Here is a 57,671-nt window from a genome sequence, read left to right as displayed (position 1 = left end):
GAAGCCCTTCGGGGCAGGGATACAGGTGGTGCATGGTTGTCGTCAGCTCGTGTCGTGAGATGTTAGGTTAAGTCCTGCAACGAGCGCAACCCCTGTTGTTAGTTGCTAACATTTAGTTGAGCACTCTAGCAAGACTGCCGCGGTTAACGCGGAGGAAGGTGGGGATGACGTCAAATCATCATGCCCCTTATGTCCAGGGCAACACACGTGCTACAATGGGCAGTACAGAGAGAAGCAAGACCGCGAGGTGGAGCAAACCTCAAAAACTGCCCCCAGTTCGGATTGTAGGCTGAAACTCGCCTACATGAAGTTGGAGTTGCTAGTAATCGCGAATCAGAATGTCGCGGTGAATACGTTCCCGGGCCTTGTACACACCGCCCGTCACACCATGAGAGCTGGCAACACCCGAAGTCCGTAGTCTAACTTAGGAGGACGCGGCCGAAGGTGGGGTTAGTAATTGGGGTGAAGTCGTAACAAGGTAGCCGTAGGAGAACCTGCGGCTGGATCACCTCCTTTCTAGGGAGTCGAAAGATAGAGTATAATCTATCTTATAAATTGATGGTTTAAGTAAGTTAGAAAATCTACTCTGTTTAATTTTGAAGGATCAGATAGATTCTTCTTTCAGTTTACAACCAATTAGGAATGTAAATTGAAAAATTGTCCTTTGAAAATTGCACAGTAAATAAGAAATAAAGTAAAGCTAAGGTTATAATATAACCTTTGTAGTAAAGTATCATTTTAAAGATGATATGATGATAATAAGAAAATTGATAGTAACGAGCAGATCGAGGAAAGATTTGAGCGAGGAGCAGAGTTTACTTATGTAAATGAGCACCACAGCGAAAAGGTTGACGAAGATATGCGAAGTTAATAGCAATTTTCGATAATAAAGGTCAAGCTACAAAGGGCGCATGGAGGATGCCTTGGCACCAGGAGCCTAAGAAGGACGCGATAAGCTGCGAAAAGCTCTGGGTAGGCGCAAATAGCCAGAGAACCAGAGATATCCGAATGGGGAAACCCACCTAGATAACGCTAGGTACTGCAAACTGAATACATAGGTTTGTAGAGGCAAACCCGGGGAACTGAAACATCTAAGTACCCGGAGGAAGAGAAAGAAACATCGATTTCCTAAGTAGCGGCGAGCGAACGGGAAAGAGCCCAAACCAGGAACTTGTTCCTGGGGTTGCGGATAGGTCATAAATACTGTGAAGTGTTAATTGAAGAGAGCTGGAAGGCTCCGCCGGAGAAGGTAAAAGCCCTGTAAATGAAAGCAAAGAGCAGCCAGATCTAATCCAGAGTACCACGAGACACGAGAAACCTTGTGGGAAACAGGGAGGACCACCTCCCAAGGCTAAATACTACCTGGTGACCGATAGAGAAGGAGTACCGTGAGGGAAAGGTGAAAAGAACCCCGGGAGGGGAGTGAAATAGAACCTGAAACCGTGTGTCCACAAACAGTCGAAGTACGTAAAGTACGACGGCGTGCTTTTTGTAGAACGAGCCAGCGAGTTACGATATGCAGCAAGGTTAAGTACTTAAGGTATGGAGCCGGAGGGAAACCGAGTCTGAAAAGGGCGCGAAGTTGTATGTTGTAGACCCGAAACCGAGTGACCTATCCATGGCCAGGTTGAAGCGGAAGTAAAATTCCGTGGAGGACCGAACCACGTTGGTGTTGAAAAACCATGGGATGAGCTGTGGATAGCGGAGAAATTCCAATCGAACTCGGAGATAGCTGGTTCTCCTCGAAATAGCTTTAGGGCTAGCGTCGGAAATGAGTAATGGAGGTAGAGCACTGAATGGGGTAGGGGCTGACAACAGTTACTGAACCTTATCAAACTCCGAATGCCATATACTTGAATTCCGGCAGTCAGACTGCGAATGATAAGATCCGTGGTCAAAAGGGAAACAGCCCAGACCACCAGCTAAGGTCCCAAAGTGTAAGTTAAGTGGGAAAGGATGTGTGATTTCTAAGACAACTAGGATGTTGGCTCAGAAGCAGCCACTCATTTAAAGAGTGCGTAATAGCTCACTAGTCAAGAGATCATGCGCCGAAAATGTCCGGGGCTAAAACTTACCACCGAAGCTGTGGACTCGAAAGAGTGGTAGAGGAGCATCCTGTATGAGTTGAAGTTGTACCGGAAGGAACAGTGGATTGTACAGGAGAGAGAATGCTGGCATAAGTAGCGAGAAATAAGTGAGAATCTTATTGGTCGAAAACCTAAGGTTTCCTGGGGAAGGTTCGTCCGCCCAGGGTAAGTCGGGACCTAAGCCGAGGCCGAAAGGCGTAGGTGATGGACAATCGGTTGAAATTCCGATACCGCATAAAAGCGTTTGACAAAAGGGATGACGCAGGAGGATAAGGTGTGCATACAAATGGATGTATGTCTAAGCACCGAGTCAGGTATACCAGGAAAATCCGGTATATCAATGATGAGGTGTGATGGGGAACCCGCAAGGGGAAGTACCTGATTTCACGCTGCCGAGAAAAGTCTCTATGGAGCTTTTATGTGCCCGTACCGCAAACCGACACAGGTAGGTGAGGAGAGAATCCTAAGACCATCGGAAGAATTGTTGTTAAGGAACTAGGCAAATTAACTCCGTAACTTAGGGAGAAGGAGAGCCACGCAAGTGGCCGCAGAGAAAAGGCTCAAGCAACTGTTTATCAAAAACACAGGTTTCTGCTAAAGCGAAAGCTGAAGTATAGGAGCTGACGCCTGCCCGGTGCTGGAAGGTTAAGGGGAAGACTTAGCGCAAGCGAAGGTCAGAACTTAAGCCCCAGTAAACGGCGGCCGTAACTATAACGGTCCTAAGGTAGCGAAATTCCTTGTCGGGTAAGTTCCGACCCGCACGAATGGCGTAATGATTTGAGCACTGTCTCGACAACAAATCCGGCGAAATTGAAGTGCAAGTGAAGATGCTTGCTACCCGCGATTGGACGGAAAGACCCCGTAGAGCTTTACTGCAGTTTAGCACTGAATTTCGGTATTGTCTGTACAGGATAGGTGGGAGACTAGGAAGTAGTGGCGCCAGCCATTACCGAGTCGATGTTGGGATACCACCCTGACAGTACTGGAATTCTAACCGGGCTCCATGAAACTGGAGACGGGACAATGTTAGGCGGGCAGTTTGACTGGGGCGGTCGCCTCCTAAAAAGTAACGGAGGCGTACAAAGGTTCCCTCAGAAGGGTTAGAAATTCTTCGAAGAGTGCAAAGGCAGAAGGGAGCTTGACTGCGACACAAACAAGTGGAGCAGGGACGAAAGTCGGGCTTAGTGATCCGGTGGTACCTCGTGGGAGGGCCATCGCTCAACGGATAAAAGCTACCTCGGGGATAACAGGCTGATCTCCCCCAAGAGTTCACATCGACGGGGAGGTTTGGCACCTCGATGTCGGCTCGTCGCATCCTGGGGCTGAAGTAGGTCCCAAGGGTTGGGCTGTTCGCCCATTAAAGCGGCACGCGAGCTGGGTTCAGAACGTCGTGAGACAGTTCGGTCCCTATCCGTCGCGGGCGCAGGAAATTTGAGAGGAGCTGTCCTTAGTACGAGAGGACCGGGATGGACCGACCGCTGGTGAACCAGTTGTTCCGCCAGGAGCATAGCTGGGTAGCCAAGTTGGGAAGGGATAAACGCTGAAAGCATCTAAGTGTGAAGCCCACCTCAAGATAAGATTTCCCATAGCGTAAGCTAGTAAGACCCCTCGAAGAACACGAGGAGATAGGTCAGAGGTGTAAGCAGGGTAACTTGTTAAGCTGACTGATACTAATAGGTCGAGGGCTTGACCAAATAAAAAACGAAAGAAAAAAATTTACTGTGCAATTTTGAGAGGACAGAGTTCTTCTTTAACTATAAAATTTTTATGGTTAAATTCATGTTTAGTATTGACAGTTGTTTAAAAGCACTGTATAATATAAAACTGTGATAAGAAAATTGATATAAGCTTATAGCAATTTTCAATAATAAATCTGGTGGTAATGACGTGAAGGTAACACCCCTTTCCATACCGAACAGGAAGGTTAAGCTTCACAGTGCCAATGGTACTGCAGGGGAGGCCCTGTGGGAGAGCAGGTCGCTGCCAGGTTATAAGGATCTTTAGCTCAGTTGGTTAGAGCAACCGGCTCATAACCGGTGGGTCCGGGGTTCGAGTCCCTGAAGGTCCACCATGCGGGGGTATAGCTCAGCTGGGAGAGCATCTGCCTTGCACGCAGAGGGTCAAGAGTTCGAATCTCTTTATCTCCACCAAAACGAGTAACATTTTGTTACTCGTTTTTTAAAGAAATACACTGCATAGATTGTTCCGTGGTAGCTCAATGGTTGAGCATTCGGCTGTTAACCGAAGGGTTGGAGGTTCGAGCCCTCTCCACGGAGCCATTTTTATTTTTTGAATTCATTTAATTAAGGCATTTGAAAGAAAATAACAAGTCAAAGATGCGACGAATATTTTTTATCAGACAAGGAGGAAGGTTCCGCAGATAGTGAATCTTATCTAAGGGTTCTACCGATGCAGTATGATAAAAAATAGGCTAGCATACTGATTAGTTATTTCTTTGAAAATGCCTAAAATAGATTAGTAAAAATAAACCAAAGGTAGCTCACCTTTGGTTTATTTTTTTATGGAGTGCATATTTTAGGCACTTGTTTTCATAGATAATAATATAAAAGCAAAATTATTTTGAAAATTTAATTAATTGTAGGAGGAATTTTAATTAGCAAATAGAATATATAATTAATCGAAAAGTAAGGGGAGGGATTGCTTATGAAAAAATATTCAGTAAATAATTTAAGAAATGTAGGATTTATTGGACATAGTGGTTCTGGTAAAACTACATTAACAGAAGCAATACTTTATTACACAAAAGTTGTTGATAGGTTTGGAAAAATTGAGGATGGAAGTACTGTTAGTGATTATGATATTGAAGAAAAAAAGAGAAAAATATCAATAGCTTCATCTTTAGCTTCTTGTGAATGGAAAAATACAAAGATAAATTTAGTTGATATGCCAGGATATTTTGATTTTATAGGAGAAACTATGGAAGGATTGAGAGCAGTTGATGTAGCTATAATTGTTTTATCAAGTGTATCTGGAATCCAAGTGGGAGCTGAGAAATCTTGGAGTGGTGTCAATAAAAGTAAACTTCCTAGAGCTTTTTATATAAATAAGTTGGATAGAGAAAATTCAGATTTTGATAAAACATTGGCAGAATTAAAAGAAAAGTTTGGTATGTCTGTAGTACCAATTCAATATCCTATAGGAAAGGAAAATAATTTTAAAGGAATTGTAAACGTTATTTCAGGAAAAGCTAATATAGTGAATAATAAGAACATAGTAGAAGAAACTACTATACCAAAAGATATTTTAGATAAAATCACAAAATGTAGGAATATGGTTATGGAAGCTGTGGCAGAAACAGATGAGGAACTTTTAGATAAATATTTTAGTGAGGGTACTTTAAGTGATGAAGACATTTATAAAGGATTAATAAGAGCTTGCTCAAAAGGTGAAATTACACCTGTAATGTGTGGCTCTGCTGTAAATGGAATAGGAATAGATACTTTATTAGAAGATATAATTCAATGTTTCCCATCTCCTGAAGCTTCAGAAGTAATTAATGTTAATTTAGAACAAAAATCACAGGTTGTAGTTAAAGCAGATGAAAATAGTCCTTTTTCAGCTTTTGTTTTTAAAACTATAGCTGATCCTTTTGTAGGTAAGTTATCTTTATTTAGAGTCATGACTGGTAAGCTCAAATCAGATATGACAGTATATAATGTGAAAAAAGATAAAAGTGAAAAAATAGGAACCTTATATTTTTTAAAGGGAAAACAGCAGATACCTGTGTCGGAAATAGGAGCCGGAGATATGGGCGCTGTTGCTAAACTACAATTTGCGAGCACAGGGGATACCTTATGTGACCCATCGTCTTTAGTTGCATTTAAAGCAATTGAATTTCCGGAGCCAGTAATTTCGATGGCTATGTTACCTAAATCTAAAAATGATGAGGATAAAATATTTAATGGACTAAGTAAACTGTTAGAAGAAGATCCTACTTTTAAAATATCTAGAGATGTAGAAAATGCAGAGACTATAATTTCTGGACAAGGTGAAGTTCACATTGATGTGATATCATCTAAATTAAAGTCTAAATTTGGAACAGATGTTATTTTGAGAGAACCAAAAGTACATTATAGAGAAACAATAAGGAAAACTTCAGATGTACAGGGCAAACACAAAAAGCAATCAGGAGGACATGGACAGTATGGAGATGTAAAAATTAAGTTTGAACCAAGAAATGATAATGAAGATGATTTAGAATTTGTGGATAAAGTAGTAGGGGGAGTAGTTCCAAGACAGTATATACCGGCAGTTGAAAAAGGGCTTAGAGAATGTATTAACCATGGGGTCTTAGCTGGATACCCTATAATAAGAATAAAAGCTACATTACATGATGGATCGTATCATCCAGTAGACTCTTCAGAAATGGCTTTTAAGGTAGCAGCATCTTTAGCCTATAAGAAAGGAATTTTAGAAGCTGATCCTGTATTATTAGAACCAATTTTACATGTAGAAGTGTGTGTCCCTGAAGAGTATATGGGGGATATAATTGGGAATATAAATAAACGAAGAGGGAGAGTACTTGGAATGGAAGTTTCGGGTAAAAATCAGATAATAATAGCTGAAGTACCTGAAGCAGAAATGTTTAAATATGCTACAGATTTAAGGTCCATGACTCAAGCTAGAGGAAGTTTCAATATGAAATTTGAAAGATATGAGGAAGTCCCAGACATTCAAGCAAATAAGATAATAGAAAGTAAAAATAAAATAAAAGTTAGGCAAGAATAAATTTCAGCCTCAATAGAATATAATTCTATTGAGGTTTTTTAAAATTAAATATTGTGTATATTTTAATTCACTACAATGAATAATAATTTTATTAATCATTAGATGAACTTTTCAATTAAGGAGAGATTATATGTCTGAATATAAAATGAGCATAAAAGGTAAAATTACTTTAGAGGATTATAGTAGTATATATGATTATATAGCAATAGTAAATAAAAATGATAAATTAACTATAGTTGTAGATAGCAATGAAAATAAAAATGTAGAGATAGTATGTAATATGTTAAAAAATAAGTATTTTACTGTTAATCCAAATAAAACCTGTGATGGAGGAAAGTATTGTATAAAAGCATTTAAGAATGAGGATTAAATTATTCTACATGGTGATTATTCTTATTTAACACATATAAACAGTATACAATAGTATGTATTAGAAAAATGGAGAAAATAGTATTTGAAATTAGTATTTGTGTATAAAACAAATATATTTAGTGAAATATAGAAGTTGAATAAAACCTAAATTAATAATATTATTAATTTAAGGTCAAAGAAAGTCAAAGTCAAGAAGGTGGTAAATTGGCAAGATTATCAGATATAATAGAAGACTTTATAAAAGAAATGCTTAATAATAGTGAGGAGACTAAACTTCAAATTGGCAGAAACGAACTAGCTAATTATTTTAGCTGTGCGCCCTCCCAGATAAATTATGTATTGACTACTAGATTTACTATGGATAAAGGTTACTACATAGAAAGCAAGAGGGGCGGCGGTGGATGTATAATTATACGAAAAATAGAATTTGACTGTAATGAGAATTTACTTAAAAGTATAATAGAAAAAATAGGGGACACCATAACATACAATACTGCTGCACAGCTTATAGAAACGCTACTTGAAGAGCAAGTTATAACGGAAAGAGAAAACATAATATTAAAGACTATAATAAATGATAGGACACTAAATATTGCATTGAATAATAAAAATAAATTGAGGGCAGATATATTAAAATCAATTATAGTAGTTATATTTAAGAGCCCTAAATTTGGTATGAATAGATAGACAAATATATGATATAATATTTATTGTATTAAATTACATTAAATGTTAATCATATATGCATAGGAGTGATGATATGATTTGTGATATATGTAAGAAGAATGAAGCTACAGTTCATATAACAAAAATAATAAATGGTTCCAAGCAGGATATTAATTTATGTGAAAAGTGTGCTATGGAAAAGGGAGAACTTAATTTTGTACCTCAAATAGACTTTGTTTCTCCATTTGGATTCCAAAATATTTTAAGTGGAATTATGGATTATATGACAAGCGGCAATAATGAAGAACATAAAACCTTTGATATATCTTGTAAAACCTGTGGTACATCTTATAGTGAATTTAAAAAAACAGGTCTTTTAGGATGCAGTGAGTGCTATAAAAATTTTAGTAATATTTTAGAACCTGTAATTAAGAGGGTTCAAGCAAATTTAGGTCATACAGGTAAAATACCTAAAAATCAAGGAAAAAGTATTATTGAAAGAAATAAGCTTTTGAAGTTAAAGTCAGATCTTCAAAAGGCAGTATCCTTAGAGGAGTATGAAAAAGCAGCAACTATAAGAGATGCTATAAAAGAAATTGAGAAACAAGTTCATGTGAGCAACGAAAATAGGAAGGAGGGTTAACTTTGAATAATTGGACGACTACTTGTGATGACAGCAACGGGGGTTTGGTAATAAGTAGTAGGATAAGATTAGCTAGAAATTTGGCTGAAGTTCCATTTCCACATAAATTAAATCAAGAAAAAAGCAAAGAGGTAATCAAACTAGTAGAGAATGCTTTTTATACACCTTCCAGTAATAAGGACACATTTAAGACCAATTATTTGTGGGAAGAAACTGATAATGAAAAGCGAAATTATCTAGAAAAACACCTTATAAGCAAAAATTTGATAGATCACAGTCATAAATCTGCCTTTATACTAGATAATCAGCAGACTATAAGTATTATGATAAATGAAGAAGATCATATTAGAATCCAGTGTATAACGGCAGGGCTAAATTTGGAAGAAGTATATAATGTAAGTGATAAAATAGATGATTTATTGGAAGAAAATTTAAAATATGCATTTGATGAAAAGTTAGGTTATCTTACAGCATGTCCCACTAATATAGGAACAGGACTTAGAGCTTCTGTTATGCTGCATTTGCCAGCACTTTCTTTAAACAATCAGATGAATGGATTTTTAAATGCATTATCTCAAGTTGGAATGACTGTTAGAGGATTATATGGTGAGGGTTCAAAGGCCATAGGGAATATATATCAGATTTCCAATCAGGTTACTTTAGGTAGAAGCGAAGAGGAGATACTGAGCAATTTAAAAGCTGTAGTTGTTCAGGTAACAAATGAAGAAAAGGCTTCTAGAGAAAATCTTATGAAAAAATTTAAATATGAGGTAGAAGATAAAATTTACAGAGCATTGGGTATATTAAAATCAGCAGTGATTTTAAATGTAAATGAATGTTTCAAGCTTTTGTCTGATGTAAGATTAGGCGTTGAAATGGGAATAATTAAGAATATAAGTAAGGCAACCTTGAACAATCTTTTAGTAAGTACACAGCCTGCTACAATACAAAATGGAAATGAGAAAATTTTATCAGCCATTGAAATGAATCTTAATAGAGCAAAAATTGTAAAAGAAAAATTAAATATTGATAAAGTTCAATAAGAAGGATGGTGAAATATACTATGATGTTTGGAAGATTTACGGAAAGAGCACAAAAAGTATTAGTTTATGCTCAAGAAGAAGCACAAGCACTTCAACATGGATATGTAGGTACAGAACATATACTTTTGGGAATATTAAAAGAAGAAGGAATATCCAGAAATCTTTTAAGTGATATGAATGTAAATATTGAAACAGTAAGAAATTTTATAGAAGAATATGAGGGTAGGGGAGAAATAAATTTGTACAATAAGGAAATCCCTCTTACTCCAAGGACGAAAAGACTTTTAGAGCTAAGTTTGTTTGAAGCCAGGAATCTAAACCATAACTATATAAGTCCAGAGCATATCCTACTTGCACTTATAAGAGAGGCAGAGGGAGTTGCATTTACTATTTTAAACAATTTGGGAGTGGATTTTAACAAATTGAGGAAAGAACTTGTGGATTCACTTTCAGGAGAGCAATCATCAATGAATTCAAGCAGTACTAAGAAAGAAAATGGAGAGCCAACCCCAACTTTAGATCAGTTTGGAAGAGACTTAACAGACATGGCAAAAGAGGGAAAATTGGACCCTGTTATAGGAAGAGATAAGGAAACTCAGAGGGTTTTGGAAATACTAAGTAGAAGAACTAAGAATAATCCTTGTCTAATTGGAGATCCTGGTGTAGGTAAAACTGCAATTGCAGAAGGATTGGCAGAAAAGATAGTATCGTGTAATATACCTGAACTTTTAAGGGGAAAAAGAGTAGTAACATTAGATCTTTCTTCAATGATAGCGGGATCAAAATATAGAGGAGAATTTGAAGAAAGACTTAAAAAGGTTATGGAAGAGATAAGAAAATCAGGTAATGTAATATTATTCATAGATGAAATTCATACTATAATAGGAGCAGGAGCAGCAGAAGGTGCTATAGATGCATCTAATATATTAAAACCAGCTTTAGCTAGAGGAGAAATACAATGCATAGGAGCCACTACTATAGATGAATATAGAAAATACATTGAAAAGGATGCTGCACTTGAAAGAAGATTTCAGCCTATAATAGTAGGAGAACCTACTAAAGAAGAGGCGGTTCTAATATTAAAAGGTCTTAGAGACAAATATGAGGCCCACCATAGAGTAAAAATAATAGATGAAGCAATATATGCAGCAGTAAACTTGTCAGATAGATATATTACTGATAGGTATTTACCTGATAAGGCAATTGATCTTATAGATGAAGCAGCTGCTAAAGTTAGAATACAAAATTTAATTGCCCCACCAGATTTAAAAAATTTAGAAGAAGAATTAGAAAAGGCAACTAAAGAAAAAGAGGATTCTATTAGGGTACAGGATTTTGAAAAAGCTGCTAGTTTAAGGGATAAAGAAAAGGAATTAAAAAATAAATTAGAAGGATTAAAAACTAACTGGAAGACTAAAAAGGAAGTATCTACACTTACGGTAGGAGAAGATCAAATTGCATCAGTAGTATCTCAGTGGACCAATATACCTGTAGAGAAGTTAACTGAAAGAGAATCGGAGAGATTGCTCAAATTAGAGGAAATTCTTCATAAGAGAGTAGTAGGTCAAGATGAAGCAGTTAAATCCATTTCTAAGGCAGTAAGAAGGGCTAGGGTTGGACTTAAAGATCCAAAGAGACCTATAGGTTCATTTATATTTTTGGGACCTACAGGTGTTGGGAAAACTGAATTGTCAAAAGCTTTGGCAGAGGCTATGTTTGGCGACGAAAACAATATGATAAGAATTGATATGTCAGAATATATGGAAAAGCATACGGTATCTAGACTTATAGGATCGCCTCCAGGGTATGTAGGCTATGATGAAGGAGGACAGCTTACTGAAAAAGTAAGAAGAAATCCTTATTCAGTAGTACTGTTTGATGAAATAGAAAAAGCACACCCAGAAGTATTTAATATATTGCTTCAAATACTTGAAGATGGGAGATTAACCGATGGAAAAGGAAAAACAATAAATTTTAAAAATACCATAATAATAATGACTTCTAATGTTGGGGCAGCTACCATTAAAAAACAAAAATCTATGGGATTTACTGCTGCTAAAGGTGATGACAAGGAAAGTCAATATGAAAAGATGAAAGATAATATAATGGAGGAACTTAGAAATTCTTTTAGGCCTGAGTTCTTAAACAGAATTGATGATATTATAGTGTTCCACCAGTTAGAAGAGGAAGATTTAAAACAAATAGTAAAACTTATGTTAAAAGATGTTTCCTTAAGGCTTAAAGATCAGGAAATAGAAATTGGATTTACAGATAAAGCACAGGAACTCTTGGCAAAAGAAGGCCTTGACCTAACTTATGGTGCAAGACCACTTAGAAGAGCAATTACAAAAACTGTAGAAGATAAACTTTCTGAAGAAATGCTTAGAGGTAATGTTAAAAAAGGAGATAAGGTTAAGGTAGTTGTAGAAAAGGGAGAATTATTATTTAATAAAGTTAATTAATGATTGACTCAGATAAAATTAAACTTTATACTTTTTACAGTATAAAGTTTAATTTTTATCCGATGACTACCTGCTCTAATACTCCCACGGACTCCGCGAAAGCGACTGTCATCGAATAGAAGAATTTGGGACGCCTGTTTTTATCCAAGTGGGAGTAAAGAGTAGCTACGTCCCTGGATAACGATTTCTTAGCATAAAATGGAGTTAAAACTCCATTTTATGCTAAGAACTCTGTTTATATAAATTTAGCTATTTTTATTGATTTATACAGGAAGAGATGATTCAATGGTAAAGAAAAAAACGGTTTTTGTATGCCAGGAATGTGGATATGAATCCCCAAAGTGGCTGGGTAAATGTCCTAATTGTAATAAATGGAATTGCATGGTAGAAGAGATTAAGTCGCCTCAGGAAGTAACATTTTCTGATATGAAGTTTAGCAGCACACCCAAGAGTATAAATAATATAAAATCCGGTGAATATGAAAGGTTAGATACTGGTATAATGGAATTGAATAGAGTTCTTGGAGGAGGCATTGTAAAAGGTTCAATAACACTTATATCCGGAGCTCCTGGTATTGGAAAATCGACTTTGCTTTTACAGACGGCCAGCAATATTGCTGAAAAGTATGGAAAAGTGCTGTATGTCTCAGGAGAAGAGTCAGAAGAACAGATAAAGATGAGGGGAGATAGACTTGATTCTTTGTCTAATGATCTTTATATAGTTTCAGAAGTTAATATTGATAAAATAAAGGCTCATATAGAACAAACTAAACCTGTATTTGTAGTAGTGGATTCTATTCAGACTTTATTTAAAGAATCTATTAGCTCAGCACCGGGTAGTGTGTCTCAAGTAAGGGAAACTTCTAACGATATTATGCGTATAGGGAAGTCTAATAATATATCTTTTTTTATAGTGGCACATGTTACAAAGCAGGGTGAGCTAGCGGGACCTAGGGTACTAGAGCATATGGTGGATACTGTACTGTCTTTTGAAGGAGAAAGAACAGGAGAGTTAAGAATTTTAAGAACTGTAAAAAACCGTTTTGGTACTACCAGTGAAATTGGTGTATTTGAAATGGCAGGAAGCGGGCTTAAAGAAATATTAAATCCTTCTGCAGCATTTTTAGAAGATAGAGAATTTCAAAAAGAAGGTTCTGTAATTATTGGTATAATGGAAGGAAAAAGGCCTATACTAGTAGAAATACAAGCGTTGGTTAGTGAAACTAAAGCAGTTATGCCAAGAAGAACAGCAGTTGGAGTAGATATCTCCAGATTAAATTTAATTTTAGCGGTACTTGAGAAAAAACTTAGAATTACATTTTATAATTGTGATGTTTATGTAAATGTAGTAGGAGGACTTAAGATAGAAGGAACTTTTGGAGATTTAGGGCTTGCCCTTGCACTTATATCTAGTGCTAAATCTAGGGAAATAGGTCTAGATAATCTTTTGGCAGTAGGTGAGATTGGACTTACAAGTGAAGTTAGACCAGTATCATTTTGTGATAGAATTGTAAATGAAGCAAAAAAAATGGGATTTAGGAATATAATAATACCAGATAGAAATAATGGAAAGGTAAATTGTAAAGATATAAATGTTATAGGTGTATCCTCCCTGAAGGAGGCATTAAATAAAGTTTTTTAATTAGGGTGATGATTTTGAGATTAGAAAAAGATAAAGAACTTAAAAGTATATTAAAACTTTTAGCTCCAGGTACTCAACTTAGGGAAGGTCTTAGAAATATTTTGAGGGCTAAAACTGGCGGGCTTGTAGTTTTAGGAGACAGTGAACAGATAATGAAAGTGGTAGACGGTGGATTTACCATTAATTCTGAGTACAGTTCTTCTTATATATATGAGCTTGCAAAAATGGATGGCGCTATAATATTGAGCAGTGATTTAAAGAGAATATTATATGCAAACACTCAACTTATTCCAGATTCATCTATTCCAACTTTTGAAACTGGAACAAGGCATAGAACTGCAGATAGAGTGGCTAAACAAACAGGGGCTATAGTTATTGCTATTTCTCAAAGGAGAAATGTAATAACTGTATATAAAGGATACATTAAATATGTATTACAGGACAGTAGTGTTATGCTTGGAAGGGCTAATCAAGCACTGCAAACTTTAGAAAAGTACGTCTCTGTACTTGATGGGGTTGTTAACAATCTTAATATTTTAGAGTTTCAAGACATAGTAACACTATTTGATGTAATGACGGCTATCCAAAGAACTGAAATGGTAATGAGAATAGTATCGGAGATTGAAAGATACATATGTGAACTTGGAAATGAAGGAAGATTAATTTCAATGCAATTAAACGAATTAATTAAAAGTGTTGAAAGAGATGGAATATTTATGATAAGAGACTATTGTCAAAGTGGTATGGATTATGATGAAATATATAAGCAACTTCAAGAAATAAGTTCAAGTGAACTATTCAATCTTGATTGTATTTCTAAATCTTTGGGATATGCAGGAGCCCCTCTAGTTGATACATTGATATCGCCAAGAGGATACAGAATGTTAAACAAAATTCCTAGGATACCAACTAATGTAATAGAAAATTTAGTGAAAAATTTTAAGGAGCTTAAAGGTGTTATGGAAGCATCCTATGAGCAGCTTGATAAAGTTGAAGGAATAGGAGAAGCTAGGGCTAGAGCTATAAAGAATGGATTGAGAAGACTTAGGGAACAAATCATGATAGACAATAAATTTTAAGCACAAAATAATATGACTGGTATTATTTTGTGCTAGAAATCATCTGAAGGAATACTTACCTAGAGTATTTATTTTGTCATATTCTTTTAAAAGTATGTCATATAGATTTATATCCAGTGTATTACATAAACAAGTAAGATAAAATAAATTATTTCCTATTTCGTTTTGTATTACATCTCTACAGTTGTCACATAGCTTACCTTTTACATGAGTACTTAAGCAAGATCTTAGGGATTCAATATCCAAAGTATTATCTTCGGATGGAATATGTTGTTTCTTACCACAAACTTCTATACATCCGCAATTAGTAATAGATTTTGCAACAGCTCTATTTATTCTAGCATTTGATTCCTGAAGTTTCGTAATTATATCTAAAATACTCTTATGCCTTAATAAAGATTCACTTACTGCGTTTTGAAAATTATCAAAAATTATATCTTTCATCAGGTTCAACTCCTTATATATTTAGGATATTATTTGTAAACTTAAGTTAGTACTAAGTAAAATTGCTCTATGCATATATAATAAACCAAGAATAAATTTATGAATAGGGGGATTGTCATGTGAAATAATGGACAAAAATGTTTATAAATTTTATTTTTTGGTATAATTATCTAAAGGGGCTTGTTAAATTAAGGACGTAAAGTAAATAATTTATTAAATAAATTTGGTTTTATTGAAAAATCTAGTTTATTAATATATAGTAAATGTAATGAAAAAACATCAATGTAGGGGAGGTGAGTCTATTGTTAAAAAAAATACTGAGAGGACTTTTTACAATAATAGGCTTAATATTAGGATATTTGCTAGGAAAGAGTGCGTTAAGTTCTAACTACTTTGTTAAAATATTTTATTTAGGAAATAGTCCAGTTAAACAATTTTTATTTTTATCTATATTAACTTTGTTTTTTGGAATCATGTTATTTTTAATATCACCATGGATTAATTCAATTATTATGAAAACTATGGATTATATCGAAAAGAGCCTTCAAAAGCTTCCTGCAGTAGAAATATTATTAGGTGTTTTGGGAGCATTAATAGGACTTTTAATATCAGCAGTATTTCTTAATTTGTTAGAAAAGATACCAGTTGTGGGGACTGTACTTGCAGTAATAGTAGCTATACTTATGGCTGCATTAGGTGCAAATATTGCTATACGAAAAAGGGAAGAATTAATGTCCATGTTTTCTAATATAGCTGCTAGTGTGGCAACTAAAAGACTTCAGGGAACTAGAGAAAAAAAATCTAAAGGGGAGCACCAACATGCACATAAAGGTTATCCTAAGGTTTTAGATACTTCTGTAATAATAGATGGGAGAATATTTGATATATGCCAAACTGGATTTATAGAGGGACCACTTGTAATTCCAAACTTTGTACTAGCAGAATTAAGACATATAGCTGATTCTTCAGATGGATTGAAGAGAACTAGGGGAAGAAGAGGATTAGATATATTAAATAAGATACAGAAAGAGTTAAATATTGATGTTCAGATATATGAAAAAGATTTTCCAAACATACCGGAAGTAGATGCCAAGCTTTTAAAACTATCACAAGTTTTAGATGGAAAAGTAGTGACTAATGACTACAATTTAAATAAAGTTGCAGAGTTCCAGGGAGTACCAGTACTTAATATAAATGAACTTGCTAATGCGGTGAAACCTGTTGTACTTCCAGGAGAAGAAATGAATGTACAAATAATTAAGGATGGAAAAGAATCAGGACAGGGTATTGCATATTTAGATGATGGAACAATGATAGTTGTAGAAGGTGGAAAAAAGTATATAGGAGATACAAAAGATGTGGTAGTAACTTCTGTATTACAAACAGCAGCAGGAAGAATGATATTTGCAAGACAAAAAGGGGATCTATAACTTATGAATGGTAATTATGCTATTATTGTAGCTGCTGGTAAGGGAAAAAGAATGGGAACTACTATTAATAAGCAATTTATTAAAATTAAGGGTAAGCCTATATTATATTATTCTATAAGGGCATTTTCCATAAATCCTCTTATAGATGGAATTATACTTGTATGTGCAGAAACTGAGATAGAATATTGTAAAAGAGAAGTAGTAGATAAATATGGACTTCAGAAGGTAGTTAAATTAGTTGCTGGGGGAAAAGAACGTCAGGATTCAGTATTTAATGGATTAGAAGTTTTAGAAAAAGAAAACTGTAGTGTTGTTCTAATTCACGACGGAGCTAGACCTTTTGTCACTAGTAAAATTATTGACGATGGAATAAAATATTCTAATAAGTATGGGGCTTGTGCTTGTGGAGTTAGGCCTAAGGACACACTAAAAGTTAGGGAAGAAAGTGGATTTTCTTCTTCTACATTAGAGAGAAAAAGTTTATTTGCAGTTCAAACTCCGCAGTGTTTTAAATATGATTTAATTTATGGATGTCATAAAAAATTAATGAATGAAAAAATGTGTGTTACTGATGATACTATGGTAGTAGAGCATTATGGAAATAAGGTTTATTTGTATGAAGGCAACTATGAAAACATAAAAGTGACCACACCAGAGGATTTGAATATAGCTGAAAGTATAGTTGAAAAATATTAAAGTAAGTTAAAGACCTATAAGCTTCCATGATGTTATGGATCCTTATAGGTTTTCCTTATTTAAAGCAAGAGGGATAAAAATATTAATAGCACTTAAATAAGTTACAATAATGTGATAAAATATTTAGGGAATTTAAATCGAAATTAGAGTAAGAATTTTGTCCAATAGGTATCTATTATAGATGAGAAATTCTAAGGATTCTATGGATAAGAATTTTATTTGGTGTAAAAAAACTTTATTTATATTTTTAATTTAGTTTATCCGATTGCTACCATTGCTAACACCCCCATCGCACACAGTGAAAGCGACTATCACCGAATCAAAGATTTGGAATATCTGCTTTTCTTCAAAGTGGGGGGATAAGCACTGCTACGCATCTGGATAAATTCTTCTAAGGTTCAGATGGAGAAAGGGTATTCCTTATAAGTAAACTCCACCTGAACCTAAGAATCACTTGATATAAATAGGGAAACTAAACAAGGAGGCCAAAATATCATGAAAATTTTTAATACAATGACCAGGGAAAAGGAAGAGTTTGTTCCATTGGATTCCAATGAAGTAAAAATGTATGTATGTGGCCCTACAGTATATAATTTTTTTCATATAGGCAATGCCAGAACTTTTGTTGTATTTGACACTGTTAGACGATACCTGGAGTACAAGGGATATAAAGTGAGATTTGTACAAAATTTTACAGATATTGATGATAAGATGATAAAAAAAGCACAAGATGAACATATAACTGTAAAAGAACTGGGAGATAAGTTTATAAAAGAATATTATAAGGATGCAGATGCTTTGCACATAAAAAGAGCTACTGTAAATCCTAGAGCTACTTTATACATAACAAAAATTATTGAATTTATAGGAGATTTAATAGATAGAGGCTATGCCTATGAGATAGATGGGGATGTCTATTTTAGTACAAAGAAATTCAGCAATTATGGAAAACTTTCTGGACAAAATATAGATGATCTTAGGGCAGGAGCTAGAATAGATGTTGATGAGAGAAAGAAAGATCCTATGGATTTCGCAGTTTGGAAGGGGCAAAAACCTGGTGAACCTGCATGGGAAAGCCCTTGGGGAATGGGAAGACCGGGATGGCATATAGAATGCTCCTGTATGGCGCATGATTTACTAGGAGAAACTATAGACATACATGCAGGTGGGTCTGATTTAATGTTCCCCCATCATGAGAATGAAATAGCTCAAAGTGAAGGTAGAACCGGTAAAACATTTGCGAAGTATTGGATGCATTCTGCTTTTGTAAATGTAAATAACCAAAAAATGTCAAAATCACTAAATAACTTTTTTACTGTAAGGGAAATTTTGGGAAAATATGAACCGGACGTAATAAGAATGTTTATGTTATCAGGTCATTATAGAACTCAAATAAATTTTAGTATGGAACTTTTAGATTCTACAAAATCAGCGTTAGATAGATTGTACAATTCAATAACAAATTTAGAAAATCTTCTAGATAATAAAGAAGACATACCAATTTCAGAAGATGAAAAAGAGTATAGAAATAAATTAGATAAATACAAGCAAAGATACATTGAAAAGATGGATGATGACTTTAATACAGCAGATGCTATATCTGTAATTTTTGACCTGGTAAAGGATATAAATGTAAGCATAAATAAGGATTCCTCTGTGGAAGTAATTAGGAATTGTCTCAATTTAATAAGGGAACTGGGAGCTCCACTTGGAATACTACAGCAATCTAAGCGAGGAAGCATTGAAAAAGAAATTGAAGCTTTAATAGAGAAGAGACAAATAGCTAGAAGTGAAAAAAACTGGGCACTTTCCGATAAAATAAGGGATGACTTGAAGGCACAGGGAATAGTATTAGAAGATACACCAGAAGGAGTAAGATGGAAAAGAGTATAGAGATTATAATTTAACGGGGGATAAAGATGGAAAATGATTTGTTAAAGATAAGAATGAGTGAAGCAGAGGTAAGACAGATGAGTCCCCTTGCACTTGCGTTTATTGGAGATGCTGTATATGAGGTGTTTGTAAGAACTTATTTAGCCAGTGAACACAGAAATATGTCTGTACATAATTTGCATGTGGAAGCTATAAAATTTGTAAAGGCCCATTCTCAAAGTGAAGTTATAAAAAAATTGGAACAAGAGTTATCTGATAGTGAAATATATTTTTTTAAAAAAGGACGAAATGCTAAGTCAGGGACAGTTCCTAAAAATGCAGATGTACAGGAGTATAGATTTGCAACTGGATTTGAAACATTAATTGGTTTTTTATATTTAATAGATAACCGAGATAGATTAAATTATTTATTTAGGCTTATAATAAACTTGAAGAATAAAGGGGAATTTTAATTGGCATTAGAGGTTAAGTTAATTGAGTATACGACTAATTTGTTTATGAACTGTGGACCTTCCTGTGTAAATGGATCTTGTTTGGAAGGAAAAATGACTTGTGGAAAGTTACAAGAGATATGAAGGGAATATAAGGTAGACTAAAAAAGTAAATAAGAAATTGAGGTATAAAGGGTAGGATTATGAAAAATAAATATAAAAAGTCAACGAACTTGACAGATAAAACTGAGTTTAGAGAGGATTTAATTGAAGGCAGAAATGCAGTTATTGAAGCTTTAAAATCAAGTAATACAACTATAGAACAGATTTTTCTTGCAGAGGGAAATATGTCAGGTTCTATAAATATAATACTTGCTAAAGCTAAAGAAAAGCATATAGTTGTAAAACAGGTGGATAGAAAAAAGCTAGATAAAATTTCCCAGACAGGAGCACATCAAGGAGTAATTGCACAAATAACCCCTTATAAATACTGTGAAGTAGAGGATATATTAGAATACGCTAAAGAAAAAAAAGAGGCCCCTTTTATAATTGTATTAGATGAAATAGAAGATCCCCATAACTTTGGTGCAATAATAAGAACTGCTGAGATATGCGGTGCTCATGGAATTATAATACCTAAAAGAAGAAATGTGGGAATTACGCCTGTAGTATATAAATCTTCTGTAGGAGCAGCAGAGTATATGAAAATATGTAAAGTTACAAATTTAAATACTACAATAGAAAAATTAAAGAAAGATGGTATATGGGTATATGGGGCTGATATGAGTGGAGAAAATTATTGCTTTGATGTTGATTTTAAGGGGCCTGCGGCTTTAATAATAGGAAGTGAAGGAAGAGGAATAGCTAAACTAACTAAAGAAAAATGTGATGTGCTGGTAAAGATACCTATGGTAGGAAGAGTATCATCCTTAAATGCTTCTGTGGCAGGTGGCATATTGATGTATGAAATATTAAAGCAAAGAATAAAATGTGGTAGAAGTTGAGAAATATTTTTGTAGATGGATATAATGTTATAAATAGTTGGCCTAAGTTAAATAATATAAAGAATTATAGCCTTGAAACCGCAAGACAGTCGCTTATAGAAACTTTAAGCAATTACTCGGTATATAAGGGCTATAAAGTTTTTATAGTATTTGATGCCCATATGGTATCGGGAAGCTTAGAAAAAAAAGAAAAAATTAATAAAAATGTTGTAGTAGTATTTACTAAAGAAAATGAGACGGCAGATAGTTTTATAGAAAGAACTGTAAATAATATAGGACGTAAAAATGAAGTATTTGTAGTAACTTCTGATTCGCTAGAACAGCAAGTAATATTTCAGAGAGGTGCTGTTAGGATGTCCTCTATTGAATTTTATCATGAAGTTAATAATGTAGAGAACCATATAAAAAGTAAAATAGAAAAGAGATATCACGAACAAAGAAATACCTTGGAAGATAGGATAAAAAAGGATATATTGGAAAAGCTTGAAAAGATTCGTAAAAGTGACTAAAATGTATTGACTATAAATTTACTTTTAATGTATAATTGTAGCAGTGGTTTATAATTGTGTTGGAGGGGATATCTTGGATAATGGGAGTTATAATGCTAGGAAAGTTTCCCCCTTTGAAGAAAAATTAGATGAAGAAATAGTTATTGAGGCAAAAAAAGGGGATGTAAGTGCTCAGGAGTACCTGATAAATAAATATGGAAATTTTGTTAAGTCAAAATCAAAGTCATATTTTTTAATCGGTGCGGATAAGGAGGATATCTACCAGGAAGGTATGATAGGTTTATATAAGGCCATAAGGGATTTTAAACCAGATAAGTTATCATCTTTTAAGGCTTTTGCAGAACTTTGCGTGACCCGTCAAATAATAACTGCTATAAAAACTGCTACTAGACAGAAGCATATTCCATTAAATACATATATATCTTTAAATAAGCCTATATATGATGAAGAATCAGATAGAACTTTATTGGATGTTTTGTCTGAAACTAAGGTGGCAGATCCCGAAGAACTTGTAATTGGAAGGGAAGAGCTAAATCATATACAAAGTGAAATAGGGGAAGTGTTGTCAAATTTAGAAATGGAAGTACTTATGTCTTATGTCGATGGAAAGTCATATCAAGAAATTGCATGTGATTTAGATAGACATGCCAAGTCTATAGATAATGCTTTACAGAGAGTTAAAAGAAAATTGGAAAAATGTTTAATTCATAAATAGAAAATAGTATATTGACAAAAAAATATACTTGTATTAGAATTAATAACTGATATGTTACTTTTGATATTTAATTGAAGTTTATTGGCGGGAGTAGTTCAGTGGTAGAACACCAGCTTCCCAAGTTGGCCGTCGCGGGTTCGAGTCCCGTTTCCCGCTCCAAGAGAAATTGCCCATGTAGCTCAGTAGGCAGAGCGTCACCTTGGTAAGGTGGAGGTCACCAGTTCAATCCTGGTCATGGGCTCCAATAATGATGTATAAAGTTTTTACAACACACCAGGATGAGTTTACTTAAATAAGATGTGTATAACCAACAAGGAGGAAGAGTAATGTCAAAAGAAAAGTATGAAAGAACAAAACCACATGTAAACATAGGAACAATAGGACACGTAGACCATGGTAAGACAACATTAACAGCAGCAATAACAATGGTATTGTCAAAAGAGGGAAAAGCAGCAGCAACAAAGTATGATGAAATAGATAAAGCACCAGAAGAAAAAGAAAGAGGAATAACAATAAATACAGCACATGTAGAATATGAGACAGACAAGAGACATTATGCTCATGTAGACTGTCCAGGACATGCAGATTATGTAAAGAACATGATAACAGGAGCAGCACAGATGGATGGAGCAATCCTAGTAGTAAGTGCAGCAGATGGTCCAATGCCACAGACAAGAGAACATATATTGTTAGCAAGCAGAGTAGGAGTACAGTATATAGTAGTATTCTTAAATAAGTCAGACCAGGTAGACGATCCAGAATTACTAGAATTAGTAGAGATGGAAGTAAGAGAATTATTAAGTGAGTATGGATTCCCAGGAGACGATGTACCAATAATAGTAGGAAGTGCGTTAAAGGTATTAGAGAACCCAGATGATCCAGAAACAACAAAGTGCATACATGAATTAATGGACGCAGTAGATGAATATATACCAACACCAGAAAGACCAACAGATAAGGACTTCTTAATGCCAATAGAAGATGTCTTCACAATAACAGGAAGAGGAACAGTAGCAACAGGAAGAGTAGAAAGTGGAGTATTAAAAATTGGAGACGAATTAGAGATAGTAGGATTAAAGGAAGAGAAGAAGAAGACAACATGTACAGGAGTAGAGATGTTTAGAAAACTTCTAGACCAGGCAATGGCAGGAGATAACATCGGAGTACTGTTAAGAGGAATACAGAGAGAAGAAGTAGAAAGAGGTCAAGTACTAGCAAAACCAGGAACAGTACATCCTCATAAGAAATTTGTAGGTCAGGTATATGTACTTAAGAAAGAAGAAGGGGGAAGACATACACCATTCTTCAATGGATACAGACCACAATTTTATTTTAGAACAACAGATGTAACAGGATCAATCGCACTACCAGAAGGAGTAGAAATGGTAATGCCAGGAGATCATATAGACATGAACGTAGAACTTATAACACCAGTAGCAATGCATGAAGGATTAAGATTTGCAATAAGAGAAGGCGGAAGAACAGTTGGTTCAGGTGTTGTTACTACAATAACTGAGTAATATTTTAGGGACTGGGTTTCTAAATCCAGTCCTTTTGAAAGTAAAAAATCAGGTAGTATCTGTTTATATTTTTAAGCCATTGACATAAAAACTAAGTTGTGATAATTTAGTTAAGTAGTGCATGATTTTCAAGATAAATTTCTAATTGATTATGTTTGTGAGCTATATTAGGAGGTTAGAGAGTAATGAGAGTAAAAGTGATATTAGCGTGTACAGATTGTAAACAAAGAAATTACAATACAATGAAAAACAAGAAAAATGATCCAGATAGATTAGAAATGAAAAAGTATTGTCCTTTTTGTCATAAACACACAGTTCATAAAGAAACTAGATAGTATTGTAGAGGCGCATATTAAATTGTTTTGAGGATGTGAGCAAATGGGTGCAAACGGTGATATGAAAAAAGTTGATAAGCAGACAGCACTTGAAGGTGGGTTCTTTAATTTTTTTAAAGGACTAGTATCAGAATTCAAACGGATAACTTGGGCCTCTAAAGAACATACAAAAAAAGCTACAATTGCCGTTGTTGTATTTTGTGCTATTTATGTGGTGATTGTTGGAGTTATAGATTTTGGATTTAATTCTTTAGCTAAGATTATTATGAAATAAAAAGGAGGTAGGGACTAAGAAATAGTTTTGTCCCTAGAGTTATGTCAGATAAAGCTAAGTGGTATGTAGTTCATACATATTCTGGTTATGAAAATAAAGTTAAAGTTAATCTTGAAAAAACCATAGAAAATAGGAACCTTTATGATTGGATAGATGATGTTCAGGTTCCAATGGAAGAGCAAGTTGAGATTAAAGATGGAAAAAAGAAAATAACCTTAAAAAAAGTATTTCCGGGATATGTTTTAATACACATGATAATGACTGATGATTCTTGGTATATAGTTAGAAATACTAGAGGAGTTACAGGCTTTGTTGGACCTGGTTCTAAACCTGTTCCACTTACTGATGAAGAAGTAAAGGATATGGGAATTAGCGAAAAACCAATAAATGTAGATATATCAGTAGGAGAAAATGTAAAGGTGAAATCGGGACCGTTAGAGAACTTCTTAGCTGTTATCCAGGAAATAAATACTGAGAAAAGAAAAATTAAAGCTTTAGTTAACATGTTTGGCAGGGAAACTCCTGTTGAACTTGATTTTAATCAAATAGAAAAAATAGAATAATGCATAAAGCAAAGGTTTATAGTAAGTGGGAGATGTATTTATACATAACCACATATAGGAGGTGTATATTATGGCTAAAAAAGTAGTAGGAATGATAAAACTTCAACTTCCTGCAGGAAAAGCAAGCCCAGCACCACCAGTTGGACCAGCACTTGGACAGCATGGTGTAAATATTATGGGTTTTTGTAAGGAATTCAATGCTAAGACTGCTAAACAGGCAGGATTTATAATTCCAGTAGTAATTACTGTATATCAGGACAGATCTTTTAGTTTTATACTAAAGACTCCTCCAGCAGCAGTATTACTAAAAAAAGCAGCAGGAATAGAAAGTGGATCTGGTGTACCAAATAAAACTAAAGTTGCTAAAGTAACTAAAGAGCAAGTAAGACAGATTGCTGAAACAAAAATGCCGGATTTAAATGCTGCATCAGTTGAAACTGCTATGAAGATGATAGCAGGAACTGCAAGAAGTATGGGAATAACTGTAGAAGACTAGTTAACCAAAATAAGTGGGAGGTATAAACCGTTAAAACCACAAGGGAGGATTTCGACATGGGAAAAAAGTATATAGAAAGTGCTAAGCTTATTGATAAAGGTACATTATATGAACCATCAGAAGCTATAGAACTTGTCTTAAAAACATCAAAAGCAAAGTTTGATGAAACAATAGAATTAGCATTAAAACTTGGAGTAGACCCAAGACATGCAGATCAACAAGTTAGAGGAGCTGTAGTTCTTCCTCATGGAACAGGAAAAAAAGTTAAAGTACTTGTATTTGCAAAAGGTGCTAAAGTTAAAGAAGCTCAGGAAGCAGGAGCAGATTATGTAGGCGCACAAGAATATGTTGATAAGATTCAAAAAGAAAATTGGTTCGATTTTGATGTTGTTGTAGCAACTCCAGATATGATGGGAGTTGTAGGAAAATTAGGAAGAGTGCTTGGACCTAAGGGATTAATGCCAAACCCTAAATCTGGTACTGTTACTTTTGATGTTGCAAAGGCAATAGAGGAGATTAAGGCTGGTAAAGTTGAATATAGGGTAGATAAAACTAGTATAGTTCATGTTCCAATAGGAAAGAAATCTTTTGAATCACAAAAATTATTAGATAACTTTCATACATTAATGGAAGCTATAGTAAAAGCAAAACCATCAGCATCTAAAGGTCAATATTTGAAGTCTGTAGTAATATCAAGTACTATGGGACCAGGAATAAAGATAAATTCAACAAAAGTTTTAGATTAAATTAACTTGTATGTAATGCAAAAAATTAAATATGTAAATATTCCGTAGACAATAGGTGCGATAGCATAACGGTGTAACCAACCTATCAAGGATTCCAATAGAAAGTATAGTTGGTCTCTCTCTGTGTCTATGGAGAGACTTTTTAATTTATATGTGTTTATTATGTATTGTAGTTTAGACTGCAAGGAGGTGGATACACAGTGAAAAAGAATTATAGAGAAGAAAAAGAAGCTAGAGTTCAAGAAATTAAGGAAAAAATGGAAAAAGCTCAAGGCGTAATATTAGCTAAATATCAGGGCTTAACTGTAGAAGAGGATACTAAACTTAGAAAAGAATTAAGAGATGCAGGTGTAGAATATAAAGTTTATAAAAATACATTAGCTTTAAGAGCTGCTAAAGAATTGGGATTTGACCAATTAGAAGATTACTTTGTAGGTCCAATATCTATAGCATTTGGATATGAAGATCCAACTGCACCAGCAAGAATTCTTAATGATTTTTCAAAAGATCATAAGGTTTTAGAACTAAGAGCAGGAGTTGTTCAAGGCGAAATCTTTGATGAAAATAAAGTTAAAGAGCTTGCTACAGTACCACCGAAAGAAGTACTTATTGCAAAATTACTTGGAAGCTTCAAAGCTCCATTATCAAATTTTGTATATGCATTAAATGCAATTGAAGAAAAACAAAAATCAGAAGAAGCTTAATAATTTAAAGAGAGAAATTTTGGAGGTGTTCATTAATGAGTAAAGAAGAAATCATTCAAGCAATAAAAGAGATGAGTGTTTTAGAATTAAATGAATTAGTAAAAGCATGTGAAGAAGAATTTGGAGTAAGTGCAGCAGCACCAGTAGCAGTAGCAGGAGCTGCAGGAGCAGGAGCTGCAGCTGGAGCAGAAGAAAAAACTGAATTTGACGTAGTACTTAAAGCTGCAGGTGGAGAAAAGATAAAAGTTATAAAAGCAGTTAGAGAAGCAACAGGATTAGGATTGAAAGAAGCTAAAGCTTTAGTAGATGGAGCTCCTAAGACCTTAAAAGAAGCTGTAAGCAAAGAAGATGCTGAAGCTATGAAAGCTAAATTTGAAGAAATTGGTGCTGAAATAGAATTAAAGTAATAAATTAATATAAGGCTTATGAAAGGGGCACTTTAATTTAAAGTGCCCTTTTTATAGTTTTTTATTATAAATTTACAAATTTTATTGTTGACAATTTTTTGATATTATGATAACATAATAAATTGCATTGATTAGTTATGCAGAAAACGTAAATACTTTATTATTTAACACAAATTGAATTAATTATAAAAAAATAGGTTATACTATTACAATGGCAATTAATAAATCCATAAACATCCATATAGTACATATATATACATACATAATGAATGTTTTTGGCTATTTTTAGTTTATGCAAGGGGTGAAAAATCAATGGTACATCCTGTCCAGGTTGGTAAAAGAACAAGAATGAGCTTTTCCAGACTTAAAGAAATAGGCCACATGCCTAATTTAATTGAGGTTCAGCTAGATTCCTACAATTGGTTTTTGAAAGAAGGATTACAAGAGGTATTTGATGATATTAATCCTATTCAAGATTATACTGCTAACCTTAATTTGGAATTTGTAGGATATAAGTTAGATATGGATAATATCAAATATTCTGTAGAAGAATGTAAAGAAAGAGATGCAACTTACGCAGCACCTTTAAAAGTAAAGGTAAGGCTAATTAACAAAGAAACTGGTGAAGTTAAAGAGCAAGAAGTTTTTATGGGAGATTTCCCTCTTATGACGGAGCAAGGAACCTTTATAATTAATGGCGCAGAGAGAGTTATAGTTAGCCAACTTGTAAGATCACCAGGTGTATATTATGATCTTTCAGTTGATAAAACAGGAAAAAATCTTTTTTCTTCAACTGTAATACCTAATAGAGGAGCTTGGCTAGAATATGAAACTGACTCTAACAATGTAATATACGTTAGAATAGATAAAACTAGAAAGTTACCCATAACTATTCTTATTAGAGCCATGGGTTATGGTACAGACGCAGAAATTACTAATTTCTTTGGAGAGGATGAAAGGCTAAAAGCCACAATTGAAAAAGATAATACAAAGACTCATGAAGAGGCTTTGCTTGAAATATATAAAAGGTTACGACCGGGAGAACCTCCCACAGTGGATAGTGCTCAATCACTAATTGAATCTTTATTTTTTGATGCGAAAAGATATGATCTTTCAAGAGTTGGAAGATACAAATTCAATAAGAAGTTATCATTACACCTAAGAATTGCTAATCAGATAGCAGCACAGGATGTAGTTAATCCAGATACAGGAGAAATTCTTATCCAAAAAGGTGAAAAGATAGATAGAGAAAAGGCAGTAGAAATCCAACAGTGTGGAATAAATGTAGTAGATATCCAAATTGAAGATATAGTTTTAAGAGTTATAGGTAATAACTTTGTAGACATACGTAGTTTTATTGACTTTGATATAGATGATTTAAATATAAAGGAAAGTGTCCATTATCCTACTTTAAAGAAAATTTTAGATAATTATAGTGATGAGGAAAGTATTAAGGAACAAATAAGAAAGAATATCCATGAATTAATTCCAAAACATATAGTTAGGGACGATATGTATGCTACCATTAGCTATGAATTGGGATTAGCATATGGAGTAGGCCATACCGATGATATAGATCATCTTGGAAATAGAAGACTTAGATCTGTTGGTGAATTACTTCAAAATCAATTTAGAATAGGTCTCTCAAGAATGGAGAGAGTTGTTAAGGAAAGAATGACCATACAGGATCAGGAAGTTATAACGCCTCAGGCTCTTATAAATATAAGACCTGTAGCCGCGTCTATAAAAGAGTTTTTTGGAAGTTCACAGTTATCCCAGTTTATGGATCAAACTAATCCATTATCAGAGCTTACTCATAAGAGAAGACTATCTGCTTTAGGACCAGGCGGACTTTCAAGAGAAAGAGCTGGATTTGAAGTCAGGGATGTTCATCACTCACATTATGGAAGAATGTGTCCAATAGAGACACCAGAAGGACCTAATATAGGACTTATTAACTCTTTGGCTACATATGCAAGAGTTAACCAATATGGCTTTATAGAAACACCATATAGAAAAGTAGATAAGGAAAATAAGAGAGTTACAAATGAAATTGTATATATGACAGCAGACGAGGAAGATGAATATTTAATAGGTAGGGCCAACGAACCTCTTGATGAAAATGGTAATTTTATAGATAATAAAATTACGGTTAGAGATAAAGAAGATGTTATTGTAGTACCTGGCCAAGACGTTGATTATATGGATGTGTCTTCAAGGCAATTAGTTTCTGTAGCTACAGCTATGATACCGTTCCTTGAAAATGATGATGCCAGCCGTGCACTTATGGGATCAAATATGCAAAGACAGGCAGTTCCACTTTTGAAACCACAGGCACCTATTGTAGGAACAGGTATTGAATACAAGGCTGCAGTAGATTCAGGAGTACTTCCTAAGGCTAGAAATGCAGGTGTTGTTTCTTATGTATGTGCTAACGAAGTAAGGGTTAAGAGAGACTCAGATGGAGGTACAGATATTTATAGACTCCTTAAGTTCCAGAGATCTAACCAGTGCACATGTATTAATCAAAGACCTATAGTTGAAAAAGGGGAAGTAGTTAAAAAGGGAACAGTTTTAGCAGATGGGCCTTCTACAGATCTTGGAGAAATAGCACTTGGAAAAAATATTAGAATGGGATTTACAACTTGGGAAGGATATAATTATGAAGACGCAATGCTTATATCTGAAGAGTTAGTAAAAAAAGATGTATTTACATCAATACATCTAGAGGAATATGAATCTGAGGCTAGAGATACAAAATTAGGACCAGAGGAAATTACAAGAGATATACCGAATGTAGGAGAAGACGCATTAAAGGATATAGATGAAAGAGGAATTATAAGAATAGGTGCAGAAGTTAGAGCAGGAGATATACTAGTAGGTAAAGTAACACCTAAAGGAGAAACTGAACTTACAGCAGAAGAAAGACTTTTAAGAGCAATATTTGGTGAAAAGGCCAGGGAAGTTAGGGATACGTCCCTTAGAGTACCACATGGTGAGGCAGGAATAATTGTAGATGTAAAAGTATTTACAAGAGAAAATGGAGATGAACTTTCACCAGGAGTTAATAAATTAGTTAGATGTTATATAGCTCAGAAGAGAAAGATATCTGTAGGAGATAAAATGGCAGGAAGACACGGAAATAAAGGTGTTATTTCTAGGGTACTACCAGAAGAAGATATGCCTTTTCTACCAGATGGAAGACCTCTTCAGATATGCTTAAATCCACTTGGCGTACCTTCACGTATGAATATAGGTCAGGTATTAGAAGTTCATTTAGGATGGGCTGCTAGTAAACTAGGATGGCATGTAGCAACTCCAGTATTTGATGGAGCTACAGAAGAAGATATATTGGAATGCTTGAAAAAAGCAGGATATAGAGAAGACGGAAAAACAATACTATATGATGGTAGAACAGGAGAAGAATTCAATAGGCCTGTAACTGTAGGATATATGTATATCTTAAAACTAGCACATCTGGTTGATGATAAGATCCATGCAAGATCTACAGGGCCATATTCGTTAGTAACTCAACAGCCATTGGGTGGTAAAGCCCAATTTGGTGGCCAAAGATTTGGTGAAATGGAAGTTTGGGCATTAGAGGCATATGGAGCAGCTCATACACTTCAGGAAATATTGACAGTTAAGTCAGACGATGTAGTTGGAAGAGTCAAAACTTATGAAGCTATTGTAAAAGGTGAAAATATACCAGAACCGGGCATTCCAGAATCATTTAAGGTTCTGATAAAGGAACTTCAAGCTTTATGCTTGGATGTAAAAGTATTAAATGATAATAAAGAGGAAATTAAGCTTAAAGAGTCTGTGGACGAAGAGATGGAAAAACTAGATGTAAATATTGAAGGAAAAGAAGATTCTACTGATTTGCCTCAAGAACAAAATAATGACTATAATGGCGAACAAGAAGAAAATAGCGATACTGAAAATGACAGCGATGAGGATATTGATTTAGACTATGAAGATCTTACTTTAGATGATTTGCAGAGTGATTTGGAAATAGATGATTTTAATGATGAACATTAGGAAGGGAGGATGTACCCTTGTTTGAATTAAATAATTTTGATGCACTTCAAATAGGTTTAGCTTCACCAGAAAAAATAAGAGAATGGTCAAGAGGTGAAGTAAAGAAACCAGAAACAATAAATTATAGAACGTTAAAACCTGAAAGAGATGGACTGTTCTGTGAAAGAATTTTTGGACCAACTAAAGATTGGGAATGTCACTGTGGTAAGTACAAGAGGATAAGATACAAAGGTATAGTTTGTGATAGGTGTGGTGTTGAGGTAACTAAGGCAAAGGTTAGAAGAGAGAGAATGGGACATATTGAGCTTGCAGCTCCTGTATCCCATATATGGTACTTTAAAGGAATACCATCCCGTATGGGACTGATTTTGGATATGTCACCTAGAGCTCTTGAAAAAGTACTGTATTTTGCATCTTACGTTGTTTTAGACCCAAAAGAAACTCAACTGTTAAAGAAGCAACTTTTAACTGAAAAAGAATATAGGGAAGCTGCAGACAAATATGGTGAGCAAAATTTTGTAGCAGGTATGGGTGCTGAATCTGTTAAGAAACTGTTAGAAGAAATAGATTTAGACCAGTTATCTGTGACTCTAAAAGAAGATTTAAAAACTAGTACAGGGCAAAAAAAGGTAAGGATAATTAGAAGATTGGAAGTAGTTGAATCTTTTAGAAAGTCTGGTAATAAACCTGATTGGATGATTATAGATGTAATACCTGTAATCCCACCTGATTTGAGGCCTATGGTTCAATTAGATGGAGGAAGATTTGCTACATCAGATTTAAATGATCTTTATAGAAGAGTAATAAATAGAAATAATAGGCTTAAAAAATTATTAGATCTGGGTGCGCCAGATATAATAGTTAGGAATGAAAAGAGGATGCTTCAGGAAGCTGTAGATGCCCTTATAGATAATGGTAGACGTGGAAGAGCAGTAACGGGACCTGGAAATAGACCTTTAAAATCATTATCTGATATGCTAAAAGGTAAACAAGGTAGATTCAGACAAAATTTGCTGGGCAAACGTGTAGATTACTCTGGACGTTCTGTTATAGTAGTTGGACCTGAACTTAGAATGTATCAATGTGGTCTACCTAAAGAAATGGCACTTGAATTATTTAAGCCGTTTGTTATGAAGAAGTTAGTAGAAAGTGGTTTAGCACATAATATTAAAAGTGCAAAGAGAATGGTAGAAAGAGTACAGACTCAAGTATGGGATGTATTAGAAGAAGTAATATCAGACCATCCAGTAATTTTAAATCGTGCTCCAACTCTCCATAGATTAGGAATTCAGGCATTTCAACCTGTACTTGTAGAGGGTAGAGCTATAAAACTTCATCCATTAGCATGTACTGCATATAATGCAGACTTTGATGGAGACCAAATGGCAGTACATGTTCCTCTATCTGTTGAAGCTCAATCAGAGGCTAGATTTTTAATGCTTGCTGCACATAACATATTAAAACCTTCAGATGGAAAGCCAGTAGTTGTGCCTACACAGGATATGGTACTTGGTTCATACTATTTAACTATAGAAAAAGATGGAGCTAAAGGAGAAGGTAGAATCTTTTCTTCACCGGATGAAGTAATAATGGCATATCAGTTAAAGCAGGTTGATATTAATGCCAAAATAAAAGTTAGACTTACTAAGGTTAAGGACGGAAAAACTATAAGTGGCATAATTGATGCTACCCCAGGTAAAATAATATTTAATGAATCCATACCTCAAGATTTGGGATTTATAGATAGAAGTAAACCTGAGAACGAGTTTAAACTTGAAATTGATTTCCTTGTAGCTAAGAAAAACTTAGGTAAGATAATAAATAAATGCTATATGAAGCATGGTGCTACTAAAACTTCCATAATGCTTGATAAAATAAAAGCTAGAGGATATCATTATTCTACTATAAGTGGTATAACAGTTTCCACTTCAGATATGGTGGTTCCAGAAGCTAAAAAAAGGCTTTTAGCTGAAGCAGATGCAGCAGTAGATAAAATAGAAAAAATGTATAGAAGAGGATTTATATCAGAGGAAGAAAGATATCAAAGAGTTATTGAGAAATGGACTAAAACTACAGAAGATGTTGCAGATGCACTTATGGATAATCTAGATAAATTTAATCCAATATTTATGATGGCGGATTCAGGAGCTAGAGGATCTAAGAGTCAGATCAAGCAGCTTGCAGGTATGAGAGGACTTATGGCAAATCCTTCAGGAAAGATAATAGAACTTCCTATAAGAGCATCTTTTAGGGAAGGTTTGGATGTACTAGAATACTTCATATCAACTCACGGAGCTAGAAAAGGTAATGCAGATACTGCATTAAAGACTGCTGACTCTGGTTATCTTACAAGAAGGCTTGTAGATGTAAGCCAAGATGTTATAGTAAGACAAGAAGATTGTGGAACTCACGAAGGATATGACGTTTCTGAAATAAAAGAGGGAAATGAAGTTATAGAAAGTTTGGCAGAAAGACTTACTGGTAGGTATTCTGCTGAAGATATTAAAGATCCTAAAACTGGAGAAATAATAATACCAAAAGACGTTTATATGGATCCAAAAATAGCTGAGAAAATAGAGGCTTCTGGAATTAAAAAAGTAAAAATTAGGTCTGTATTTACTTGTAAATCAAAACACGGAGTATGTGCAAAGTGCTATGGTATGAACATGGCTACTGCAAAGAAAATTGATATAGGAGAGGCTGTAGGTATAATAGCAGCTCAAAGTATAGGAGAGCCAGGTACACAGCTTACTATGAGAACTTTCCATACTGGAGGAGTTGCAGGATCTGATATAACTCAAGGTCTTCCTAGAGTTGAAGAATTATTTGAGGCTAGAAAACCAAAGGGGCTTGCTATAGTAAGTGAGGTTTCAGGTACTGTAAAAATGGAAGAAACTAAAAAGAAGAGAAGCATTTCCATAGTTATGGATACTGGAGAAGAAGTAAGCTATGATATACCGTTTGGTTCAAGACTTAAAGTATCAAATGGAGATGTAATAAGTGCTGGAGATGAAATAACAGAAGGCTCTGTAAATCCACATGATATTTTGAGAATAAAAGGTGTTCAGGGAGCTAAAAATTATCTTTTGTCTGAAGTTCAAAAAGTTTATAGACTTCAAGGTGTTGATATAAATGATAAGCATCTGGAAGTAGTAATAAGACAGATGACAAGAAAGATTAAGATAGAGGAATCGGGAGATACAGAATTGCTTCCAGGAACTATGATTGATATGTTTGATTTTCAAGAGGCTAATGAAAAGGTGGAAGCTAATGGTGGAGAACCAGCTAAAGGCAGGGTAGCTTTACTTGGTATAACTAAAGCAGCACTTGCAACTGAATCTTTCCTTTCTGCAGCGTCGTTCCAAGAAACTACAAGAGTTCTTACAGATGCAGCTATAAAGGGTAAAATAGATCCATTACTAGGATTAAAGGAAAATGTAATTATAGGTAAACTTATACCAGCAGGAACAGGTATGACTAGGTATAGGTCTGTAAGAATTAATACAGAAGATAAATCTGATGAAAAACAGGTAAGTGATGAGGCAGAAGTGTAGCATATAATTTATTGACATAGCAATATTAAAATGATAAAATACATCTGTATGTTTTTTCAAGAACAAAGCATTATGTAATTTATTTATATAGCATTGAAGGAGGGAATAAAATAATGGTTAACAGACTAAAAGGAAACAAGGTTGTCGGTTTAAAGCAAACAGTTAAGGCAATAAAGAATAGCACTGCAAAAACTGTTTATTTAGCTAAAGATGCTGACGATAAGTTAATACAGTCAGTAAAAGTGTTAATTAATGATAATTCCCCAGAATTGATTTATATAGATACTATGAAGGAATTGGGAAAACTATGTGGTATAGATGTAGGAGCTGCTACAGCTGCTGTATTAAAAGATTAAATGTACAGCATACTAAAATAAGCTTTCAAGAATAATTAATATAAATTGTAAGATATTTTAATTAAAAGAGGAGGTGTAGATATGCCAACAATAAGCCAATTAGTAAGAAAAGGCAGAAAGACAATAAGCACAAAATCAACAGCACCAGCACTAAAAGAATGTCCACAAAAAAGAGGAGTTTGTACAGTAGTTAAAACTACTACTCCTAAAAAGCCAAACTCAGCACTTAGAAAAATTGCCAGAGTTAGGTTGACAAATGGATATGAAGTAAGTGCGTATATCCCAGGTATAGGACATAACTTACAAGAGCACAGCGTTGTTCTAATAAGAGGAGGAAGAGTTAAAGATCTTCCAGGTGTCAGATATCATATTGTAAGAGGAGCACTGGATTCAGCTGGGGTTGCCGACAGATTACAGTCAAGATCAAAATATGGCGCAAAAAAGCCAAAACAAAAGTAATTGATTAATTAAGTTGAGTATTAGTGCTATGTCTTCAGCGTTTATATATATTTACAGTACTTTATCATATTTTGCAGGAGTACAAAGCACTTTGCGGCTTTATTTAAAGCCGAGTACCGATGAACTTAAATTTTAATTGTTAAGGAGGGAAGAAAAGTGGCAAGAAAAGGACATATAGGAAAAAGAGATGTATTACCAGATCCAGTATATAATAGTAAGGTAGTTACAAAATTAGTAAACAGTATAATGGAAGATGGTAAAAAGGGAGTAGCTCAAAAAATATGCTACGGAGCTTTTGACATAATTCATGAAAAAACTAATAAAGAGCCAATGGAAGTATTTGAAGAGGCAATGAATAATATAATGCCTTTACTAGAAGTAAAAGCAAGAAGAATTGGTGGTGCAACATACCAGGTGCCAATAGAAGTTAGACCAGAAAGAAGACAGACTTTAGGAATAAGATGGCTTCTTATTGCATCAAAAAAAAGAAATGAAAAATATATGAGAGAAAGACTTGCTTCAGAATTAATGGATGCAGCAAATAATACAGGTGCAGCTGTTAAGAAGAGAGAAGATACTCATAAAATGGCTGAAGCTAATAAGGCTTTTGCACATTATAGATATTAATATTAAAAACTGTTTTGGTATTTTTACTAAAGCAGTTTTGTCAAATCCTAAATTTACACTTGTGAGGAGGAAATTTAAGTGGAAAGAGAATATCCGCTAGAGAAGTTCCGTAATATAGGAATAATGGCACATATTGATGCCGGAAAAACTACTACTACGGAGCGTATACTCTTCTATACGGGAATAACCCATAAAATAGGAGAAGTACATGATGGTGAAGCTACAATGGATTGGATGGCTCAGGAGCAAGAAAGAGGAATAACTATAACCTCTGCGGCTACTTTTTGTAAATGGAAAGGCCATGCAATAAACATAATAGACACACCAGGACACGTAGATTTTACAGTAGAAGTTGAAAGATCACTTAGAGTTCTTGATGGAGCTGTTACTGTTTTAGATGCCAAAAGTGGTGTTGAACCACAAACAGAAACTGTATGGAGACAGGCAGATAATTATGGTGTTCCAAGAATGGTTTATGTAAATAAAATGGATTCAGTAGGAGCAGATTTTTACATGTGTATAAATACTTTGAGAGAAAGATTACACTGTAATGCAGTTCCTATTCAAATTCCAATTGGAACAGAAGATAAATTTAAAGGTATAGTAGATCTTATTAAAAGTGAAGCTATAATATATGAAGATGATCTTGGAACTGTTATGGATGAAGTTAAAATACCTGATGAGTTAGCAGATAAGGCAGAAGAGTATAGAACAGCTTTAATTGAAGCAGTAGCCGATGTAGATGAAGATTTAATGATGAAATATTTAGATGGAGCAGAAATAACACAAGAAGAAATAGTAGCTGCTATGAGGAAAGGTGTTATTGAAAATAAAATAGTTCCAGTTTTATGTGGATCTTCTTATAAGAACAAAGGTGTTCAGCCAATGATAGATGCTGTAGTTGATTTTATGCCATCACCTCTTGATGTACCACCTGTAAAAGGTACTGATCCTGATACTAAAGAGGAAATGGAAAGAGTAGCTGATGATAATGCACCATTAACTGCACTGGCATTTAAAATTGCTACAGATCCTTTTATAGGAAAATTAGCATTTACAAGAGTTTACTCAGGAATTATGAAGAGTGGTACTTATGTATATAACTCAACAAAAGGGAAAAAGGAAAGAATTGCAAGACTTGTAAAGATGCATTCAAATCATAGACAGGAAGTTGACGAACTTCGTGCAGGTGATTTAGGTGCTATAGTAGGATTGAAAGATACTACTACAGGTAATACTCTTTGCGATGAAAACAGTCCTATAGTACTTGAAAGTATGGAATTCCCTGACCCAGTTATACGTGTAGCTATAGAGCCAAAGACAAAGGCCGGTCAGGAGAAAATGGGTATAGCTTTAGCTAAACTTGCTGAAGAAGATCCAACATTTAAAACTTATACAGATCAAGAGACAGGTCAAACAATTATAGCAGGTATGGGAGAACTTCACTTAGAAATAATTGTGGATAGACTTCAAAGAGAATTTAAGGTAGAATGTAACGTTGGTGAACCACAAGTTGCCTATAAAGAGACTATTAGAAAAACTGTTAAAGCACAAGGTAAATTTATTAGACAGTCTGGTGGACATGGACAATATGGTGATTGTTCCATAGAGATGTCACCTTCAGAAGAAGGATATACATTTGAAAATGCCATTGTAGGAGGAGCAATTCCTAAAGAATTCATTGGACCAGTTGATAATGGAATTCAAGAAGCTGCTCAAAATGGTGTAATTGCCGGATATGAAACTATAAACTTTAAAGTTAAGTTATATGATGGATCTTATCATGATGTAGACTCATCAGAAATGGCATTTAAAATAGCTGGATCTATGGCATTTAAGAATGCTATGAATAAAGCAGACCCAGTTTTACTTGAGCCAATGATGAAAGTTGAAGTCACAATACCAGAAGAATATATGGGAGATGTAATGGGAGACATAAATTCCAGAAGAGGAAGGATCGAAGGAATGGATCCAAGATCAGGAGCTGAAATTATAAGAGCTTTTGTTCCATTGTCTGAAATGTTTGGATATGCTACTACACTTAGATCTAGAACACAAGGTAGAGGAGTTTATTCAATGACATTTGACCATTATGAAGAAGTGCCAAAGAGTATTCAAGAGAAAATTGTAGGAGATAGAAATAGCTAATTTTAGTTAATATATTAGTGTATTTAAGGAGGAAGAGTAATGTCAAAAGAAAAGTATGAAAGAACAAAACCACATGTAAACATAGGAACAATAGGACACGTAGACCATGGTAAGACAACATTAACAGCAGCAATAACAATGGTATTGTCAAAAGAGGGAAAAGCAGCAGCAACAAAGTATGATGAAATAGATAAAGCACCAGAAGAAAAAGAAAGAGGAATAACAATAAATACAGCGCATGTAGAATATGAGACAGATAAGAGACACTATGCTCATGTAGATTGTCCAGGACATGCAGATTATGTAAAGAACATGATAACAGGAGCAGCACAGATGGATGGAGCAATCCTAGTAGTAAGTGCAGCAGATGGTCCAATGCCACAGACAAGAGAACATATATTGTTAGCAAGCAGAGTAGGAGTACAGTATATAGTAGTATTCTTAAATAAGTCAGACCAGGTAGACGATCCAGAATTACTAGAATTAGTAGAGATGGAAGTAAGAGAATTATTAAGTGAGTATGGATTCCCAGGAGACGATGTACCAATAATAGTAGGAAGTGCGTTAAAGGTATTAGAGAACCCAGATGATCCAGAAACAACAAAGTGCATACATGAATTAATGGACGCAGTAGATGAATATATACCAACACCAGAAAGACCAACAGATAAGGACTTCTTAATGCCAATAGAAGATGTCTTCACAATAACAGGAAGAGGAACAGTAGCAACAGGAAGAGTAGAAAGTGGAGTATTAAAAATTGGAGACGAATTAGAGATAGTAGGATTAAAGGAAGAGAAGAAGAAGACAACATGTACAGGAGTAGAGATGTTTAGAAAACTTCTAGACCAGGCAATGGCAGGAGATAACATCGGAGTACTGTTAAGAGGAATACAGAGAGAAGAAGTAGAAAGAGGTCAAGTACTAGCAAAACCAGGAACAGTACATCCTCATAAGAAATTTGTAGGTCAGGTATATGTACTTAAGAAAGAAGAAGGGGGAAGACATACACCATTCTTCAATGGATACAGACCACAATTTTATTTTAGAACAACAGATGTAACAGGATCAATCGCACTACCAGAAGGAGTAGAAATGGTAATGCCAGGAGATCATATAGACATGAACGTAGAACTTATAACACCAGTAGCAATGCATGAAGGATTAAGATTTGCAATAAGAGAAGGCGGAAGAACAGTTGGTTCAGGTGTTGTTACTACAATAACTGAGTAATTAAATTAGAAATATATTACTTGTAAAATTTACTAAATATGTTGTATTAAAAGGGAAAGAGTGCACTCTTTCCTTTTTAATAGGCAGAAATATAAATTTTTACTTGTCATGTATATAAATTTATTGTATAATTAAGAAGTTGTGATGTTATAACAGCGATGAGGCAAGAGGTTGCCGGGCTTCCGGGTAATTCTTGACTGAGTATGCTTAGGTCTTGAACTTAGGCGACGGTGATTTTGTAAAGGCAGTGCTTTCATAAAATAAAAGAAACGCCTGGAACAGTTTACAGAATATATCCGCTGTTGTACGTAAGAAGCATAGCGTGCATGAAAAGGAGGGAAATAACAATGGCAAAACAAAAAATTAGAATAAGATTAAAGGCTTTTGATCATACAATATTAGATCAATCATCTGAAAAGATAGTAGAAACTGCTAAGTCCACAGGGGCAAAAGTAGCAGGACCAGTGCCACTGCCTACAGAAAAAGATGTGGTTACAATTTTGAGAGCCCCACATAAATATAAAGATTCAAGAGAACAATTTGAAATAAGAACTCATAAAAGATTGATAGATATAATAAGCCCATCACCAAAAACTGTTGATGCGTTAATGAGACTTGACTTACCAGCAGGTGTTGATATTGAAATAAAATTGTAATAAGTGGTTTATTACTAACTATTATGATCGTTTTGGCGATCCGCTAATATGTTTAGGAGGTGTATGTAAATGAAAAAAGCTATATTAGGTAGAAAGCTTGGTATGACTCAAATATTTAATGAAAATGGAAAGGTAATTCCTGTTACAGTAATCGAAGCAGGACCTTGTGCTGTTATACAGAAGAAAACTGTAGAAAAAGATGGGTATGAGGCTGTACAGGTTGGTTTTAGCGACATAAGAGAAAAGTTGGTAAACAAACCAATGAAGGGACATTTTGAAAAAGCAGGAGTTACATTAAAGAGATTTATAAAAGAATTCAAACTTGAAAATGCTAGTGAATACAAGGAAGGCCAGGAAATAAAGGCAGATGTTTTCGCAGCAGGAGATAAAGTTGATGTATCTGGAGTTTCTAAAGGTAAGGGATTCCAAGGCACAATAAAAAGATGGAATGCTCAAAGAGGACCAATGTCCCATGGTTCTAAATTCCACAGAGCACCAGGTTCAATGGGAGCTTGCTCAGATCCATCTAGAACATTCAAGAATATGAAAATGGCAGGACATATGGGAAATAGAAACACAACAGTGTTAAATTTAGAAGTTGCAAAAGTTATTCCTGAGAAAAACATTATTTTAATAAAAGGTGGAGTACCAGGACCTAACAAAGGACTTGTAGCAATAAGAAATACAGTTAAGGCTTAGTCTTAGTAGAAAGGAGGATGCAGAATGCCTAAAGTAGGATTATTTAATAAAGAAGGTCAAAAAGTCGGAGATTTTGAATTATCAGATAAAGTATTTGGAGTTGAAGTAAACGAAAATGCTGTTCACCAAGTAGTTGTAGCATTACTTGCTAACAAGAGACAGGGAACTCAGTCAGCAAAGACTAGAGCTGAGGTTTCTGGAGGTGGAATTAAACCATGGAGACAAAAGGGAACAGGTAGAGCAAGACAAGGATCTATAAGAGCACCACAATGGATTCACGGTGGTATAGTTTTTGCTGTAAAACCTAGAGACTATAGAATCTCACTTACAAAATCAGTGAAAAGAGTAGCCATGAAATCAGCATTGTCAAGCAAAGTAGCAGATAATGAAATGGTTGTTTTGGAAAACTTAGAATTAGAAGCTCCAAAGACAAAAGAAATAGTAAAGATGTTAGGTGCATTTAATGCAAAGAAGGCATTAATTGTTACAGCTGAATCAAATAAAAATGTATATGTATCAGGTAGAAATATACAGGGCGTATCAGTTATACCTGTTAACAATTTAAATGTTTATGATTTGTTAAAATATGAAAAACTTATAATAACAAAGGACGCTGTATCAAAAATTGAGGAGGTGTATGCATAATGAAATATACTAATTATGATATCATAAGAAGGCCTGTTGTAACAGAAAAGAGCATGGCTGGTATGAATGAGAAGAAATACACCTTTATAGTTGACATACATGCAAACAAATCAATGATAAAGAAAGCTGTAGAAGATGTTTTCGGAGTAAGCGTTGAAAATGTAACAACAGCAAGATATATAGGAAAGAAAAAAAGAGTTGGCGTTCATATTGGAAAAAGAGCGGATTTCAAAAAAGCTATTGTAAAACTTAAAGAAGATAGTAAGACAATAGAATTTTTTGATGGAATGGAACAATAATTAAAGCAGTTATTGGAGAAATCCAGATAAGCGAAAAAAGGAGGGAATACCGTTATGGCAGTTAAAGGATTTAAACCTACTACACCTTCAAGAAGGAATATGACTGTAAGTACATTTGAAGAAATAACTACAGATGTACCAGAAAAATCACTTCTTGCACCTTTAAAAAGAAGTGGTGGTAGAAATGCTCACGGTAAAATAACAGTTCGTCATATAGGTGGCGGAGCAAAACAAAAGTATAGATTAATAGATTTTAAGAGAAATAAAGATGGCATACCAGCAAAGGTTGCTACTATAGAATATGATCCTAATAGATCAGCTTATATAGCTTTGGTAGTTTATGCAGATGGAGAAAAGAGATATATAATAGCTCCAGTTGGATTAAAAGTTGGAGATGCTGTAGTTTCAGGAGCAGATTCAGATATAAAAGTTGGAAATTGTTTGCCATTAATAAATATACCTGTTGGTACTATAATTCATAATGTAGAATTACAAGCAGGAAAGGGAGCACAACTTGTAAGATCTGCAGGAGCTTCAGCTCAACTTATGGCTAAAGAAGGAAATTATGCAACATTAAGACTTCCAAGTGGTGAGATGAGACATGTAAGAATAGCATGTAGAGCTACAATTGGAACAGTTTCAAACTTAACTCATGAGATAGTTAGCATAGGTAAAGCAGGAAGAAAGAGACACTTAGGAGTAAGACCTACAGTTAGAGGTTCTGTTATGAACCCTAATGACCATCCACATGGTGGTGGTGAAGGTAAGGCTCCAGTAGGTCATCCAGGACCACTTACTCCTTGGGGCAAACCTGCATTAGGATATAAGACTAGAAAACATAATAAGTATTCAGACAGATTTATAGTTAAGAGAAGAAATAGTAAATAGTTTGAAGAGAATATATGTTCTCTTCACTGACTTCTATTTAATGAACCAGTTGCTTTTAGCTATAAACAAAAAAGTTATATCATGCAAATTGTATGAAGGGAGGCAAAATGAATGAGCAGATCAGTTAAAAAGGGACCTTATGTCCAAGAAGCGCTTTTAAAGAAAATAAATGAATTAAATAAAAATGGTGAGAAGAAAGTTATAAAAACTTGGTCAAGAAGTTCAACGATATTTCCTCAGATGATAGGTCACACTATAGCAGTTCATGATGGAAGAAAGCATGTTCCTGTATATATATCAGAGGATATGGTAGGACACAAATTAGGAGAATTTGCACTAACTAGAACATACAGGGGACACGTCGCAGACAAAACTGAAAAAACAACTCGTGTTGCTCCTCAAAAGTAGTTAGGAAGGGAGGTAGAATAAATGGAAGCTAAGGCTATAGCTAGATATGTTAGAATGTCTTCAATGAAAGTAGGAGTTGTACTTAATTTAGTTAGAGGTAAAAATGTAAATGAAGCTTTTGCTATATTAAAATATACTCCAAGAGATGCAGCTGTAGTGGTTAATAAAGTTCTTAAATCAGCAGTTGCTAATGCAGAGAATAATTTGGATTTAGATAAGGATAATCTATATGTTTCAGAAGCTTATGCTTGTGAAGGTCCAACGTTAAAGAGATTTCAACCACATGCTCAAGGTAGAGCATTTAGAATAAATAAGAGAAGTAGTCACATAACTTTGGTAGTTAAGGAAAGAGAGTAATAAGAAGGAGGGAAACAGATGGGACAGAAAGTACATCCACATGGCCTAAGAGTTGGTGTTATTAAAGAATGGGATGCTAAATGGTATGCAGATAAGAAAAATTTTGCAGACAATATAGTTGAAGATAATAAAATTAGAAAATTTGTAAAAGCAAAAACTGCTATTGCTGGAGTTTCAAAAATTCAAATTGAAAGAGCAGCAAAAAGAGTTAAGCTAAATGTATTTACAGCAAAACCTGGAATGATAATAGGAAAAGGCGGCCAAGAAATTAATGCTTTAAAAGCTGAAATTCAAAAAATGGTTACAGAAAAAACTGTGCTTATAAACATCGTTGAAGTAAAGCAGGCAGAAGCTGATGCCCAACTTATGGCAGAAAATGTAGCTTTGCAATTGGAAAAGAGAATTTCCTTTAGAAGAGCTATGAAACAAACAATACAGAGAGCTATGAAGTCTGGCGTTAAGGGTGTTAAGACTACATGTTCAGGAAGACTTGGTGGTGCAGAAATTGCAAGAGCTGAGTCATACCATGAAGGTACAATTCCACTCCAGACATTAAGAGCCGACATAGATTATGGATTTGCAGAAGCAAATACCACATATGGTAAAATAGGTGTAAAAGTATGGGTATATAGAGGAGAAGTGCTCCCTGCTAAAAAACCTGTTGAAAACAAGGAAGAAGTTAAAGCATAGGGAAGGAGGAATAGCATATGTTAATGCCTAAGAGAGTTAAGCATCGTAAGGTACAACGTGGTAGAATGAAAGGCAAAGCTACAAGAGGTAATTTTATAGCATATGGAGATTACGCTATACAGGCTACAGAATGTGCATGGATAACAGCAAATCAGATAGAAGCAGCCAGAATAGCTATAAATAGATATATCAAAAGAGGAGGAAAACTTTGGATAAAGATTTTCCCAGATAAACCAATTACAGAAAAACCTGCTGAAACACGTATGGGATCAGGTAAAGGATCACCAGAATATTGGGTAGCAGTTGTTAAACCAGGTAGGATATTATTTGAACTATCAGGTGTTCCTGAACCAGTAGCAAGAGAAGCAATGAGGCTTGCATCACATAAATTGCCTATAAAGACTAAGTTCGTTACAAGAAAAGATTTTGAAGAAGTGGGTGGTGAAAGCAATGAAGGCTAGAGAATTGCAAGAGTTAAGACAAAGCAGCACTCAAGATTTACAGGCAAAAGTACAAGATCTTAAGTCAGAATTGTTTAATTTGAGATTTCAGTTGGCTACAGGTCAATTAGAAAATCCAATGAGAATAAAGGAAGTCAAAAAATCTATAGCCCAAATTAAAACCATCCTTAGGGAAGAAGAGCTAAGATCATTTGAACAATAGTTTGAAAGGAGGTTTATTCTGTGGAAAGAGGATACAGAAAGACAAGAACAGGAAGAGTTATCTCAGATAAAATGGATAAAACTATAGTAGTTGCAGTTGAAACTAAAGTACGTCATCCACTGTACGGAAAAACAGTTAACAGAACTACTAAATTTAAAGCTCATGATGAAAACAATGAAGCAAGGAATAATGATAGAGTATTAATAATGGAAACAAGACCTTTATCGAAGGATAAGAGATGGAGACTTGTGGAAATAGTAGAAAAGGCTAAATAGTTAATAGCTGAAAGGAGGGTATTTTCAATGATTCAGCAACAGACATTATTGAAAGTTGCAGATAATTCCGGAGCTAAGGAAATTATGTGTATAAGAGTTTTAGGTGGATCCAAGAGAAAATGGGGAAACATCGGTGATACAATAGTTGCTAGCGTTAAAAGTGCAACACCAGGCGGTGTTGTTAAAAAAGGAGAAGTTGTAAAGGCTGTTATCGTTAGATCTGTAAGAGGACTTAGAAGAGCAGACGGTTCATATATAAAGTTTGATGAAAATGCTGCTGTTATAATAAAAGATGATAAGCAACCAAAGGGAACTCGTATCTTCGGACCAGTTGCGAGAGAGCTAAGAGATAAAGATTATACAAAAATATTATCACTAGCGCCTGAAGTTCTATAAGATAAGGAGGTGGCTATAATGGCAAAGGTACACGTTAGAAAAAAGGATACAGTCATGGTTATATCCGGTAAAGATAAAGGAAAAACAGGAGAAGTTTTAAAGGTTATGCCTAAAACAGGTAAAGTCATTGTTAAAGATGTTAATGTAGTTTCAAAACATCAGAAACCAAACAAGCAAAATATGCAGGGTGGCATAATTAAAAAAGAAGCTCCTATATATAGTTCAAAAGTAATGCTATATTGTGACAAATGTAAAAGTGTAACTAGAATAAGTCACAAGATATTAGATGATGGAACAAAAGTAAGAGTATGTAAAAAGTGCGGAGAAACATTTTAATCTTTGAAAGGAGGGCAAAAATATGAGTTCAAGGTTACAAGAGAAATATGAAAAGGAAGTTATTCCTGCTTTAATGGATAAGTTTAAATATAAGAACATAATGCAGGCACCAAAACTTGATAAAATAGTTATAAATATGGGTGTAGGAGAAGCTAAGGATAATCCAAAGGTTTTAGAATCAGCAGTTAGTGACTTAACTTTAATTACAGGACAAAAACCAGTTTTAACTAGAGCAAAAAAATCTATAGCAAACTTTAAAATAAGAGAAAATATGGCTATAGGATGTAAAGTTACTTTAAGAAAACAATATATGTATGAATTTGCAGATAAATTAATTAATATAGCACTACCAAGAGTTAGAGATTTCTCAGGAGTTCCGGATAAATCTTTTGATGGTAGAGGAAATTATTCCATAGGAATTAAAGAGCAATTAATATTCCCTGAAATAGAATATGATAAGATAGACAAAGTCAGAGGTATGGATGTTATCTTTGTCACTACTGCAAATACTGATGAAGAAGCAAGAGAGTTGCTTAAACTTCTTGGAATGCCATTTACTCAAAAATAAGGAGGGAAAAACGTGGCACGTAAAGCTTTGATAGAAAAGTGGAAAAAAGAACCTAAATATCCAACAAGGGCTTACACAAGATGTAGAATATGTGGAAGACCTCATGCTGTATTAAAAAAATATGGTATATGTCGTATATGCTTTAGAGAACTTGCGTATAAGGGTGAAATACCTGGTTGCAGAAAAGCAAGTTGGTAAATGTTAGTTATTGATGAAAGGAGGCACAATAAATGGTAATGACTGATCCTATAGCAGATTTGCTTACTCGTATAAGAAATGCAAATATTGTTAGACATGAAATAGTAGAAGTACCTTCTTCAACTATTAAGAAGGCACTATTAAATATAATGCTTCAAGAAGGATATATAAAGAATGTAGAGGAATATACAGATGGTTCTGTAAACATGATAAGACTTTCAATGAAGTATGGTAAAGATAAAGAAAGGGTTATAACAGGACTCAAGAGAATATCTAAACCTGGATTAAGAGTTTATTGTAGAAAAGAAGAAATTCCTAAGGTTTTAAATGGACTTGGAGTTGCAGTAATATCAACTTCTAAAGGAATTGTTACAGATAGAGACGCAAGAAAATTAGGAGTAGGTGGAGAAGTACTTTGCTACATATGGTAGTTTTAAAAATGAACTAAGATTAGTAGTAAATGATATTTATTATGAACCTATTAGGAATACAGGAGGTGTAATGATGTCAAGAATAGGAAAGCTTCCAATAGCTATTCCAAGTGGTGTCACCTTTGCAGTAACACCAGACAACGTTGTTACTGTAAAAGGACCTAAAGGCCAACTTGTAAAGGCTATGAGAAAAGATATGAATATTGCTGTTGAGGATAACTCAATAGTAGTTAAAAGAAATAATGATGAAAAAGAATCTAGAGCTCTTCATGGATTGACTAGAGCATTAATAAATAATATGGTTATTGGTGTAACTGAAGGATATGCAAAGACATTAGAATTAGTAGGTGTTGGTTACAGAGCTCAGTTACAAGGAAAAAAATTAGTTTTAAACTTAGGATTTTCACATCCAATTGAAGTAGAGGCAGTTGAAGGAATAACTTTTGAAACACCTGCACCTACAAAAGTTATAGTAAAAGGTATCGACAAAGAATTAGTAGGCGATGTCTCAGCAGATATAAGAAATTGGAGAAAACCTGAACCTTACAAGGGAAAAGGAATTAAATATGAAAATGAAGTTATAAGACGTAAAGAAGGAAAAACAGGTAAGAAGTAGTAGAAAGGAGTGAACCTTATGTTTAAAAAAGATGATAAGAAAAAACTAAGATCAAAGCGTCATCTTAGAGTTCGTAGAAAAATTTCTGGAACAAATGAAAGACCAAGACTTGCAGTATATAGAAGTGCAAAAAACATATATGCTCAAATAATAGATGACGTAAAGGGAACAACTCTAGTTTCTGCTTCAAGTGTAGATAAAGATTTTCAAGGAGTTGGAAGTAATAAAGAAGCAGCAAAAGTTGTTGGTCAGACAATAGCTAAGAAAGCTATTGAAAAAGGAATCAAAGAAGTAGTTTTTGATAGAGGCGGATATATATATCATGGAAGAGTACAGAATCTTGCTGAAGGTGCAAGAGAAGCTGGCTTAGAATTCTAATAAGGAGGGAAATAAATGAGAATCGATCCTAGCGCTTTAAATCTTAAAGAGAAGGTTGTATTCATAAATAGAGTTGCTAAGGTTGTTAAAGGTGGTAGAAATTTTAGATTTAGTGCCCTAGTTGTAGTGGGAGATGAAGATGGCCACGTAGGCGTAGGAACTGGAAAATCTATAGAAATACCTGAAGCAATCAGAAAAGGAATAGAAGATGCTAAGAAGAATTTAATTGAAGTTCCAATTATAGGTACAACAGTACCTCATAGTATAGCTGGTCAATTTGGAACAGGAAGAGTACTTATAATGACAGCTCCTGAAGGTACTGGAATTATAGCCGGTGGACCTTCTAGAGCAGTTCTTGAACTTGCAGGATTAAAGGATGTTAGAGCAAAATCAGTTGGTTCTAATAATCCAAGAAATATGGTAAATGCTACTATTGACGGTTTATCAAGACTAAAGACAGCAGAACATATAGCTAGTCTTAGAGGAAAAACTGTCGAAGAGATTTTAGGTTAGGAGTGAATGACCTTGGCTAAACTTAAAATAACTCTAGAAAAGAGTTTAATAGGAAGAAAAAAAGATCATATAGCAACTGTAAATGCTCTTGGATTAAGAAAAATAGGAAAAGTTGTAGAGCAAGAGGATAATCCTCAAATCAGAGGAATGATCCAAAAAGTTAGCTATCTTTTAAAGGTAGAAGAGGCATAATACGAAGGAGGTGTAAGTACGAATGAAACTTCATGAATTAAAACCAGCAGAAGGATCAAGAAAATCACCAAAAAGACTTGGAAGAGGTACTGGTTCTGGTTGGGGAAGAAATGCTGGAAAAGGTGAAAATGGACAGAAAGCTAGATCCGGTGGTGGAGTAAGAATAGGATTTGAAGGCGGACAGATGCCATTGTATAGAAGACTTCCTAAAAGAGGCTTCACTAATATATTTGCAAAACAATATTATGAATTAAATGTTGAAAGACTAAACGCATTTGAAGATGGAACAGAAATTACTCCAGAATTACTTTTAGAGAAAAAGGTAATTAAAAAGTCTAAAGATGGTTTAAAAATACTTGGAAATGGTGAATTACAAAAGAAACTCACAGTAAAAGCAGCTAAGTTTACTAAAACTGCAGTGGAAAAGATAGAGGCAGCTGGAGGAAAAGTAGAGGTGATATAAAGTGCTATCAACCTTGCGTAATGCTTGGAAAGTTCCTGAACTAAGGAAAAGATTGCTGTTTACTTTATTTATGATTATAATTTTTAGAATGGGAAATTTTATTCCTGTTCCAGGAATTGATACTACAAAGTTAAGTAGTCTAACTAGCAATGGCTCGTTGTTTGGCTTTTATGATCTTTTAGCAGGAGGCGCATTTAGCAGATTTAGTATATTTGCTATGGGAGTTATTCCATTTATCAATTCCTCCATTATATTCCAACTTCTTACGGTTGCTTTGCCTCGTTTAGAGCAATTATCTAAAGAAGGAGAAGAAGGTAGAAAGAAGATACAGGAATACACTAGATATGCTTCAGTACCACTAGGTGTAATTCAAGGAATAACCATATATGTTATTATAAATAGAGCAGGTGCACTTGCAAACCCATCTGATAAATTCAACGTATTTATGATAATATTTACTGTTACTGTAGCGTCAACTTTTCTCATGTGGTTTGGTGATCAGATTACTGAGCATGGTATTGGAAATGGAATATCTCTTATAATATTTATAAACATTATTTCGAGGTTTCCTTCTGCAGTATCTGGAATTTTTAAAATGCAACAAGTTGAAACAGTTAACTTTGTGGAAGTAATAGGACTTGCAGCAGTTATATTCTTGCTATTTTTAGGAGTTGTAATTTCAAGTTTATCTGAGAGAAGAATTCCTATACAGTATGCAGGGAAAACAAATGCAGGAAGAATGTATAAAGGGCAGTCTACTAATATTCCAATTAATGTAAATGGAGCAGCTGTTATAGGAATTATATTTGCTATATCAGTTATGCAGTTTCCAATGACTATAGGTCAATTTTGGCCTGACTCAGCTTTTAACAAGTTTATAACGGGAAGTGTGTATAGTCCATTTAAAGAAAGTAATTGGACATATTTAGTGCTTTATTTCTTGCTTACAATTTTCTTTACATGGTTTTATACCGAAGTTACTATGAAGCCAGAAGAAATGGCCGAGAATATGAATAAGTCTTCAGGATTTATACCTGGCATAAGACCAGGAGAACCTACGGCTGTATTTATTGAAAGAGTTTTAGCCAGAGTGTCAGTATTAGGAGGAGCTTTTGCAGGGATAATAGCAATATCCCCTATAGTAGCAGAAACTTATACTAGTTTTAAGGGCATATATTTTGGCGGAACAGGGCTATTAATTATAGTAAATGTAGCTATTGAAACCATAAGACAATTAGAATCGCAGCTAGTAATGCGTCATTATCATGGATTTTTGAATTGATAAAATATTTTTGGAGATGGTGCTGGTGAAAATAATTTTATTAGGTCCTCCAGGAGCTGGAAAAGGGACTCAAGCTAAATTTATTAGTGAAGAATATTCCATACCTCATATATCTACTGGAGATATTTTTAGAAAGAATATTTCAGAGAAGACTCCACTTGGAGTTGAGGCAAAAAAGTATTTAGATAACGGACAGTTAGTACCAGATGAGGTTACTATAAATATAGTTAAAGATAGATTAGGCAAGGATGATTGCAAAGAAGGATTTTTATTAGATGGATTTCCTAGAACCGTAAATCAAGCTGAAGCTCTAGACTTATTTTTAAATAATAAAGGGCAAAAGATAGATACAGCTCTCCTTATAGATGTTCCTAAAGAATTAATTCTTGAAAGAATGACAGGTAGAAGAGTTTGTCCATCTTGCGGCGCAAGTTATCATGTAAAATTTAATCCTACTAAAGTTGAGGGAAAGTGTGATGTGTGTCATAGTGATGTTATACAAAGAAAAGATGATACCGAGTCAACTGTTAAGGATAGATTAGATGTATATGATGAGCAAACTCAACCTCTGATTGGGTACTATAAAAAGCAGAAAGCACTTTCTATAGTAGACGGAACTGGAGAAATAAATGAGGTTTTTCAAAGAGTAAAAGAAAGTTTAAAATCTATTTGCAAATAATTTAACACAAATAGAGATAGATATGCTGGAACCTGTAAGTTGAAAACCAAGCAAAAGCTGATGATACAGTAAAATCTAGAATAACTACTAAATAATTGGATAGAATTTCAGAGGAGTACATATTAAGACGATAGTGTTTTAGAAAATACTCCGGAAATATTGACTTTAATTTAAAGTGTTAGTATTATGGATTAATATGGACTGTAAGTATATGAAGCATGATTTACTGCTACGTTGAAAGTGATTATAAGCTCGGTGCTAAACAGATTTTTTGCAGTCAGCAATAACAAGGAGGTTTGATTATACCTTATGTCAAAAGATGATGTTATTGAAATTCAGGGTACTGTTTTAGAAGCTTTACCAAATGCTATGTTTCAGGTAGAATTAGAAAGCGGACATAAGATATTAGCACATATATCTGGTAAATTAAGAATGAATTTTATAAGAATACTACCAGGTGATAAAGTTACAGTAGAGCTTTCTCCTTACGATTTGACTCGTGGGAGAATAACTTGGAGAGCGAAGTAATAAGGAGGGTTAGCTATGAAAGTAAGGCCATCAGTTAAGCCTATGTGTGAAAAGTGTAAAATCATAAAGAGAAAAGGAAGAGTAATGGTTATCTGTGAAAATCCTAAGCACAAACAAAAACAAGGCTAAACTAATAGAAAAGTAAGTATTAGTAAAACACGTTATTAATACTTAATGTATGATTTATGAGTTAATAACGTTTTAAGGTGCGGCTGCAGCAATGTAAAGTTATTTACTTTGTTGGCTTTAAAGCTTAATATAATATAAATAAAGTAAATTAATCCTTACCAATCAGATTTTAGGAGGTGTAAATTTTAATGGCAAGAATAGCAGGTATCGACCTACCAAAGGAAAAAAGAGTTGAAATAGGTCTAACTTATATATATGGCATAGGGTTATCAACTTCTCAAAAAATTCTAAAAGAAGCTGGAGTAAATCCAGACACTAGAGTTAAGGACCTAACAGAAGAAGAAGTTAACTCTTTGAGAAATTACGTAAAGAATGTAACAATTGAGGGTGACTTGAGAAGAGAAATTGCTCTTAATATAAAAAGATTAATAGAGATAGGTTCATATAGAGGAATAAGGCATAGAAAAGGTCTGCCAGTTAGAGGACAGAAAACAAAGACAAATGCAAGAACAAGAAAAGGACCTAAGAAAATGGTAGCAGGTAAGAAGAAAATAGTAGCAAAATAATATAAGGAGGTAAAAAGATGGCAGCTGGAAAAGTTAGAAAGACAACTAAGAGAAAAAAAGAAAGAAAAAATGTTGAACATGGTTGTGCACATATAAGATCAACTTTTAATAATTCTATAGTTACAATTACCGATGCTGCGGGAAACACTTTATCCTGGGCTAGCGCAGGTGGTTTAGGATTTAGAGGCTCTAGAAAGAGCACTCCATTTGCTGCACAAATGGCAGCTGAAACATCAGCTAAAGCAGCTATGGAACATGGATTAAAAAGCATCGAAGTATATGTTAAGGGACCTGGTGCTGGTAGAGAAGCCGCAATAAGGTCATTACAGGCAGCAGGACTTGAAGTTACATTGATCAAAGATGTTACTCCAATTCCACATAATGGATGCAGACCACCAAAAAGAAGAAGAGTTTAGTAACGGGAGGTGTAAGTTTTAATGGCAAGATATACTGGATCAGTATGCAGACTTTGCAGAAGAGAAGGCTTAAAATTATTCCTTAAAGGGGATAGATGTTATACAGATAAGTGTGCATTTTCAAGAAGAGGATATGCACCAGGACAACATGGTCAAAGAAGAAAGAAAGTATCAAACTATGGTTTACAATTGAGAGAAAAGCAGAAGGCTAAGAGAATATATGGACTATTAGAAGGACAATTTAGAAAATACTATGAAACAGCTGATAGGAAAAAAGGAATAACAGGTGAAAATTTATTAGTTTTACTTGAAACAAGACTTGACAATGTAATTTATAGATTAGGATATGGACAGTCAAGAGCAGAAGCTAGACAATTGGTAACTCATGGCCATTTTTTAGTTAATGGCAGAAAAGTGGATATACCTTCTTTTAAGGTATCAATTAATGATAATATAACTGTAAGTGATAAGAGCAAGTCATCAGAGAAGTTTAAAACTTTTGCAGAAAACCCAAAAACTTTACCAACTTGGTTAGAAGGAAATGTAGAAAATTTCCAAGCAAAAGTTCTTAGACAGCCAACAAGAGAGGATATAGATGTTCCTGTTAACGAAACATTAATCGTAGAGTTATACAGCAAGTAGTTAATATAGAATCAGTTGCCCTCAGAATACATTATTAGATAAATAGAAGGAGGGTTATATTCATGTTAGAAATAGAAAAACCCAAAATAGAATGTGTTGAAACTAGTGAAGATGGTAACTATGGAAAGTTTGTAGTGGAGCCCCTTGAAAGAGGCTATGGTATTACTCTTGGTAATGCACTTAGAAGGATTCTTCTTTCTTCCCTTCCAGGAGTTGCTGCTAATCATATAAAAATAGATGGTGTACTTCATGAATTTTCAACTATTCGTGGAGTAAAAGAGGATGTTGCAGAGCTAATTCTAAATATAAAAGAATTAGCTTTAAAGATGAATGGAGAAGGTCCTAAAACTATATATATAGATGCACAAGGACCAGGTGAAGTTGTTGCAGGAGACATAAAAACAGATGGTGATGTTGAAATAATTAATAAAGACTTACATATAGCTACCTTAGATGATGATGGTAAACTCTATATGGAGATTGCTGTCAACGGAGGAAGAGGATATGTTTCTCAAAGAAAGAATAAGTCTGAAGACATGCCAATAGGTACTATTCCTGTAGATTCAATATACACTCCTATTAAAAGAGTTAATTTTGCTGTAGAGAATACAAGAGTTGGTCAAATAACTGATTATGATAAATTATCATTAGAAGTTTGGACTAATGGAACTATATTACCAGATGAAGCTGTAAGTTTATCAGCTAAAATTCTCATAGAACATTTCAAACTATTTATGACTCTTACTGATCATGCTAATAATGTAGAAATAATGGTTGAAAAGGAAGAGGATAAAAAGGAAAAAGTTCTTGAGATGACAATAGAAGAATTAGACCTTTCAGTGAGAAGTTATAATTGTCTAAAAAGGGCTGGAATAAATACAGTTCAAGAGTTGACAGAAAGAACAATGGATGATATGATGAAGGTAAGGAATTTAGGTAAAAAATCCTTAGAAGAAGTTGAGCAAAAGCTTGATGCCTTAGGATTATCCTTAAAGCAAAGTGAAGACTAAAATTTGTTAAAATAACGAACGGATAAACTTATTACCTACAGTAAGGAGGGATATAAATGGCACAGTATCGTAAATTAGGACGTCCATCTGACCAAAGAAGAGCAATGCTTAGAAGTCTTGTTACTAACTTTTTAAAGCATGGTAAAATACAGACAACTGTAACTAGAGCAAAGGAAACAAGAAGTTTAGCAGAAAAGATGATTACTCTTGCAAAAAGAGGAGATCTTCATGCTAGAAGACAGGTACTTTCTTTTGTAACTGAAGAAGAAGTTGTAAAAAATTTATTTACAGATATAGCTCCTAAATATGCTGAAAGAAATGGTGGATACACTAGAATGTATAAAATGGGTCCAAGAAGAGGCGACGGAGCCGAATTAGTTATACTAGAGTTAGTATAAAATTAAGGGGATTAAGTAAAGACTAGCTTAATCCCTGTTTTTCTATAAAATACTGTTTCAATTTTGTTGCTCATCAAATTAGTGAGGTGTTTCTATGGAAAAAAATATAATAGTATGTGATAATGTAAGCTATAAATATAAGGACAATGATAATGAAAATGTAAAATTAGCTGTAGATCATGTGAATTTCCAAGTAAAAAAGGGAGAATTCCTTGTAGTGCTTGGAAGAAATGGATCTGGAAAATCTACTATGGCTAAACATATAAATGCTCTTTTAGTTCCAACTGATGGAAAAGTATATGTAGAAGATATAGATACTTCAGATGAAAAAAGTACCTGGAAGATAAGAAATAAGGCAGGAATGGTTTTTCAAAATCCAGATAACCAAATAGTTGCTACTATAGTAGAAGAAGATGTTGCTTTTGGACCAGAAAACCTAGGAGTTCCATCAGAGGAAATAAGAGCAAGAGTTGATGAGTGTTTAAAAAGGGTAAATATGTATGAATATAGGAGACATGCACCTCATTTACTTTCAGGTGGACAAAAGCAAAGGGTAGCTATAGCAGGAGTGCTTGCTATGAGACCTGATTGTATAATATTTGATGAATCAACTGCAATGCTTGATCCGTCTGGTAGGCGTGAAGTAATGAGTACAATAAAAGATATAAATAGTAAGTACAATATGACAGTAATTCTAATTACACATTATATGGAAGAAGCAGTAGAAGCAGATAGAATAATTGTTATGGATGAAGGTAAAATTATAATGGAAGGATCTCCTAGAAACATATTTAGTCAGGTATCTAAGATGAAAAAAATAGGACTTGATGTACCTCAAATGACAGAATTAGCCTATGAACTTAAGAATAGTGGTGTAGATATTAAACCTGATATATTAACTATAGATGAGATGGTGAGTGAATTATGCCGATTAAAATAGAAAATTTAACTCATATATATATGAAAGGTTCACCTTTTGAAAAAAAAGCACTAGATGACATAAATATTGAAATAGAAGATGGAGAATTTGTTGCTTTGATAGGACACACGGGTTCGGGAAAATCAACACTTATTCAACATATAAATGGACTCTTAAAACCAAGTTCAGGCAAGATAATAGTAGATGGAGTAGATATTACTGATAAAAAGATAAATTTAAATTTTATAAGAAAAAAAGTAGGACTTGTATTTCAGTATCCTGAATATCAGTTATTTGAGGAAACTATAGAAAAAGACATTGCTTTTGGTCCCAAAAATTTGGGATTGAGTGATGATGATATAAATAAAAGAGTGAAGAGAGCCATGAATATGGTGGGATTAAAATATGAAGATTACAAGGATAAATCTCCTTTTGAATTAAGCGGGGGACAAAAGAGGAGAGTTGCTATAGCAGGAGTAGTTGCTATGGAACCTAAAGTACTCGTATTAGATGAACCAACAGCAGGCCTTGATCCCAAGGGAAGAGATGACATCTTTTCAGAAATAAAAAATTTACATAGGGAATACAATATGACTATAATATTTGTATCTCACAGCATGGAAGATGTAGCTAAGCTGGCTGGTAGAATAATCGTAATGCATCAGGGAAAATGTATACTTGATGGCCCTCCTGAAAAAGTTTTTAATGAGGTTGACACTTTGGAAAGTGTAGGACTTGCAGTACCTCAAGTAACATATATGGTAAAAAAGCTTAGGGAAAAGGGCATAAATATATCAAAAGATGTATTTACAGTGAAGCAGGCAAAAGAAGAAATACTCAAAATATTAAGTAAAAGTTAGGAGAGCTAGTAAATGATTAAAGATATTACAATAGGTCAATATGTACCTGGGAATTCTTTTGTTCATAAGTTGGATCCAAGAGTTAAGATATTGATATCTTTAATATATATTGTAGATTTATTTATAGTAAACAGCTTTAAAGGCTATATATTTATAGTATTATTCACTATAATTTCAATACTTATATCTAAGATACAGTTTTCATACATTTATAAAGGACTTAAACCAATATTTATATTAGTTATTATAACTGCAGTACTGAATATATTTATGACAACGGGGATTAATCCACCTTTATTTAAGTGGAAATTTTTAGTCGTCTATAAAGAAGGATTAGTTATGGCTGCATTTATGGCAATAAGACTTATATTTTTAATTATAGGAACTTCACTACTAACTTTGACTACATCTCCTATTGAACTCACAGATGCAATAGAAAAACTTTTAAATCCAATGAAAAAGATAGGGGTGCCTGCTCATGAACTGGCTATGATGATGACTATAGCACTTAGATTTATACCGACATTAATGGATGAAACAGATAAAATAATGAAAGCTCAAATGGCAAGAGGAGCGGATTTTCAATCTGGAAACATAATTCAGAGAGCTAAGAATCTTATCCCAATCCTAGTGCCACTTTTTATAAGTTCTTTTAGGCGTGCAGATGAACTGGCAATGGCAATGGAAGCTAGATGTTACACAGGTGGAGAAGGCAGGACTAGAATGAAGCAGCTTAAGTTAACTAATAAGGACTTTATGGCATCAGTGTGTGTTTTTGCATTGGTGTGTGTGTCTATATTAAGTAGAATGTGGTGGCATTAATGAAGAATGTAATGCTTACAATAGAATATGATGGTACAAATTATTCTGGATGGCAGAAACAAGATAATGCTATGACAATTCAGCAAAGATTAGAGGAAGCTATTAAAAAAATTACAGGAAGTTTTTCTGAAGTTATAGGTGCAAGCAGAACTGATGCAGGAGTTCATGCAAGAGGATTTGTGTGCAACTTTTTTACTAACAGTAAAATACCAAGTCCTAATTTTAAAATGGCGCTAAATGGCGTATTACCTAAAGATATAGTTGTATTAAACGCCAGAGAAGTGGATGATAGTTTTCATTCTAGGTATCACAGCTTAGGTAAAAAATATGTTTATACAATAGTAACGGGAAATAATAGGCCTGTTATTGGAAGACAATATGTTTATTACTTTAGAAGAAAATTAGATGTTGATAAAATGAAA

66 protein-coding genes, 5 tRNA genes, 3 rRNA genes and 1 other annotated feature (2 of these 75 running past the window's edge) are annotated in these 57,671 nt (G+C 34.3%); of the genes, 73 read left to right on the top strand and 1 reads right to left on the bottom strand.

Translation table 11 applies throughout. The features are described 5' to 3' along the window. The 14 genes from B5S50_RS10130 to disA form a co-directional block, all read left to right on the top strand. Window positions 1-516: ribosomal RNA gene (locus B5S50_RS10130) — 16S ribosomal RNA — on the top strand (it extends 994 nt beyond the left edge of the window). 375 nt (window positions 517-891) lie between these two features. Then, a 23S ribosomal RNA gene (locus B5S50_RS10125) occupies window positions 892-3,781 on the top strand. Window positions 3,782-3,959: 178 nt separating this feature from the next. Further along, window positions 3,960-4,076: ribosomal RNA gene (gene rrf / locus B5S50_RS10120) — 5S ribosomal RNA — on the top strand. Together the 16S, 23S and 5S rRNA genes with 3 tRNA genes alongside form the textbook arrangement of a ribosomal RNA operon. Window positions 4,077-4,081: 5 nt before the next feature. Then, window positions 4,082-4,158, top strand: a tRNA-Ile gene (locus B5S50_RS10115). Window positions 4,159-4,161: 3 nt separating this feature from the next. Further along, window positions 4,162-4,237: transfer RNA gene (locus tag B5S50_RS10110), tRNA-Ala, on the top strand. Between the two features lie 54 nt (window positions 4,238-4,291). Further along, a tRNA-Asn gene (locus tag B5S50_RS10105) sits at window positions 4,292-4,366 on the top strand. 385 nt (window positions 4,367-4,751) lie between these two features. Then, window positions 4,752-6,836 carry an elongation factor G gene (gene fusA / locus B5S50_RS10100; RefSeq protein WP_065078568.1) on the top strand — a complete coding sequence of 695 codons (2,085 nt, stop codon included), beginning with the start codon at window positions 4,752-4,754 and terminating at the stop codon, window positions 6,834-6,836. A gap of 130 nt (window positions 6,837-6,966) precedes the next feature. Next, window positions 6,967-7,206, top strand: a complete 240-nt coding sequence (locus tag B5S50_RS10095) for a hypothetical protein (protein ID WP_065078567.1) — start codon at window positions 6,967-6,969, stop codon at window positions 7,204-7,206. Between the two features lie 206 nt (window positions 7,207-7,412). After that, window positions 7,413-7,895 carry a CtsR family transcriptional regulator gene (locus B5S50_RS10090; protein WP_065078566.1) on the top strand — a complete coding sequence of 161 codons (483 nt, stop codon included), beginning with the start codon at window positions 7,413-7,415 and terminating at the stop codon, window positions 7,893-7,895. A 73-nt stretch (window positions 7,896-7,968) separates the two neighbouring features. After that, the gene (locus tag B5S50_RS10085) at window positions 7,969-8,517 is read left to right on the top strand and encodes a UvrB/UvrC motif-containing protein (RefSeq protein WP_065078565.1); all 549 of its coding nucleotides are present in this window, start codon (window positions 7,969-7,971) and stop codon (window positions 8,515-8,517) included. A gap of 2 nt (window positions 8,518-8,519) precedes the next feature. Then, window positions 8,520-9,560 carry a protein arginine kinase gene (locus B5S50_RS10080; RefSeq protein ID WP_065078564.1) on the top strand — a complete coding sequence of 347 codons (1,041 nt, stop codon included), beginning with the start codon at window positions 8,520-8,522 and terminating at the stop codon, window positions 9,558-9,560. Between the two features lie 20 nt (window positions 9,561-9,580). Further along, window positions 9,581-12,022: an ATP-dependent Clp protease ATP-binding subunit gene (locus tag B5S50_RS10075; protein WP_065078563.1), complete on the top strand. Its 2,442-nt coding sequence runs from the start codon at window positions 9,581-9,583 to the stop codon at window positions 12,020-12,022. A 285-nt stretch (window positions 12,023-12,307) separates the two neighbouring features. Further along, the gene (gene radA / locus B5S50_RS10070; protein ID WP_217303703.1) at window positions 12,308-13,663 is read left to right on the top strand and encodes a DNA repair protein RadA; all 1,356 of its coding nucleotides are present in this window, start codon (window positions 12,308-12,310) and stop codon (window positions 13,661-13,663) included. A gap of 14 nt (window positions 13,664-13,677) precedes the next feature. Further along, complete coding sequence (gene disA, locus B5S50_RS10065) at window positions 13,678-14,742, top strand: DNA integrity scanning diadenylate cyclase DisA (protein WP_065078582.1); 1,065 nt, start codon at window positions 13,678-13,680, stop codon at window positions 14,740-14,742. A 39-nt stretch (window positions 14,743-14,781) separates the two neighbouring features. Here disA and B5S50_RS10060 read toward each other — a convergent pair whose 3' ends face one another. Further along, complete coding sequence (locus B5S50_RS10060; RefSeq protein WP_013240714.1) at window positions 14,782-15,186, bottom strand: hypothetical protein; 405 nt, start codon at window positions 15,184-15,186, stop codon at window positions 14,782-14,784. Between the two features lie 302 nt (window positions 15,187-15,488). Between B5S50_RS10060 and B5S50_RS10055 the strand changes: the two genes are divergently transcribed. The 59 genes from B5S50_RS10055 to truA form a co-directional block, all read left to right on the top strand. Continuing rightward, window positions 15,489-16,616: a PIN/TRAM domain-containing protein gene (locus tag B5S50_RS10055; RefSeq protein ID WP_065078561.1), complete on the top strand. Its 1,128-nt coding sequence runs from the start codon at window positions 15,489-15,491 to the stop codon at window positions 16,614-16,616. A gap of 3 nt (window positions 16,617-16,619) precedes the next feature. Then, complete coding sequence (gene ispD, locus B5S50_RS10050; protein WP_065078560.1) at window positions 16,620-17,312, top strand: 2-C-methyl-D-erythritol 4-phosphate cytidylyltransferase; 693 nt, start codon at window positions 16,620-16,622, stop codon at window positions 17,310-17,312. Window positions 17,313-17,807: 495 nt separating this feature from the next. Continuing rightward, on the top strand, window positions 17,808-19,205 hold the full coding sequence (gene cysS / locus B5S50_RS10045; protein WP_217303702.1) for a cysteine--tRNA ligase: 1,398 nt from the start codon (window positions 17,808-17,810) through the stop codon (window positions 19,203-19,205). A gap of 26 nt (window positions 19,206-19,231) precedes the next feature. Beyond that, window positions 19,232-19,657 (top strand): Mini-ribonuclease 3, encoded by a 426-nt coding sequence (locus B5S50_RS10040; protein WP_065078558.1) that lies wholly within the window; start codon window positions 19,232-19,234, stop codon window positions 19,655-19,657. Further along, complete coding sequence (locus B5S50_RS21825; protein ID WP_302180682.1) at window positions 19,658-19,780, top strand: hypothetical protein; 123 nt, start codon at window positions 19,658-19,660, stop codon at window positions 19,778-19,780. It abuts the gene before it with no gap. Window positions 19,781-19,839: 59 nt separating this feature from the next. After that, window positions 19,840-20,640: a 23S rRNA (guanosine(2251)-2'-O)-methyltransferase RlmB gene (gene rlmB / locus B5S50_RS10035; RefSeq protein WP_065078557.1), complete on the top strand. Its 801-nt coding sequence runs from the start codon at window positions 19,840-19,842 to the stop codon at window positions 20,638-20,640. Continuing rightward, a complete protein-coding gene (locus B5S50_RS10030) occupies window positions 20,637-21,149 on the top strand; it encodes an NYN domain-containing protein (protein ID WP_217303701.1) in 513 nt (170 codons plus the stop codon). The genes rlmB and B5S50_RS10030 overlap by 4 nt, the downstream gene beginning before the upstream one ends. 73 nt (window positions 21,150-21,222) lie before the next feature. After that, entirely contained in the window at window positions 21,223-21,864 is a 642-nt protein-coding gene (gene sigH / locus B5S50_RS10025; RefSeq protein WP_065078555.1) for an RNA polymerase sporulation sigma factor SigH, read from the top strand. Window positions 21,865-21,948: 84 nt separating this feature from the next. Next, window positions 21,949-22,023: transfer RNA gene (locus tag B5S50_RS10020), tRNA-Gly, on the top strand. Between the two features lie 9 nt (window positions 22,024-22,032). Further along, window positions 22,033-22,108 (top strand) — tRNA-Thr (locus tag B5S50_RS10015). A gap of 82 nt (window positions 22,109-22,190) precedes the next feature. Beyond that, a complete protein-coding gene (tuf, locus tag B5S50_RS10010; protein WP_065078548.1) occupies window positions 22,191-23,384 on the top strand; it encodes an elongation factor Tu in 1,194 nt (397 codons plus the stop codon). A 185-nt stretch (window positions 23,385-23,569) separates the two neighbouring features. Next, window positions 23,570-23,719 carry a 50S ribosomal protein L33 gene (gene rpmG / locus B5S50_RS10005; protein ID WP_013240706.1) on the top strand — a complete coding sequence of 50 codons (150 nt, stop codon included), beginning with the start codon at window positions 23,570-23,572 and terminating at the stop codon, window positions 23,717-23,719. A gap of 61 nt (window positions 23,720-23,780) precedes the next feature. Next, window positions 23,781-23,993 (top strand): preprotein translocase subunit SecE, encoded by a 213-nt coding sequence (secE, locus tag B5S50_RS10000; protein WP_063600016.1) that lies wholly within the window; start codon window positions 23,781-23,783, stop codon window positions 23,991-23,993. A 41-nt stretch (window positions 23,994-24,034) separates the two neighbouring features. Next, window positions 24,035-24,556: a transcription termination/antitermination protein NusG gene (gene nusG / locus B5S50_RS09995; RefSeq protein WP_063555939.1), complete on the top strand. Its 522-nt coding sequence runs from the start codon at window positions 24,035-24,037 to the stop codon at window positions 24,554-24,556. Window positions 24,557-24,626: 70 nt separating this feature from the next. Further along, window positions 24,627-25,052, top strand: a complete 426-nt coding sequence (gene rplK / locus B5S50_RS09990) for a 50S ribosomal protein L11 (RefSeq protein ID WP_013240703.1) — start codon at window positions 24,627-24,629, stop codon at window positions 25,050-25,052. A 56-nt stretch (window positions 25,053-25,108) separates the two neighbouring features. Continuing rightward, entirely contained in the window at window positions 25,109-25,798 is a 690-nt protein-coding gene (gene rplA, locus B5S50_RS09985) for a 50S ribosomal protein L1 (protein WP_065078554.1), read from the top strand. Between the two features lie 24 nt (window positions 25,799-25,822). Beyond that, window positions 25,823-25,952, top strand: a sequence feature (ribosomal protein L10 leader region). Between the two features lie 46 nt (window positions 25,953-25,998). Beyond that, a complete protein-coding gene (gene rplJ / locus B5S50_RS09980; protein ID WP_082848491.1) occupies window positions 25,999-26,502 on the top strand; it encodes a 50S ribosomal protein L10 in 504 nt (167 codons plus the stop codon). Window positions 26,503-26,537: 35 nt separating this feature from the next. After that, entirely contained in the window at window positions 26,538-26,909 is a 372-nt protein-coding gene (gene rplL / locus B5S50_RS09975) for a 50S ribosomal protein L7/L12 (RefSeq protein WP_013240700.1), read from the top strand. A 312-nt stretch (window positions 26,910-27,221) separates the two neighbouring features. Then, window positions 27,222-30,950 carry a DNA-directed RNA polymerase subunit beta gene (gene rpoB, locus B5S50_RS09970; protein WP_065078553.1) on the top strand — a complete coding sequence of 1,243 codons (3,729 nt, stop codon included), beginning with the start codon at window positions 27,222-27,224 and terminating at the stop codon, window positions 30,948-30,950. Between the two features lie 17 nt (window positions 30,951-30,967). Next, window positions 30,968-34,504 (top strand): DNA-directed RNA polymerase subunit beta', encoded by a 3,537-nt coding sequence (gene rpoC, locus B5S50_RS09965; protein ID WP_065078552.1) that lies wholly within the window; start codon window positions 30,968-30,970, stop codon window positions 34,502-34,504. Window positions 34,505-34,617: 113 nt separating this feature from the next. Then, a complete protein-coding gene (locus B5S50_RS09960) occupies window positions 34,618-34,860 on the top strand; it encodes a ribosomal L7Ae/L30e/S12e/Gadd45 family protein (protein WP_217303700.1) in 243 nt (80 codons plus the stop codon). 81 nt (window positions 34,861-34,941) lie between these two features. Next, window positions 34,942-35,319, top strand: coding sequence for a 30S ribosomal protein S12 (gene rpsL, locus B5S50_RS09955; RefSeq protein ID WP_013240696.1), 378 nt, complete (start codon window positions 34,942-34,944; stop codon window positions 35,317-35,319). Between the two features lie 156 nt (window positions 35,320-35,475). After that, complete coding sequence (rpsG, locus tag B5S50_RS09950) at window positions 35,476-35,946, top strand: 30S ribosomal protein S7 (protein ID WP_065078550.1); 471 nt, start codon at window positions 35,476-35,478, stop codon at window positions 35,944-35,946. 78 nt (window positions 35,947-36,024) lie between these two features. Continuing rightward, window positions 36,025-38,094 carry an elongation factor G gene (gene fusA / locus B5S50_RS09945; RefSeq protein ID WP_065078549.1) on the top strand — a complete coding sequence of 690 codons (2,070 nt, stop codon included), beginning with the start codon at window positions 36,025-36,027 and terminating at the stop codon, window positions 38,092-38,094. A gap of 39 nt (window positions 38,095-38,133) precedes the next feature. Next, complete coding sequence (gene tuf, locus B5S50_RS09940) at window positions 38,134-39,327, top strand: elongation factor Tu (RefSeq protein ID WP_065078548.1); 1,194 nt, start codon at window positions 38,134-38,136, stop codon at window positions 39,325-39,327. Window positions 39,328-39,674: 347 nt separating this feature from the next. Next, the gene (rpsJ, locus tag B5S50_RS09935; RefSeq protein ID WP_011988802.1) at window positions 39,675-39,983 is read left to right on the top strand and encodes a 30S ribosomal protein S10; all 309 of its coding nucleotides are present in this window, start codon (window positions 39,675-39,677) and stop codon (window positions 39,981-39,983) included. A 69-nt stretch (window positions 39,984-40,052) separates the two neighbouring features. Next, a complete protein-coding gene (rplC, locus tag B5S50_RS09930) occupies window positions 40,053-40,682 on the top strand; it encodes a 50S ribosomal protein L3 (RefSeq protein ID WP_065078547.1) in 630 nt (209 codons plus the stop codon). Between the two features lie 24 nt (window positions 40,683-40,706). Further along, the gene (gene rplD, locus B5S50_RS09925) at window positions 40,707-41,327 is read left to right on the top strand and encodes a 50S ribosomal protein L4 (RefSeq protein ID WP_065078546.1); all 621 of its coding nucleotides are present in this window, start codon (window positions 40,707-40,709) and stop codon (window positions 41,325-41,327) included. Then, a complete protein-coding gene (gene rplW / locus B5S50_RS09920) occupies window positions 41,327-41,626 on the top strand; it encodes a 50S ribosomal protein L23 (protein WP_013240690.1) in 300 nt (99 codons plus the stop codon). The genes rplD and rplW overlap by 1 nt, the downstream gene beginning before the upstream one ends. Window positions 41,627-41,680: 54 nt before the next feature. Then, entirely contained in the window at window positions 41,681-42,514 is an 834-nt protein-coding gene (gene rplB / locus B5S50_RS09915) for a 50S ribosomal protein L2 (protein ID WP_065078545.1), read from the top strand. Between the two features lie 111 nt (window positions 42,515-42,625). Next, window positions 42,626-42,922, top strand: coding sequence for a 30S ribosomal protein S19 (gene rpsS / locus B5S50_RS09910; protein WP_063599799.1), 297 nt, complete (start codon window positions 42,626-42,628; stop codon window positions 42,920-42,922). A 21-nt stretch (window positions 42,923-42,943) separates the two neighbouring features. Next, window positions 42,944-43,279: a 50S ribosomal protein L22 gene (rplV, locus tag B5S50_RS09905; protein ID WP_013240687.1), complete on the top strand. Its 336-nt coding sequence runs from the start codon at window positions 42,944-42,946 to the stop codon at window positions 43,277-43,279. Window positions 43,280-43,297: 18 nt separating this feature from the next. Further along, window positions 43,298-43,969, top strand: coding sequence for a 30S ribosomal protein S3 (gene rpsC, locus B5S50_RS09900; protein WP_217303699.1), 672 nt, complete (start codon window positions 43,298-43,300; stop codon window positions 43,967-43,969). A 17-nt stretch (window positions 43,970-43,986) separates the two neighbouring features. Further along, a complete protein-coding gene (gene rplP / locus B5S50_RS09895) occupies window positions 43,987-44,430 on the top strand; it encodes a 50S ribosomal protein L16 (protein ID WP_065078543.1) in 444 nt (147 codons plus the stop codon). Further along, the gene (rpmC, locus tag B5S50_RS09890) at window positions 44,420-44,632 is read left to right on the top strand and encodes a 50S ribosomal protein L29 (RefSeq protein ID WP_013240684.1); all 213 of its coding nucleotides are present in this window, start codon (window positions 44,420-44,422) and stop codon (window positions 44,630-44,632) included. The genes rplP and rpmC overlap by 11 nt, the downstream gene beginning before the upstream one ends. A gap of 20 nt (window positions 44,633-44,652) precedes the next feature. Further along, window positions 44,653-44,907, top strand: coding sequence for a 30S ribosomal protein S17 (gene rpsQ / locus B5S50_RS09885; RefSeq protein ID WP_013240683.1), 255 nt, complete (start codon window positions 44,653-44,655; stop codon window positions 44,905-44,907). 27 nt (window positions 44,908-44,934) lie between these two features. Continuing rightward, window positions 44,935-45,303 carry a 50S ribosomal protein L14 gene (gene rplN / locus B5S50_RS09880; protein ID WP_013240682.1) on the top strand — a complete coding sequence of 123 codons (369 nt, stop codon included), beginning with the start codon at window positions 44,935-44,937 and terminating at the stop codon, window positions 45,301-45,303. Between the two features lie 18 nt (window positions 45,304-45,321). Then, on the top strand, window positions 45,322-45,639 hold the full coding sequence (gene rplX, locus B5S50_RS09875; protein WP_013240681.1) for a 50S ribosomal protein L24: 318 nt from the start codon (window positions 45,322-45,324) through the stop codon (window positions 45,637-45,639). Window positions 45,640-45,661: 22 nt separating this feature from the next. Next, window positions 45,662-46,207, top strand: a complete 546-nt coding sequence (gene rplE / locus B5S50_RS09870; protein WP_065078542.1) for a 50S ribosomal protein L5 — start codon at window positions 45,662-45,664, stop codon at window positions 46,205-46,207. Window positions 46,208-46,219: 12 nt separating this feature from the next. Continuing rightward, window positions 46,220-46,405 (top strand): type Z 30S ribosomal protein S14, encoded by a 186-nt coding sequence (locus B5S50_RS09865; RefSeq protein ID WP_013240679.1) that lies wholly within the window; start codon window positions 46,220-46,222, stop codon window positions 46,403-46,405. Window positions 46,406-46,437: 32 nt separating this feature from the next. Further along, window positions 46,438-46,836 (top strand): 30S ribosomal protein S8, encoded by a 399-nt coding sequence (rpsH, locus tag B5S50_RS09860; RefSeq protein ID WP_013240678.1) that lies wholly within the window; start codon window positions 46,438-46,440, stop codon window positions 46,834-46,836. 73 nt (window positions 46,837-46,909) lie between these two features. Beyond that, on the top strand, window positions 46,910-47,452 hold the full coding sequence (gene rplF, locus B5S50_RS09855) for a 50S ribosomal protein L6 (protein WP_065078541.1): 543 nt from the start codon (window positions 46,910-46,912) through the stop codon (window positions 47,450-47,452). 18 nt (window positions 47,453-47,470) lie between these two features. Further along, window positions 47,471-47,830, top strand: a complete 360-nt coding sequence (gene rplR, locus B5S50_RS09850) for a 50S ribosomal protein L18 (RefSeq protein ID WP_013240676.1) — start codon at window positions 47,471-47,473, stop codon at window positions 47,828-47,830. 15 nt (window positions 47,831-47,845) lie between these two features. Further along, on the top strand, window positions 47,846-48,343 hold the full coding sequence (rpsE, locus tag B5S50_RS09845; RefSeq protein ID WP_065078540.1) for a 30S ribosomal protein S5: 498 nt from the start codon (window positions 47,846-47,848) through the stop codon (window positions 48,341-48,343). A gap of 12 nt (window positions 48,344-48,355) precedes the next feature. Then, window positions 48,356-48,535 (top strand): 50S ribosomal protein L30, encoded by a 180-nt coding sequence (gene rpmD / locus B5S50_RS09840; protein ID WP_063553716.1) that lies wholly within the window; start codon window positions 48,356-48,358, stop codon window positions 48,533-48,535. Between the two features lie 22 nt (window positions 48,536-48,557). Beyond that, window positions 48,558-48,998, top strand: coding sequence for a 50S ribosomal protein L15 (gene rplO, locus B5S50_RS09835; RefSeq protein ID WP_013240673.1), 441 nt, complete (start codon window positions 48,558-48,560; stop codon window positions 48,996-48,998). A 1-nt stretch (window position 48,999) separates the two neighbouring features. Next, window positions 49,000-50,280: a preprotein translocase subunit SecY gene (secY, locus tag B5S50_RS09830; RefSeq protein ID WP_065078539.1), complete on the top strand. Its 1,281-nt coding sequence runs from the start codon at window positions 49,000-49,002 to the stop codon at window positions 50,278-50,280. A gap of 25 nt (window positions 50,281-50,305) precedes the next feature. Continuing rightward, window positions 50,306-50,959 (top strand): adenylate kinase, encoded by a 654-nt coding sequence (locus B5S50_RS09825; protein WP_065078538.1) that lies wholly within the window; start codon window positions 50,306-50,308, stop codon window positions 50,957-50,959. A gap of 309 nt (window positions 50,960-51,268) precedes the next feature. Beyond that, window positions 51,269-51,487: a translation initiation factor IF-1 gene (gene infA / locus B5S50_RS09820; RefSeq protein WP_013240670.1), complete on the top strand. Its 219-nt coding sequence runs from the start codon at window positions 51,269-51,271 to the stop codon at window positions 51,485-51,487. 15 nt (window positions 51,488-51,502) lie between these two features. Next, complete coding sequence (gene rpmJ, locus B5S50_RS09815; protein ID WP_007062395.1) at window positions 51,503-51,616, top strand: 50S ribosomal protein L36; 114 nt, start codon at window positions 51,503-51,505, stop codon at window positions 51,614-51,616. A gap of 188 nt (window positions 51,617-51,804) precedes the next feature. Then, window positions 51,805-52,182, top strand: coding sequence for a 30S ribosomal protein S13 (rpsM, locus tag B5S50_RS09810; protein ID WP_065078537.1), 378 nt, complete (start codon window positions 51,805-51,807; stop codon window positions 52,180-52,182). A 17-nt stretch (window positions 52,183-52,199) separates the two neighbouring features. Next, entirely contained in the window at window positions 52,200-52,598 is a 399-nt protein-coding gene (gene rpsK, locus B5S50_RS09805) for a 30S ribosomal protein S11 (protein WP_013240668.1), read from the top strand. A 21-nt stretch (window positions 52,599-52,619) separates the two neighbouring features. Next, the gene (rpsD, locus tag B5S50_RS09800; RefSeq protein WP_063553720.1) at window positions 52,620-53,240 is read left to right on the top strand and encodes a 30S ribosomal protein S4; all 621 of its coding nucleotides are present in this window, start codon (window positions 52,620-52,622) and stop codon (window positions 53,238-53,240) included. A 62-nt stretch (window positions 53,241-53,302) separates the two neighbouring features. Beyond that, window positions 53,303-54,250: a DNA-directed RNA polymerase subunit alpha gene (locus B5S50_RS09795; RefSeq protein WP_063553721.1), complete on the top strand. Its 948-nt coding sequence runs from the start codon at window positions 53,303-53,305 to the stop codon at window positions 54,248-54,250. A 56-nt stretch (window positions 54,251-54,306) separates the two neighbouring features. Then, window positions 54,307-54,648 (top strand): 50S ribosomal protein L17, encoded by a 342-nt coding sequence (gene rplQ, locus B5S50_RS09790; RefSeq protein ID WP_013240665.1) that lies wholly within the window; start codon window positions 54,307-54,309, stop codon window positions 54,646-54,648. Between the two features lie 94 nt (window positions 54,649-54,742). Next, window positions 54,743-55,588: an energy-coupling factor transporter ATPase gene (locus tag B5S50_RS09785; protein ID WP_065078536.1), complete on the top strand. Its 846-nt coding sequence runs from the start codon at window positions 54,743-54,745 to the stop codon at window positions 55,586-55,588. Then, window positions 55,573-56,427: an energy-coupling factor transporter ATPase gene (locus tag B5S50_RS09780; RefSeq protein ID WP_065078535.1), complete on the top strand. Its 855-nt coding sequence runs from the start codon at window positions 55,573-55,575 to the stop codon at window positions 56,425-56,427. Before B5S50_RS09785 ends, B5S50_RS09780 begins: the two co-directional genes overlap by 16 nt. 12 nt (window positions 56,428-56,439) lie before the next feature. Next, entirely contained in the window at window positions 56,440-57,249 is an 810-nt protein-coding gene (locus tag B5S50_RS09775; RefSeq protein WP_065078534.1) for an energy-coupling factor transporter transmembrane protein EcfT, read from the top strand. Further along, window positions 57,249-57,671, top strand: the 5' portion of a protein-coding gene (truA, locus tag B5S50_RS09770) for a tRNA pseudouridine(38-40) synthase TruA (RefSeq protein WP_217303698.1). Its footprint extends 312 nt past the window's final position; only the first 423 of its 735 coding nucleotides appear in the window; its start codon is at window positions 57,249-57,251; its stop codon lies beyond the right edge, outside the window. Before B5S50_RS09775 ends, truA begins: the two co-directional genes overlap by 1 nt.

The organism is Clostridium sp. 001 (assembly GCF_019056555.1).
Lineage (GTDB): Bacteria > Bacillota > Clostridia > Clostridiales > Clostridiaceae > Clostridium_B > Clostridium_B ragsdalei.
Note: the sequence above shows the minus strand (reverse complement) of the source record. Positions and strands in the feature narration are given on the sequence as shown.

What these genes read in the sequence shown, in the direction of transcription:
- rlmB (WP_065078557.1), top strand. Translation starts at nt 19,840, where the DNA reads ATGAAAAATAAATATAAAAAGTCAACGAACTTGACAGATAAAACTGAG.
- infA (WP_013240670.1), top strand. Translation starts at nt 51,269, where the DNA reads ATGTCAAAAGATGATGTTATTGAAATTCAGGGTACTGTTTTAGAAGCT.
- tuf (WP_065078548.1), top strand. Translation starts at nt 38,134, where the DNA reads ATGTCAAAAGAAAAGTATGAAAGAACAAAACCACATGTAAACATAGGA.
- nusG (WP_063555939.1), top strand. Translation starts at nt 24,035, where the DNA reads ATGTCAGATAAAGCTAAGTGGTATGTAGTTCATACATATTCTGGTTAT.
- rplP (WP_065078543.1), top strand. Translation starts at nt 43,987, where the DNA reads ATGTTAATGCCTAAGAGAGTTAAGCATCGTAAGGTACAACGTGGTAGA.
- rplF (WP_065078541.1), top strand. Translation starts at nt 46,910, where the DNA reads ATGTCAAGAATAGGAAAGCTTCCAATAGCTATTCCAAGTGGTGTCACC.
- rplL (WP_013240700.1), top strand. Translation starts at nt 26,538, where the DNA reads ATGAGTAAAGAAGAAATCATTCAAGCAATAAAAGAGATGAGTGTTTTA.
- rplC (WP_065078547.1), top strand. Translation starts at nt 40,053, where the DNA reads ATGAAAAAAGCTATATTAGGTAGAAAGCTTGGTATGACTCAAATATTT.
- rplB (WP_065078545.1), top strand. Translation starts at nt 41,681, where the DNA reads ATGGCAGTTAAAGGATTTAAACCTACTACACCTTCAAGAAGGAATATG.
- B5S50_RS09775 (WP_065078534.1), top strand. Translation starts at nt 56,440, where the DNA reads ATGATTAAAGATATTACAATAGGTCAATATGTACCTGGGAATTCTTTT.
- radA (WP_217303703.1), top strand. Translation starts at nt 12,308, where the DNA reads ATGGTAAAGAAAAAAACGGTTTTTGTATGCCAGGAATGTGGATATGAA.
- rpsM (WP_065078537.1), top strand. Translation starts at nt 51,805, where the DNA reads ATGGCAAGAATAGCAGGTATCGACCTACCAAAGGAAAAAAGAGTTGAA.
- rplX (WP_013240681.1), top strand. Translation starts at nt 45,322, where the DNA reads ATGGCAAAGGTACACGTTAGAAAAAAGGATACAGTCATGGTTATATCC.
- rpsD (WP_063553720.1), top strand. Translation starts at nt 52,620, where the DNA reads ATGGCAAGATATACTGGATCAGTATGCAGACTTTGCAGAAGAGAAGGC.
- rpmJ (WP_007062395.1), top strand. Translation starts at nt 51,503, where the DNA reads ATGAAAGTAAGGCCATCAGTTAAGCCTATGTGTGAAAAGTGTAAAATC.
- rpsE (WP_065078540.1), top strand. Translation starts at nt 47,846, where the DNA reads ATGAGAATCGATCCTAGCGCTTTAAATCTTAAAGAGAAGGTTGTATTC.
- B5S50_RS10040 (WP_065078558.1), top strand. Translation starts at nt 19,232, where the DNA reads ATGGAAAATGATTTGTTAAAGATAAGAATGAGTGAAGCAGAGGTAAGA.
- B5S50_RS09785 (WP_065078536.1), top strand. Translation starts at nt 54,743, where the DNA reads ATGGAAAAAAATATAATAGTATGTGATAATGTAAGCTATAAATATAAG.
- rpsL (WP_013240696.1), top strand. Translation starts at nt 34,942, where the DNA reads ATGCCAACAATAAGCCAATTAGTAAGAAAAGGCAGAAAGACAATAAGC.
- B5S50_RS10085 (WP_065078565.1), top strand. Translation starts at nt 7,969, where the DNA reads ATGATTTGTGATATATGTAAGAAGAATGAAGCTACAGTTCATATAACA.
- rplN (WP_013240682.1), top strand. Translation starts at nt 44,935, where the DNA reads ATGATTCAGCAACAGACATTATTGAAAGTTGCAGATAATTCCGGAGCT.
- rplR (WP_013240676.1), top strand. Translation starts at nt 47,471, where the DNA reads ATGTTTAAAAAAGATGATAAGAAAAAACTAAGATCAAAGCGTCATCTT.
- tuf (WP_065078548.1), top strand. Translation starts at nt 22,191, where the DNA reads ATGTCAAAAGAAAAGTATGAAAGAACAAAACCACATGTAAACATAGGA.
- B5S50_RS09795 (WP_063553721.1), top strand. Translation starts at nt 53,303, where the DNA reads ATGTTAGAAATAGAAAAACCCAAAATAGAATGTGTTGAAACTAGTGAA.
- B5S50_RS09780 (WP_065078535.1), top strand. Translation starts at nt 55,573, where the DNA reads ATGCCGATTAAAATAGAAAATTTAACTCATATATATATGAAAGGTTCA.
- B5S50_RS09960 (WP_217303700.1), top strand. Translation starts at nt 34,618, where the DNA reads ATGGTTAACAGACTAAAAGGAAACAAGGTTGTCGGTTTAAAGCAAACA.
- rplQ (WP_013240665.1), top strand. Translation starts at nt 54,307, where the DNA reads ATGGCACAGTATCGTAAATTAGGACGTCCATCTGACCAAAGAAGAGCA.
- rplV (WP_013240687.1), top strand. Translation starts at nt 42,944, where the DNA reads ATGGAAGCTAAGGCTATAGCTAGATATGTTAGAATGTCTTCAATGAAA.
- rplD (WP_065078546.1), top strand. Translation starts at nt 40,707, where the DNA reads ATGCCTAAAGTAGGATTATTTAATAAAGAAGGTCAAAAAGTCGGAGAT.
- rplO (WP_013240673.1), top strand. Translation starts at nt 48,558, where the DNA reads ATGAAACTTCATGAATTAAAACCAGCAGAAGGATCAAGAAAATCACCA.
- rplE (WP_065078542.1), top strand. Translation starts at nt 45,662, where the DNA reads ATGAGTTCAAGGTTACAAGAGAAATATGAAAAGGAAGTTATTCCTGCT.
- rpsK (WP_013240668.1), top strand. Translation starts at nt 52,200, where the DNA reads ATGGCAGCTGGAAAAGTTAGAAAGACAACTAAGAGAAAAAAAGAAAGA.
- rplW (WP_013240690.1), top strand. Translation starts at nt 41,327, where the DNA reads ATGAAATATACTAATTATGATATCATAAGAAGGCCTGTTGTAACAGAA.
- secE (WP_063600016.1), top strand. Translation starts at nt 23,781, where the DNA reads ATGAAAAAAGTTGATAAGCAGACAGCACTTGAAGGTGGGTTCTTTAAT.
- rpoB (WP_065078553.1), top strand. Translation starts at nt 27,222, where the DNA reads ATGGTACATCCTGTCCAGGTTGGTAAAAGAACAAGAATGAGCTTTTCC.
- cysS (WP_217303702.1), top strand. Translation starts at nt 17,808, where the DNA reads ATGAAAATTTTTAATACAATGACCAGGGAAAAGGAAGAGTTTGTTCCA.
- B5S50_RS10060 (WP_013240714.1), bottom strand. Translation starts at nt 15,186, where the DNA reads ATGAAAGATATAATTTTTGATAATTTTCAAAACGCAGTAAGTGAATCT.
- rpsH (WP_013240678.1), top strand. Translation starts at nt 46,438, where the DNA reads ATGGTAATGACTGATCCTATAGCAGATTTGCTTACTCGTATAAGAAAT.
- rplA (WP_065078554.1), top strand. Translation starts at nt 25,109, where the DNA reads ATGGGAAAAAAGTATATAGAAAGTGCTAAGCTTATTGATAAAGGTACA.
- rpsS (WP_063599799.1), top strand. Translation starts at nt 42,626, where the DNA reads ATGAGCAGATCAGTTAAAAAGGGACCTTATGTCCAAGAAGCGCTTTTA.
- rplK (WP_013240703.1), top strand. Translation starts at nt 24,627, where the DNA reads ATGGCTAAAAAAGTAGTAGGAATGATAAAACTTCAACTTCCTGCAGGA.
- rpmC (WP_013240684.1), top strand. Translation starts at nt 44,420, where the DNA reads ATGAAGGCTAGAGAATTGCAAGAGTTAAGACAAAGCAGCACTCAAGAT.
- rpsJ (WP_011988802.1), top strand. Translation starts at nt 39,675, where the DNA reads ATGGCAAAACAAAAAATTAGAATAAGATTAAAGGCTTTTGATCATACA.
- rpmG (WP_013240706.1), top strand. Translation starts at nt 23,570, where the DNA reads ATGAGAGTAAAAGTGATATTAGCGTGTACAGATTGTAAACAAAGAAAT.
- fusA (WP_065078568.1), top strand. Translation starts at nt 4,752, where the DNA reads ATGAAAAAATATTCAGTAAATAATTTAAGAAATGTAGGATTTATTGGA.
- B5S50_RS10075 (WP_065078563.1), top strand. Translation starts at nt 9,581, where the DNA reads ATGATGTTTGGAAGATTTACGGAAAGAGCACAAAAAGTATTAGTTTAT.
- B5S50_RS10095 (WP_065078567.1), top strand. Translation starts at nt 6,967, where the DNA reads ATGTCTGAATATAAAATGAGCATAAAAGGTAAAATTACTTTAGAGGAT.
- rpsC (WP_217303699.1), top strand. Translation starts at nt 43,298, where the DNA reads ATGGGACAGAAAGTACATCCACATGGCCTAAGAGTTGGTGTTATTAAA.
- ispD (WP_065078560.1), top strand. Translation starts at nt 16,620, where the DNA reads ATGAATGGTAATTATGCTATTATTGTAGCTGCTGGTAAGGGAAAAAGA.